Genomic DNA, 57,671 nt, shown 5'->3' with positions numbered 1-57,671 from the left:
CAGTTCCCGCAGCGCCTCCCGACTTCCCCGCGCGGTAAGCCCAGCGGGCAGGTCGAGGCCGGCCGCCTTGAGCGCCGCCTTCAGGCTTCTCCGCTCGCGCTTACGATGTTCGAGATGTCTTTCGGTAAGATCCGGCGGCACGATGCCGTGATCGCACCGGTCCTGAATGTCGGCGCCGCGCCACCAACCGGCAAGGGTCCGGTGGTCGTGCGTCGAAATGCAGGCCAAAGCGAGCACGGGATAGGTGTCCGCCGGCTTGAAGCCCTTCTCGTCCTGTTCATAGGAAAGGATGCGGTAGGAGAGAATGTGGGCTGCCGCCAGATCGTCCTGCAATCCCTTGGGGATCAGTCCCAGGTCTTCTCCGATGACGAGGCACCGATGCTCGGCGGACACTTCTGCGAGGATCTGCAGGAGCCGATCCTGGGGATAGCGGACATAAGCGCCGTCGTCTGGTTTGCTGCCCAATGGCACCAGGAAGAGGCGGCGAAGCGCTGCGGCGTGGTCGATACGAATGGCGCCCGCATAGCGCATGGCAGCGCTCACCATGCGCCGGAAAGGCGACATTTCTCCTGCCGCGATCGCGGAAGGCAGGTACCCAGCGAGGTGCCAGTCCTGTCCATCTATGGCGAAGGGATCGGGTGGGCTGCCGATCGTGGCCTTCGAGAGATAGATATACGGCTCGCTCCATGTCGCCGAGCCGTCGACCGCCTCCCCGACGGCAAGATCGAGATAGAGTCCGATCCGCAGGCCGGCCTTCCGCGCCCGGTCCGCTGCCTGCATCAGCTGCCGATGGGCGAGCCATTGCAACCACATGTGAAAGCGCACATCGTCCGCGTGTCCACGCTCGAATTCGGCGACGGCTGCGCTGTCAAAGCGCTGGAAATCCGCCGGCCACCGTTGCCAGCCAGCGCCCGCCCCCCGCTCGACCATGGAAAACGACAGGCATTCGAAAAGCGCGTGCAGCCGCAAGCTGTTTCCTCCTTGCGCGACGAAGGCATCGAAATCAGCCGGATCATAAGCCTCGTCGATCACGCTGCGCCTTCGCCAGACCGGCCAGAGATCGCGAAGAGCCTTCAGCTTGATCTCTGCGACGCCGACGTAGTCGACGAGATCGGTTTGGCGAAGGCTTGCCAATTTCCGTTCGAGTTCCGGGTCACAGGCAAAACCCGGCAACCGGTCGACCGCGACATAGAGTGGGTTGAGATGCTGGCGGCTCGAGGGCTCGTAGGGACTGCAACGCTCGGGATCGGCGAGAAACGGCGCGTGAAGCGGGGTGAGGCCGATGAAATCGGCGCCCAGCGATCCCGCGAGATCCGCCATATCCGAGAGATCCTCGAAGTCTCCTATGCCCCAGTTACGTGCCGAACGGAGTTCGTAAAGCTGCAGGCTTATGCCCCAGACCGGCGTGTTGGAAAGGAAATCCGGCAGAAATGACCTGGCGATCTTCTTGGCCGCAGGCTGCCGCCGCGGCGCACCGATCTCGTGATCAGCCGCTCCCGCCAAGTCGATCTTCAGTGCCTGAAGGATCTTGCGTTTGGTCTCGCCTGATATCGCCACCTCCTGATTGTCGGGACTGGGCCTGGTCAGGCCGATGCCGTGCCGGCGGGCGAGCTTGTCGAGGTCAGCAGATTTCATCGTTCGATCGCCTTCCTGTCAGCGCGCCATCAAGCCTCGCTGATGCTCCAGATCACCGTCCAGGGCGCGAGATTGCCACCATCGCTGCCGCCGAGACGGAAGATCGTCTCGCCGTCGTCTCGCTCCGAGACGAGCGGCGCCGTCTCGGCGCCGAGGTTGGCGTGCAGATGAAGACGTCGGTTTTGCGCCAGGCTCCAATCCACCGAGAGCGCGCTTCCCGCCGAGCGATAGACCGCGTTTCCGGCGCCGGCGCCTTTGAGCAAAGGCACGATCCTTCGGTGTCGAAGGTCGAGAAGCGTCCTGTAAAAATCAAGGATCTCGGAAGAGGTGAGTTTCGACCAGTCCAGCTTGGCGGCGGCGAAGGTCGATGGCGCCGTCGGGTCGAGAAGATCGTTGGCGTCGAATCCCGGCAAACGGGAGAGCTCCTCGCGACGGCCCTTCCTGACCTTCTCGTTCAAGTCCTCGTCGAAATCGCAGAAGAAAGGGAAAGGCTCTTTGGCGCCCCATTCCTCGCCCATGAACAGCATCGGGATCTCCGGCGCCAGCAGGTAGATGGCGACGACGGCCTTGACGACATCGGCAGGGCTCGAAGCAAGTATCCGGTCCCCCAGCGCCCTGTTGCCGATCTGGTCATGGTTCTGGATGAAGGAGATGAAAGCGGTGGGCGGGAGGTGGCCGCTCGGCCTGCCGCGGCTTCCACCGCGGTAGGGCATGTGTTCCCCCTGAAACACGAAGCCTTCCGCCAGCGCCCGGCCGAGCTTGCCGGCGTCACCGGCGTAATCGGCATAATAGCCGAAGGTTTCGCCCGTGGCGGTGATATGCAGCACATGGTGGACATCGTCATTCCACTGGGCGGTGAACAGCCTCACTTCCCCGTTTTCGTCACGCTGCAACAGGTCGCTGTCGTTCTCCTCGTTTTCGACGATCAGATGAACATGCCGGTCGCCCGCCGCGGCCCTGACACGCCGGGCAAGCGCATGAAGCAAATGCTCCGCGCTGTCGTCCTTGATGGCGTGGACGGCATCGAAGCGGAAACCGTCGAGCCTGAATTCGGTGACCCAGTAGATGGCGTTTTCGATGATGAATTCGCGGATCATCTTAGATCCGTCGCCGTCGTAGTTGATGCCGTTGCCCCAGGGCGTCTTGTGATGATCGGTAAAGAGTGGCGCATAGGCCGGGATATAATTGCCGTCCGGCCCGAAGTGATTGTAGACCACGTCCAGGAAAACCGAGACGCCGCGCTGGTGCGCTGCGTCCACCAGCGCCATGAAATCTTCCGGCCGGCCGTAGCTGCGGTCCGGAGCATAGGGAAGCACGCCATCATAACCCCAGCTGTAACGTCCGGGGAATTCACTAAGCGGCATGATCTGCAGTGCCGTGACGCCCAGCTGCTGCAGATAGTCGAGATGCTCGATTGCCGCCTTGAAACTACCCTCCGGCGTGAAGCAGCCGATATGCATCTCGTAGATGACCATCTCTTCCCAAGGCCGACCCGCCCAGTCGATCGTCTTCCAGCGATAGAAGGAAAGGTCGACCACTTCGCTCGGCCCGTGCACATCCTGCGGCTGAAACCGCGAGGCGGGATCGGGAATTTCGAGACCGTCCGGCAGGACGAAGCGATAGCGGGTACCGACACTGGCATCCGCGACCGTATAGTGGTGCCAGCCGTTTCCGACCGCCTGCATCGGCCGCGGATCAGCGCCTTCGAGTTTCAGCGACACGCTTTCATGCAAGGGAGCCCAGAGGCGAAACAGAATGCCCGTTTCGGTGAATGCGGGGCCGAACGTCATTTGGGTCAAAGGAAGGCCTTCGATGAAATCGGGGATGGGATTTGGGTAACTTTTGCGGGAGCAAAAAGTTTCGTCAGCAAGCGGACGCGCGAAAGCGGCCGCTGTCACCATTCACCGAAACATAGAAGTCTGGGTCAGTCGAGCCAGGTCGCTGGCTCGCGCATTCCATGTACGACCACGACAATTTCGGCGCCGTAATTGGTGGGCTCATAGACGGCGATGTAGCGCCCCTCGATAAGCAATCGGGCCGCGGGGCTGATTTCCGGGCGCGCAGGCCCCATTTCGGGATGAGCGGCGACCAGTTCGAACTTGTCGAAAAGTTTTTGCAGGAGCCTGTCGGCATCCAGTTCATTGTGAACGGCGATATTGCGCCAGATATCGCGCATCTGGCGCTGGGCACGCGGAGACAACTTATATTTAGCCACGAACTGCGCGTTCTGCTTTCAGTTCTTGCAGGAAGGCCGCAGGGTCAATCTCTTCGGGTTCGCCGCTGGCTTTACCTTCGGCATATTCCCGCTTGAGTTTTTCCAGTTCAAGCGCGCGAATTTCCTCCCGCTGTTCCAGCAAGCGGAGGCTATCACGCATGACTTCGCTGGCGCTGGCATAGCGTCCACTTTCAACAAGCTCACGGACAAAGCCTTCATAGCGAGGCCCGATATTATAGCTGGAGGGCATGGCAATACCTTTCATCGAAGCCATGTTATCAGTTTTTGATAACCTGGACAAATAAAACTGCCGTCAACCGCCTTGACTGCGACCCGAAATTGCGGCGCCGGCACTTCGACTGTCAGCCCGCCGCGACTTTGCCCGAGAGAGCCTGATCCATCGCCGCCTGAAGCTGTTCCTGCGTGAATGGTTTCTTCATCCGCAGCATCCGGCCGGGGCCATGGTCTTCGGAAAACTCGGCATAGCCCGAGGCAAGGATGATGGGCAGGCCTGGAAAGGAGGAGCGAAGGTGGCGCGCAAGCTCAGCGCCCGTCATGCCCGGCATGGCATGATCGGTGATGACGAGATCGCAACCCTGTCCGTCGGCAAAGAATTCCAAAGCCTGGGAAGCGGAAGATGCCTCTTGCGGCAGGTGCATTGCCGCGTGCCACGGCCGTGGTCACCTGGGCGATATTACGGACCTGGGCCGTGAGGTTGCCGCACATGGCATTAACGGAATCGGTCAGGTCCTTTCCAGGTGCCTGCCACCCCGGACACCAGAGCCTGCCCGCCGAGCTTGCCTTCGGTGCCGACCTCGCGGCCGACGCGCGTCACTTCCGAGGCGAAGGACCTGAGCTGGTCGACCATGGTGTTGATCGCTTCCTTGAGCTGCAGGATTTCGCCGCGCACGTCAACGGTGATCTTCTTGGAAAGATCGCCATTCGCAACGGCGACCGTGAGTCGGCGATATTGCGCACCTGCGCCGTCAGGTTCGAGGCAGCGCTCAACTCGGAAATTGCTATGGGCCGTCCCGTACACAGCTTATCATAATTCAGCGCTTAAAATGAGCCCGATAGTTGCAGGTATCGAAAATGCGCGCCGGAAACCGTCTGGCCGGAATTTGCGGTTTTTCGTGCGCGGGGGAACACTTGCCTGCCGGCTGTCGTTTCCGTCCTGACAATGGAGAGCGACATGTCGAACGTCTCGAGGACAGGCAAGGAAGAGATCAACAACGCGACCAGCCAGACCACCTTCGGAAAGTCGGTCGAGAGCCAGGCGCAAATTAGGGATGCGGCTGCGCAAGCGTCGCCCGACGCTGGCAGTGAGATGCTCAACATCTACCGGTTGGAGCCGATCGCCGCACCCGACGATCCGCGATGGGACAATTCCCCCGGACATGGCACCATCGTCGTCGCCGCCAGAACGCCGGGTGACGCCAGGATCGTCGCAGCGGCGGGCGAACTCGACTTCATGGAAGTGGATGCGGCTCCCGCCGAGGATGTGACGACGGTCAATGCCAGCGCCTTTCGGGACGACAAGCTCTACACTGTCATCGAGATCGATCGGAACAGGCGCGATGTCACGCGCGGGATCGTCGACGGTGTAGTCACTATCGACTCGATCCGACCGGTTCAAACGGACTGACGTAGCAATATCCCCGGCGCAATCGGCGAGGCGCCGGAGCGTCACCATAATAGGTCCTCTCGTTTCCTCGGAGTTCTCATGAATACGGCCAACCTCCAGCTCAAGGGCCTGATCATGGCCATGGCGTCGATATGTGATGCGATCGTCGAGAAGGAACTGCTTACCAGCGGAGAACTCAATGCCGCGCTCTCGAAAGCCACGAAAGCAATCGAGGAGGACGACGACCATGAACTGTCGGATGCTAACCGCGCAGCGATCCTGTTCCCCATCCGTGTGCTGCAGCTCGCCGAGGAAGCAGGCAGGAAAGGCGAACGGTTGACGTTTTCGGACTATGCCAAGCTCGTGGCAAAGCTGACCTGAACATGTCCGATGGCTTTACCCTGATGCCGTCGACTTTGGAGCGGGTTCGCTTGGCTCCGTCACGGAGGATCGGGGCCAAGCCGTTTCCTCTCCACGGTCATCCAGAACGCATATGACCCGGAGCAAGGCGGCAGACTTTCTGGCACCGGAACGCACAGGGCACCTCCCCCTGTCAATTTTGCGATAAGTGGATTTCTTTTGTCTTGTTTTCTGCCTGTTTCTGAGGCTATAGCCCGGCCCCATATATTCACCGGGAATTTCTTCGTGACCAGCCTCAAATCGCTTCTGGCCGCCTGCGGCCTCTCAACCCTGATCGGCCTTGCCGCAAATCCGTCTTTGGCCGGTTCGACAACCTACCCGCTGACCCTGGAAAACTGCGGCGCGCAGGTGACGTTCCAGAAGGCACCCGAACGGGCGATCGGCCTCGGCCAGAACAGCGCTGAAATCCTGCTGCTGCTCGGCCTTCAGGACAAGATGGCCGGCACGGCCTTCTGGCCAAGCAAGGTTCTGCCGCAGCTCGCGGAAGCCAATGCCAAGGTCAAGCTTCTAACCGTAGAGATGCCGACCTTCGAATCGATGCTCGCCGAAAATCCCGATTTCGTCGCAGTGGCCCTGCCGAGCCTGGTCGGGCCGAACAGCAAGATTGCCAAGCGCGAAGATTTCGACAAGGTCGGCGTCGCCACCTATCTCTCGCCCAGCACCTGCCTGAGCACCAAGGACGTCAAGGACCAGTATGGCAGCCGCGCAGAGCTGTGGAACATGGATCTTCTCTACAGGGAGATCGACGAACTCTCTGAGATTTTCGACGTCGCCGATCGCGGCCAAGCGCTGATCGCCGACTTCGAGGCGCGCGAAGCCAAGCTTCGCTCCGGCGTTTCGAAGGACGGCAAGAACATTTCCTACGTCTTCTGGTTCTCCAGCCCCAGCCCGTCGGCCGACGCCTATCTCGGCGGCAAGAACAGCGCGTCCGGCTTCATCGCCGACTTGCTCGGCGGACACAACGCGATATCAGCGGAAGCGGAATGGCCGACGCTCGGCTGGGAAGGCATCATCGCCTCCAATCCCGACGTCATTGTCGTCGCCAGTCTCGACCGTAACCGCTGGGAGCTCGACAAGCCCGAGGCCAAGATCAATTTCCTGAACACCGATCCGGCCGTCAGCCAGATCCCTGCCGTCAAGAACAAGGCGATCGTGATCATGGACGGCCAGGCCATGAACCCGACCGTCCGCACGGTCTACGGCGCCGAGCAGGTGGCCGGCCAGCTGAAGGCTCTCGGTCTTTTGAAGTGACGGACGCGGGCCGCATCTTCCGGCAGCTGGGAGCCGTCCTCGCACTGCTCGTCGCCTCTTTCTGCCTCATCGCTATCGCCATTGGCATCAGCGTCGGGATCGGCGACCTGCCGATCCCGCTTGCAACCACGTTTTCGGCCGTCACCAACCGGCTGGGATGGACCGCGGTCGAACTGAACCGCATCCATGAGACCGTCATCTGGGATTATCGTCTCAGCCGGGCGCTCGTCGCCGCGTTCTGCGGCGCGGGCCTCGCGCTGTCGGGCGCGATCATGCAATCGCTGCTGCGCAATCCGCTCGCCGAACCTTATGTTCTTGGCATCTCCGCCGGCGCCTCCTCCGGCGCCGTCGCGATCGTCATCTTAGGGATCGGCGCCGGCGCGGTCTCGCTTTCCGCCGGTGCCTTTGCCGGTGCCTTCGCAGCCTTCTTCTTCGTCGCCCTGCTGTCGAACGGCACGCGCGGCGGTGCGGATCGCACCATCCTTGCCGGTGTCGCCGCTTCGCAGCTTTTCAACGCCACGACGTCCTATATCGTCACCACCTCGGCCAATGCGCAGCAGGCGCGCGATGTCATGTTCTGGCTGCTCGGCAGCTTCGGCGGCGTGCGCTGGCCGGAATTCGCGCTGGTCTCGATCATTGTCGGTATCGGCCTCGTCGGCTGCCTATTTTATGCCCGTGTGCTCGACGCCTTCGCTTTCGGCGACGAGGCAGCGTCCTCGCTCGGCGTCAATGTCGGCCGCGCGCGGATGGTGCTCTTCGCGCTGACGGCAATGATGACGGCGACGATCGTCAGCATGGTGGGGTCTATCGGCTTCGTCGGCCTCGTCGTGCCGCATGTCGCCCGCTTTGTCGTCGGGCCGCTGCATGTCCGTCTGCTGCCGGCCTGTGCCATGACAGGGGCGATCTTCATGGTGCTCGCCGACATCGCCGCACGCGCCCTCATTCCGAACCAGATCCTGCCGATCGGTGTCGTCACGGCCCTGGTGGGCGTCCCCTTCTTCTCGATCATCCTTTACCGATTCCAGCGCGCATCATGAGTATCAAGGCCGACAACCTCACCTGGAAAATTGGCAGGAAAACCATTCTCGACGGCGTTTCCATGGAGGCGCAGCCCGGCCGGATGCTCGGCCTGCTCGGGCCGAACGGCTCGGGCAAGACCTCGCTGCTGCGGCTTCTGGCCGGCCTGAAGCGGCCGCATTCCGGCCGCGTCACGCTCGACCGGAGCGACATCGGCACGATCAGCCGCCGCTCGATCGCCCGAAGGATTGCCTTCGTCGAGCAGCACGCCACGACAAATGCCAATCTCAGGGTCGTCGACGTCGTCAAGCTTGGCCGGTTTCCGCACCGGTCGATGTTTTCAGGCTGGACGAAGGCGGACGAAGAGGCGGTCGAAGAGGCGCTGGCGCGCGCCGGCATGGCGGAGAAGCGCGACGATCGCTGGCAGAGCCTGTCGGGCGGCGAAAAGCAGCGCACCCATATCGCCAGGGCGCTCGCCCAGTCGCCCCAGGAGCTGATCCTCGACGAGCCGACGAACCATCTCGACATCCAGCACCAGATCGGCCTGATGCGGCTCGTCTCCGGCCTGCCGATCACCAGCATCGTCGCCCTGCACGATCTCAACCATGCAGCCATGTTCTGCGACGAGCTTGTTATCATGCAGCAGGGCAGGATTGTCGCCTCCGGCGCACCGCAGGACGTATTGAGCGAAGACCTTCTGCGCGAGGTCTTTTCCGTCGAGGCCCGCATCGAAGCCTCGCCCCATCATTCGCGCCCGCACATCCACTATCTCAGGTGACAGCGGCCGCTCTCACGTCACGATCTGCAGCGGCAAAGCGGTCGTCTTTTTCAGTGTCTTGAGGACGATGCTCGATTTGACCGATGCCAGATTATCGGTGACCCGGATCATTCTTTCGAGAAACTGACTGAGATGGTCGAGGTCGCGCGTCATGACCTTCATCAGAAAGTCGGCGTCGCCCGTCTGCGAGTAGCATTCCAGGATCTCCGGCGCGGTCTCGATGAAACGATGGAGCCGCTCGTTTCCGCCTTCCGTATGCGCGCGCAGGCTGACAAGCGTATGCGCAACGACGGTGAAACCCAGCCTCACCGGATTGAGGATGGCGACAACGCTCTGAATATATTGCTCCTTGCGCAGTCTTTCCAAACGACGTGCGCATTGAGTGGCGGACAGGTTGACCTTCTGGGACAGCTCGCCCTGCGTCACCTCGCTGTTTTGCTGGAGGGCGGCAAGCAATTTGATATCGAACTGGTCGAGCATGGCCTGCCCTCTCATATAAGGGGAATTTCTGCGTAATATACCCGCAATTCGCCGATTGTCTGCATTGACGCGACTATAAAAGGAGATAATCGCAGAAATTCGTCGCGAAAGTTCCGCTAATCTCCGGCCAATGACATCAAAAAAGAGGTGGACCTGTGTTTGAGGAACTGAAGAACCGGCCGGCCGACAGCCTGCTTGCACTCATCAAGGCTTTTCAGGCGGACGAGCGCTCCGGAAAGATAGACCTCGGCGTCGGTGTTTATCGCGACGCCATGGGACGCACGCCCGTCATGCGTGCCGTCAAGGCGGCGGAGCGGCTTCTTCTTGAGACTCAGGACAGCAAGAAATATCTAGGCCCCGAAGGCGACCTGCAATTCGTGCGCCAGCTTGAGCCCATCATCTTCGGAAACTCCCCGAAAATCGCCGACCGCCTCGCCGGCATTCAGACGCCGGGTGGAAGCGGCGCGCTCCGACTCGGCGCAGAACTCATCCAAACGGCAAATCCATCGGCGAAGGTTCTCTTGGGGACGCCGAGTTGGCCCAATCATGCACCGATCTTCTCTTCGGCGCGGCTGACCGTGAAGGAATATGCCTTCGTCAACCTGGCTTCACAGCATGTGAAATTCGAAAGCGTGGTGGACACCTTGTCTTCCGCCAACGCGGGCGACGTCGTGCTGCTTCATGGTTGCTGCCATAATCCCACGGGTATCGATTTCACCATGGAGCAGTGGCGAGAGATTACCGATCTCCTCGTTGCGCACAGGCTGGTGCCGTTCATCGATCTTGCCTATCAGGGGCTGGGCGACGGTCTCGAACAGGATGCCGCGCCCACCCGCATGATCCTCGATGCGGTCGAGGAAGCGCTGATCGCCTATTCCTGCGACAAGAACTTCGGCCTCTATCGCGAGCGCGTCGGCGCGCTCTATGTCGTGCCCCGCAATGCCGACGACGTTGCAAAGGCCGAAAGCAACATGGCGGCCCTCGCCCGTGTCAACTGGTCCATGCCGCCGGATCATGGGGCGGTCGTCGTCAGGACCATTCTCGAAAGCCCCGAAATGACGGCAATGTGGCGCACCGAACTCGAAGAAATGTGCGAGCGCGTCAACGGCAATCGCGCGGCGCTGGCCGCGGCCTCTCCCGAGCTGGCCTTCATCAGCCGGCAACGCGGGCTGTTTTCCAATCTCTCCATGCTCAAGGAAACGGCGGTCGCGCTCAGGGCAAACCACGGCATCTACATGGCAGATTCCGGGCGCATGAACCTTGCCGGCATGCAGCCGGCCGATGCCGGCGCCATCGTCGCGGCGCTCCGGGCCGAAGGCTGCCTGAGATCGTAACCGAACGCAGCATTGGAGCCTCCGAATGAGTAGGAAAGAAACGACCGGTCAGGCGATCACCCGTTCGCTCGTCACCCACGGGATCGACACCGTGTTCGGCATCCCGGGCGCCCACATGTATGATTTCAACGACGCCCTTTATGACGCCGGTGACAAAATTCGGTTCATTCACACCAGACACGAGCAGGGCGCCGGTTACATGGCCTATGGCTATGCCAAGTCCACCGGCCGGATCGGCGCCTATACCGTCGTTCCGGGCCCGGCGTCCTCAATTCCGGCGCGGCTCTCTGCACCGCTTACGGCGCCAATACCCCGGTGCTGTGCATCACCGGCAACATCATGTCCCACCTGATCGGTCAGGGCAGAGGACAGTTGCACGAACTGCCGGATCAGCTCGCGACGATGCGCGGAATTACGAAAACGGCGGAGCGGATCAATCACCAGTCCGAAACCGGTCCGGTCACGGCCGAGGTCGTCGCCAAAATGCTCACCGGCCGCCAGGGTCCAGGAGCGGTCGAAGCGCCATGGGACGTGTTCGGGCAATTCGGCCCAGAAACCGATCTGCCGGTCGGCACGAGAGCACCTCATCCGGCCGTCAACTCTGATCAGGTCGCCGCCGCTGCGGCACTGATATCAGGTGCCGCCAACCCGATGATCATGGTTGGTGGCGGCGCGGTGGATGCTGGAGCGGAAATCGCTGCTCTTGCGGAATTGCTGCAGTCGCCGGTCACGTCCCATCGCTCCGGCAAGGGCATCGTCGCCGACGATCACCCCAACTACCTGAATTTCGTCGCGGCCTACGAATATTGGCGGAAGACGGACGTCCTGATCGGGATCGGCAGCCGGCTGGAATTGCAGTTCATGCGATGGAAGTGGCTTCCCAAGGATCTCAAGGTGATCCGCATCGATATCGATCCGACCGAAATGGTCCGGCTCAAGCCTGATGTCGGCATCGTCTCGGACGCCAAGGCCGGAACACAGGCCCTCGTTGATGCGCTTGCCGGGCTGGGCCGTGAAGATCGCACGCGCGAATTTGCCGAACGCAACGAACAGGCCAAGTCTCGCTTCTCGGCAGTGCAGCCGCAACTCGCCTATCTCGATGCCATTCGCCGAGCCCTGCCAAGGGATGGCTTCTTCGTCGAGGAAATCTGCCAGATGGGCTTTACCGCCCGATTTGCATTCCCGGTCTATGCCGCTCGTCAGTACGTCACATGCGGTTATCAGGACAATCTGGGTTTCGGCTTCAACACGGCCTTGGGCGTGAAAGTCGCCAATCCCGACAAGGCCGTTATTTCAGTTTCCGGCGATGGCGGCTTCATGTTCGGGGTTCAGGAACTTGCTACCGCCGTCCAGCATAAGATCAATGTCATCGCCATCGTCTTCAACAATTCGGCCTATGGCAACGTACTGCGTGACCAGAAGCAGGCGTATAAAGGCCGTTATCTTGGCTCGGAGCTCACCAATCCGGACTTTGTCGCGCTTGGCGAGAGCTTCGGCATTCGAGCATTCAAGGTGACGAGCCCTGGCGAACTGAAAGACGCGATCGAGGATGCCCTGTCTCTCGACGAACCTGTTCTCATCGAGGTTCCCATCGAGAAGGGATCCGAGGCGAGCCCTTGGCCTTTCATTCATCCAGCTCCGCACGAATGAATAGGCAAGGGCTAAAGGCTTATGGTGACGGTCCTTGCAGAAAGATCGTCGACAGTGGCGGCAACGTCAGCGACAGGGAGACGGACCTGCCGTGGGCGGGCACGGGTTCAGTCGACACCGCGCCGTTGACAAGGCCCGAGCCGCCATATTCCCGCGCATCCGTCGTCATCCGCTCGACCCACACGCCGTCTCTCGGCACACCGATCCTGTAACCGTAACGCGGCACCGGCGTGAAGTTCGACATGACCAGAACCGTCGAAGCGCGATCGGGCGCATAACGGAGCATGCCGAGGACGGAATTGACGGCGTCGTCGGCTGCCGCCCATTCGAAACCCTCGGGATGAAAGTCACCGAACTGCAATGCCGGCTCGTCCCCGTAAAGGCCGTTCAGATCCTTCACCAGCCGCTGGATCCCCACATGCTGAGGCCGGTCCAGCACATCCCAGCTCACCGAGCCGTCATGATTCCACTCGTCCGGCTGGGCGACTTCGCTGCCCATGAACAGGAGCTTCTTGCCGGGATGCCCCCACATGAAGGCAAGATAGCTGCGCAGATTGGCGAATTTCTGCCATTCGTCGCCCGGCATCTTCGTCAGCAGCGAGCCCTTTCCGTAGACGACCTCGTCATGTGAAATCGGCAGAATGAAGCGCTCGGAATAGGCATAGATCATGCCGAAGGTCATCGTGCCGTGGTGATAGCTCCGGTACACCGGATCCTTCTCGATGTAGCTCAGGCTGTCATGCATCCAGCCCATGTTCCATTTGATATCGAACCCCAGCCCCCCCTCCTCCGGTGGCTTCGTCACGCCGGGCCAGGCCGTCGATTCCTCGGCGATCGTCATCGCGTGCGGGCAGCGCGCGTGAATGATGCTGTTCAGATGCTTGAAGAATTCGACCGCTTCCAGATTCTCGCGACCGCCATACTGATTGGGAATCCATTCGCCCTCGTTGCGGCTGTAATCGCGGTAGAGCATCGATGCCACGGCGTCGACCCGCAAACCGTCTATATGGTAGCGCTCCAGCCATTCCAGCGCGCTGGCGATCAGGAACCCTTTCACCTCTTTGCGGCCGAGATTGTAGATCAGCGTGTTCCAGTCGCGGTGAAAGCCCTCGCGCGGATCTTCGTGCTCGTAGAGCGCGCTGCCGTCGAAGCGGGCAAGCCCCCAAACGTCTGTCGGAAAATGGGCTGGCACCCAGTCGAGGATGACGCCGAGCCCGGCGCCATGGCAGCGGTCGACGAAATAAGCGAGATCTTCAGGCGTCCCATATCGGCCAGTTGGAGCGAAGAGGCCAAGCGGCTGATACCCCCAGGACCCGCCGAACGGATGCTCCATAATCGGCAGCAGCTCGATATGCGTAAATCCCATATCGCTGGCATAGGGAACGAGCCGCTGGCTGAGCTCGGCCCAGTCGAGCGATCTGTTGCCGTCCTTTTGGTCGCGAAGCCAGGAGCCGGCATGCACTTCATAGACGGAGAGCGCGCCCTCCAGCCTGTCTTGCCGGGACCGGCTCTTCATCCAGCCCTCATCCCTCCATCGAAACGGCGTCGACGATGCGACGATGGAGGCGGTGGATGGGGCGGCCTCGCTCGCCCTCGCCACCGGATCGGCTTTCTGCGGCAGGCAGGTCCCCTGCGCATCGATGATCTCGAACTTATATCTTTCACCCGGAGCCAGCCGGGGGATAAACAGCTCCCAGACGCCTGCCGACTGTCTCAGCCGCATTGGGTTTCGCCGTCCATCCCAGGCGTTGAAGTCCCCGACGACCGAGACGCGGCGCGCATTCGGAGCCCACACGGCGAAACGAACGCCCGATATACCGTCGATCGACATCTCAACCGCGCCGAGCGTCCGGCTGAGACTATAGTGAGTGCCCTCCGATATCAGATGGAGGTCGAGTTCCCCGAGCAGCAGACCGAAGCTGTAGGGGTCCTCAGTCAGTTGGACTGCATCCGGCCATGTGATCCGCAGCCGGTATCCCGTCCTCGAAGCGGCGGCCGCCGCAAACAGGCCGGACGGGTGGACGATGCTGAACGGCGTCACCTCACGACCGCTCGTCGCGTCGATGAGATCGACCGCTTCCGCGCCGGGCAAGTACACCCGCACGATCGTCATGCCGCCGCTTTCGTGGGGACCAAGGATCGAAAAGGGATCGCCGTGGCGGCCCTCTATCAGAGCCCAAAGCGCATCCTGTCCGATGCCTGCGAGAAGTTCCATGCGTTCAACATTCATGCCGTTACCCCCGCTAAGCGCGATGCGATTTCGGTAAGGCCGGCGAGCGGGATCGGCAGCCACTTCGGCCGGTTACGCGCTTCATAGGCGATTTCATAGGCGGCCTTTTCGAGAAGAAAGGCATCGAGGACCCTCCGTCGTTGCTCGGGCGGCATAGCGAGCGTCTTCGATGCGGAGACCGCCTGCCAATAGGCATCGAGAAAGGCCTCCTCGGCACTGCGCCCGAAGCGGGCGATGGCGTCCCGTCGCACCTCGTTCTCGTGTTCGGTAACCGCATCATTGTCGAGCTGCGCGGTGGCGACGAGATAGTTCAACGATCTTAAAAGCCCGGCGACGTCGCGGAGCGGAACGGTCTTGGCGCGGCGCTCGGCGAGATTTTTCGCGGGCTCGCCTTCGAAGTCGATGATGACGGCATCGCCTTCGCTGACCAGAATCTGGCCTAGATGGAAATCGCCATGCGTACGCGTCATCAACATGCCGCGAGTGCTCTCCGCCAGGTTTGCGCCAAGCTCGACGAGTTCGGCGCGGCGCTCCAGAAGCGGGCGAGCGAGCAGATCGACCGCGGGATCGGCACTTTCCTCGCGTTCGGCAAGCTTCGACATCGCATAAGCGATTTCGCCCGCCACCGCCTTCTTGATCGCCTCAACCTCACCGCCACCGGCGATCAGAGGGCTGAACGCCTCGTCCGCGTTCTCCCCCGAGAGGACGACATGCAATTCGCCGAGCCTCAGGCCCACCATTGCAACGAAGCTGATCAGTGACTGGAAGACATCATCGCCTGGTTCCACCGCCGGGTCATTCAGCACGAGCTCGTCTGCCGCGCGGCGCAAATTGCTCAACATCCAGTTCCAGGCGTCGCCCTGGTTGCGGATCGCTCCCTGAACGATGATCAAAGTCGAGCGACGCCCGCTGGAATCAGTGTGCGCGACCTCGCCAAGCAGCGGCGCGGTGTGGTCGTAGCCGGCGCGGGTGAGAAACCGCGTCATCTCGACCTCCGGATGGACGCCGGGGAAAATATGCCTGATCAGCTTGATCATCGCGACGTCACCGACGATCATCGAACTGTTGGATTGTTCGGCGGAAAGCCAATGGATCGGCATATCGTCGGTAACATCAAGCCGGTCGAGCCGCTCGGTGCCAAGGAATTCCAGCGTGCCGGTACGCCCGGTGATGATGGAGCGGTCGGCAAGCCCGCGCAGGACCCCGCGCGCCATCGGCTCTACGGCAAACCCGTCCGTCAGGAAGCCGACCCGCCTGCCCTGGCGAACCCGCCCCAGAGCAAGCTGCTGCGTCAAAGCAGAGGGTTGCGCGTCGTCCCAGGCGATCGCGAGCGGCAGCTGATAGGATTCGGTGTGATCCGGCAGCACCGCTTCCAATTCGCCGAGAACGACACCATCAGCAAAGGGGATCGGCGTTGCCGAGATCAGCCGCGCCGCCTGGAGCGGCTGGTCCTTCGCCCCGAACCAGCGGCGCCTGGCGAGGTAAGCAGGCAGGATTTCGGTGCTGAGGACGCGTCCCAGCCGCGGCTCATCGACGAGATCGAGCAGGCCGCGGCGAATGACCATCGTCGTGAGGTCGGGCAATTGCTCGGGCGGCGCGGTGCGCCATGCCGGCGGATCGGCATCGGCCTCCAGCTGGAACCAGAAGAAGCCGTAGGGCGGCAATGTCAGGAGATAGGTCAGCTGACCGATCGGCGGAAAGGGCGACATGCCGGTCAGCTCGATCGGCACACGGCCCTCGAAAGCCGAGAGGTCGAGCTCGACCGCCTGAGGCAGCCGGGAAAGGTTTGCGACGCACATCAGCGTCTCGCCGTCATATTCCCTGAGATAAGCGAGAATCTTTCGGTTCTCAGGCGAGAGGAACCGCAACGAGCCGCGCCCGAAGGCCGGATGCCTGCCGCGCAGCGCCAGCATCTTTCGCGTCCAATTGAGCAGCGAATGGGCATCGGTGCTCTGGGCCTCGACGTTGACTGCCTCGTAACCATAGAGCGGATCGGCAATCAACGGGAGGACGAGACGAGCCGGGTCCGTGCGGGAGAAGCCGCCATTGCGGTCCGGCGACCATTGCATCGGCGTCCGCACCCCGTCCCGGTCGCCGAGATAGATGTTGTCGCCCATGCCGATCTCGTCGCCGTAATAGATGACAGGCGTTCCGGGCATCGAGAGCAGAAGTGCGTTCATCAGTTCGATGCGCCGGCGGTCGCGTTCCATCAGCGGCGCCAGACGCCGCCTGATGCCGAGGTTAATGCGGGCGCGCTTGTCGGATGCATAGGTCTCCCAGAGATAGTCCCGCTCGGCGTCGGTCACCATTTCGAGGGTCAGCTCGTCGTGATTGCGCAGGAAGATCGCCCATTGGCAATTCTCGGGGATTTCGGGCGTCTGGCGCAGGATGTCGGTAATCGGGAACCGGTCTTCCTTGGCGATCGCCATATACATGCGCGGCATTAGCGGGAAGTGGAAGGCCATGTGGCATTCGTCGCCCTCACCGAAATATTCGCGCGTGTCCTCCGGCCATTGATTGGCCTCTGCAAGCAGCATGACGCCGGGATGAGTGGCGTCGAGAGCGGCGCGGATCCGTTTGAGGATCGCGTGGGTCTCGGGAAGATTTTCGTTGATCGTTCCCTCGCGTTCGACAAGGTAGGGAATCGCGTCGAGACGGAACCCGTCGATACCGGTTTCCAGCCACAAGCGCATCACCTTCAGCAGTTCCTCCATAACGAGTGGGCTGTCGAAATTGAGATCGGGCTGGTGGGAATAGAAGCGGTGCCAATAGTAAGCGCCGGCAACCGCATCCCACGTCCAGTTGGATTTTTCGGTGTCGAGGAAGATGATGCGGGTTTCAGGAAATTTTTGGTCGCTGTCCGACCAGACATAGAATTCGCGCTCCGGCGACCTCACCGGGGCGTGGCGAGCGCGCTGGAACCAGGGATGCTGGTCGGACGTGTGATTGATGACGAGCTCGATGATGACGCGAATATTGCGCAGATGGGCGGCGTCGACGAACGCCCGGAAATCCTCCATTGTCCCGTAGTCGGGGCTGACATTGCCGTAGTCGGCGATGTCGTAACCGTCGTCTCGGCGCGGCGAGGGAAAGAACGGCAGCAGCCAAATGGCGTTGACGCCAAGGGCTGCGATGTGATCGAGCTTCTGGTGCAAGCCGGCGAAATCGCCTATCCCGTCACCATTGGCGTCGTAGAACGACTTGATGTGCAGCTGATAGATGATCGCGTCTTTGTACCAGAGCGGCTGGTTCATACCGTCGGGATTCAACGTGTCCATTCATGCCTCCGCTGCGCGAACGCGCCAGATCGCAAAGGGCAGGATCTGAGGGTTGAAGCTCACTCTCTGCCATTTGCCATTCCATCTGAACCGATGCCCAGCGACCAGATCCTCGGCGTCGAGCGCTCCACCGTCTCCGAGCGACCACTTCCAGAGCGGCAGCTCGACGTCGCTTTCCTGGAAGTTGTGCGGATCGAGACTGATGGCGATCAACAAGACATTGTCGCGGGCGCGGCTCGCCTTTTCGAAGAACAAGATGTTGTCGTTCCAGGCGTTCAGCAGTGTCAGCCCGAGATGGGAATGCAGGGCGAGATTTTCGTTCCGGATGCGGTTGAGCATCCTGATCTCGGCGATGATATTGCCCGGGCGGTCGTAGTCCCAGGCGCGGATCTCATACTTCTCGCTGTCGGCATATTCCTTGCGCTTGGCATCGGGACGCCCCTCGCAAAGTTCGAAACCGTTATAGACGCCCCAAAGCCCAGACAGCGTGGCGGCCAACGCCGCCCGTATCAGGAAGGCGGAACGTGGCGCGTTCTGCAGGAAATCCGGATTGATATCATGGGTGTTGACGAAGAAATGCGGGCGGAAGAATTCCTTCGGCGCTGTCTCCGTGAGTTCCCCCATATATTGCTCGAGCTCCCACTTGGCATTGCGCCAGGTGAAGTAGGTATAGGACTGTGAGAAGCCGATCTTTGCCAGCCGGTACATGACTTTCGGCTTGGTGAAAGCTTCCGACAGGAAGATCACATCGGGGTGACGCGCCCTGATATCGCCGATCAGCCACTCCCAGAACGGAAAGGGCTTGGTGTGCGGATTGTCGACGCGAAACAGCTTGACGCCCTGGTCCACCCAAAGCTGGACGATATCCCTGAGCTCCACCCACAGGGAGGGCAACGCATCTTTTGTATAAAAATCGACGTTGACGATGTCCTCGTATTTCTTCGGCGGGTTCTCGGCATATTTGATCGTTCCGTCGGGACGCCAGTCGAACCAGCCGGGATGCTCCTTCAGCCATGGGTGATCCGGCGACGCCTGGATCGCGAGGTCGAGAGCAATCTCCAGGCCGTGCCGGCCTGCCTCCTCCACCAGCTGGCGGAAGTCCTCGAAATCGCCGAGCTCGGGATGGATGGCATCATGGCCGCCGTCCTCGGAGCCGATGGCATAGGGGCTTCCGGGGTCATCTGGCCCGGCTTTCAGGCTGTTGTTGCGGCCTTTCCGGTTGGTCGAACCGATCGGATGAATCGGCGGGAAATAGAGCACGTCGAATCCCATGTCACGGATGGCGTGCAACCTCGGGATGACGTCGTCGAAGGTGCCATGTCGGTTCGGATCGCCGCTCTGCGAGCGCGGGAAGATCTGGTACCAGCTGGCAAAGGCAGCCGCCTTGCGTTCGGCATCGACGGCGCTTGCCGTCGAGCGAAGCCGAAACGGCCGCTTGTCCGCCTTGTTCATCAATTCCGATGTTCGGGCATCGAGCAGGATCGCCGTGCGCTCGGCATCCGAGGCGCTTTCGAGACTGCTGACGAGAACCTTCAAGTCGGCGCCGAGCGCTGCATCGGCAGGCGTCGCAGCCGAACGAACCAGGTTCAACCCCTCCTGGAGTTCAAGCTTCAGGTCCAGTCTCGCATCGCTCTTCTTCGTCAGTTCGTAGCGAAAGATCGCAAACGGGTTCTTCCATGCCTCGACAGCGAACTCATAGCGTCCGATGCGCTCCAGCAGGAATTCGGCGCGCCAGCGATCGTTTTCGACCAGTTGCATCTCCGTCTCGGTCCAATCCGCCGCATCGAGCGGCCGCCACAGCAGGACCGCGGCGATCGGGTCGTGCCCGTCCGCGAATATATCCGCCTCGACACTGACGACATCGCCGACCACTCGCTTGATGGGAAAGCGCCCGTCATCGACTCGCGGCATGATGTTTTCAATGGCGAGCCGCGGCGACGCCGTCGCCTGCGCGATGTCCAGCATAGGCCGGGACGTGATCGGCGCCGGCGCCCTGCCTTCGATCACCAGGGTTTCCCCTGCCCGCAGCCGCAGAGGGGTGCCGTCGGCTGCAACCGGAAGAAAACCGGAAGCCGCTTCGCGCAGTGCCGTTAGCGGAGCTGGCGCACTTTTCCGCAGGTCCCTGTTGAGCAGGATGAAGCGCACATTCTCGGCGCTGCGCAAGTCTTCCGCCGCCGATTGCAGCAGCGCCGAGACCGGTCCGTTGGCGTTGCGGATGAGCCGCAGGGATGAGGCTGGCGCATAACTGACTTTGCCGATTTCGCTGTTCGCAAGGCGAATTTCGGAAGAAATATCGAAAGTGAGATCATGGCGCAGCCCCCGCAAGCCCGTCCCGTTCCCATGGGTCGGATCGAGCGGCATGGCGGCCCCATATTCGAAACCCATCGGAACCATCAGGCCGCCACCGAGCGAGGCGGCAAGGCGCAGCGCCCTGATAGCCCGTCGTTCGAGGATTTCGCGGCTCTGGGTTCCGTGCGCGATCCGCCTGCCGAATGGCGGCTCGGGAAAAGCGATCTGCCAGCCGAGCGGCTTCTGAACCCGGTGTTCTTCGATGAACCATCTCTCGTCGAAATCCCACCAAGCCATAGATGAAAAACATCCATCGAAGCCTGTATTCTGGACCGCGCTCCTCGCCCCAAAATCAGTGCCCGGCGTCCAGGCGAGGAATTGCGCGTCCGCCTTCTCGCGCACGGCGGAAATCAGCGATTTGAAAGCCGCCGGCGCAATGCGATCAATCCCGAGCGCGCGGTAGCCGCAGAGGCCGAGACCGGCCAGCCCCCGCAGCCGTTCGGCCCATTCTTCCAACAGCCGGGATTGAGACTCCGCGTCCATCTCAGTCATCGGCCCTGCTGGATCCAGTGGTGAGCGTCTTGGGTCGACAGGGCGAAAGCCTGCCTTGGTATCCAGGGCTTTGCCGTCGAGCATCAGGTCCATCATCAGGGTGACGCCGCTCCTGCGGGCGGCCTCCACCAGGCGACCCACCCCATCCTCGACTGCACTTCCGAGCGACAGTTGAGGATCGAGTCGATTCATATCCTGGAAGGAAAAAATGCTGCGCGCCCCGCCCCGGTCGAAGAGCGGTGCTGTCAGCACACGGTCGAAACCGGTTTCCGCAGCATGGTCGAAAACCTCGCGCCATGCATCGATACCCTGAAGAAGGAGTGGATTGACATAATAGATCCGGGGTGGGGTGCTCAACACACCCTGGTTTGGAGAGAATGACATCGGCCGCCGCTCGAGTTTGGTTTGAAGGCAAACTTCTGTTGCCGGACGTTGTTCCACCGAAAGTTTCAATTCAGGTGGCGCCAGGCATCGCCGGCCGCACCGGCGCGGGACCGATGGGAGGCGCTCGACATGCACGTGAAAAGCCTTGAACTGCGCGGACGGATCTTGAAGGTTCGCGATATAAATGAATAGTCTTGGGCTGTCTGAGACGATGACCCATTTGGCTGCTAACGGAGGGCCCCGCTCCGTTTTGAAAGATCAGCGCCCGAACGAGACTTGATGTGTCCGAATGAAATCACTGCGATTGCAATAGAGGCAACCAGACGTGAACCCATCGGTGGAATTATGTTCATATCCCGAACTCGATGATCGAATCGTGATCGTCAGGGCGGGCGACGAGGTTGATGGCGTGTTTATCCGGACCGAAAGGTTCAATGTGCTGATCGATACGCTCGGAACGCCCGAGCTGTGCCTGACGGCGCTGGGCATGCTCGGGGAACAGATAAACGCTCGTCCGCTGATCGTCATCAATTCGCACATGGATTGGGATCATTTCTGGGGGAATGCCGCCATTGCGCGGCGCGCTCCGATTATCGCGCATGCCGCCGCGCTCGACCGTTTACGCGACCCTTCCGCGCGGGAAGTCCTGAGAGACAAGGCGAGCCAGGAGTCGAGGTTTCGGGACGTCGACCTCATCGGTCCCGACATCACGTTCTCCGGCTCGATGACCGTCAACGGCGGCGATCTGACGCTGGAGCTCATTCATACGCCGGGACATACGCCCGACCATGTCGCCGTATGGATTCCCGAACTTCGCATCTGCCTGGCCGTCGACGCGGTGGAATACCCCATCCCCGAAGTCTGGAGCAAAAATGCAGGCGACCTGCGCTTGATCCGTTCCTCGCTCGAGCGGATACGTGACCTCAATGCAAGACTGGTCATCCCGGCGCACGGCCGGACGCACTCTCCTTCGGCGGTGCATGACAACCTCGCCTATTTCCAAGCCCTGGCCGATCGTGTCGGCAGTTTGAGCGAGAGCCAATTGGCGGAGCCGCAACTCGGCGGTTCAAGCGGCCTGCGGCTTGAAGACTTCGTCGCCATCCCCGAGGGAATGCCTTCCGACGTGGTGGCTTTCTACCGGAACTGCCATGAGACAAACCTTGGCGCGACGGTTCAGGCCCACATCGACAAGCTGAAATCCGCATAGAGGACGTCTGGAGACCGGAAAATGAAACCGTTGGAGGGCGGACGAACCGGGCAGATCTGGCGTGACGGCGACACCGTGATCAGGCCGTCCGGCGCATGGACGCCGACGGTGCACCGGTTTTTGCGCCATCTGAGAAGCAGAGGCTTTCCGGGAGCGCCTCATCCCATTGAAATAACCGGGAACCAGGAAGTCGTCAGTTATGTTGCCGGGCGCGTCTGCGAAGACTTGAGCGACCAGTTTGTCGGGTCGGAGCGCATGCTGCTTTCCGCAGCCAAGCTACTGCGCGAATTTCATTCGGCATCTCATGGGTTTCTGGAATCGGATCGCGAGGTCCAGGCATGGATGCTGCCGCCGCAGGAACCGTACGAGATCATATGCCACGGAGATTATGCACCCTACAATATCGCCACAGCCGGTCATGAGGCTGTCGGGATCATCGATTTCGACACCGCCCATCCCGCACCCCGCCTATGGGATCTGGCCTATTCGGTTTACCGCTGGGCGCCGCTCTCCGATCCTGCCAATCCTGATGTGACCTTCGGCCTACTAGACGAACAGCTGCAGCGGGCGGAGATTTTCTGCACGGCATATGGGGCGACGATGCAAGAACGTCTCCAGCTCCCCGAGACGATCTGCCGACGGCTTCAGGCGCTCGTCGATTACATTTTGCCAAGTGCAGCGGCCGGAGATGAGACATTCGTGGAGCATGTGGCGAGAGGAGACGCCCGGCAGTATCTCAGCGATATGCAGTATATTCGAAGCCATCGGGATCGGCTGCTGAAGGCCCTGTGCTAACGCACCTTCGCTAACTCGAATGTCCCGCCTGCCGCCTGCCGCATGCCCCACCCCTACAGCCATTTCCTCCGTCGGAAGAAGCCGAAAAGGCCAAGGCACAAGATGGCTATGACACCAAGCACGACGAAATAGCCATATTGGGTTTTCAGCTCCGGCATATCGCTGAAATTCATCCCGTAGATGCCGGCGATCGCGGTGGGGACGGCAAGGATCGCCGCCCAGGCGGCGAGCTTGCGGGCAATCGCCGTCTGCTCCGACTGGCCGATCATCACGCTCGCCTCGAAGGCGAAGGCCAGCACCTCGCGCAGCGCGTCGATATCTTCCTGAACGCGGCGCACATGGTCCGTGACATCGCGAAACAGCGATTGCAGCGTCGGATCCATGCCGGGAAGATCTGTGTGCTCGTATCGCCGGCAGACGTCGACAAGCGGCACCACGGCGTTGCGCAGCCGCAGCAGCCTGCGCCTCAACAAGTAAAGCCGCTCGATATCGGACTTTGTCAGCTGTTCGCGCAGCACCAGATCCTCGATATTCTCGACCTCGTCCTGCACGACCTCGATGACAGGCATGTAGTTGTCGACGATGAAATCGAGGATAGAATAGAGAATGTAGTTCTCGCCGTGGGCAAGGGCCGCCGGCGTCGCCTCGCATCGCTGCCGCACCGCTAGATAGGAGGACGAGTCGCCGTGACGAACGGAGACGACATAACCGCGACCGACGAACAGGTGCGTTTCGCCGAAGATGATTTCGCCGTCCTTCATGTGCGCGGTCCGGGCGACGATGAACATCGCCTCCCCGTAGATCTCCAGTTTCGGGCGCTGGTGGGGCTGCGCTGCATCCTCGATCGCCAGCGGATGGAGATTGAACTGCGCCTGGACTTGGCTTAGCAGCACCTCATCCGGCTCGTGCAGGCCGATCCAGACGATCGCATTCTCCCGGCCCCGCCATTCGCCGGCCTCCTCTATCCTGATGTCGCGAATACGTTGCCCGTGCTGGTAAACGGCGGCAGCCACGACGCCAGGCCGTTCATAGGGAGGCGATGTGGAACCGCTAGCCCCCTGCGCGGGAATACTGTCCAGATCCTTCAGCCGTTCCAAATCCTGCCGTCCTCTCATTCCTGCACGGATCGTATATCCGCAGCAGCCCCTCCGCCGGTCAGGCGCTCAGCCGATCATAATGCTATTTCGTAAAACATGCATCATCCGCATCGGTGCGGGGTCCGACCAGCCGCCTTCGTCGTGGTCAGGCGGCGGGCGGCGCCTTCCAGCTCGTGCAGAGCCCTGCAAACGGTTGCCGCTCGCCGCTGAAACAGGCGACAGCAGGAAATCCGACATGTAAGCCGCCCGGCAATTGCCGGGCGGCTTTCATTTGCTCAGGACGCGAAGGCCGGATTGCGCCGCGCGCCCATTCTCAATGCGAAATAGATCGCCCCGCCGATGGCGACGCCGAAGAACCAGCCGTAGGTGCCCCACCAGTCCGGCAGGATGGTGGTGAAGGTCGGCAGGATCGAGGAGAACAGCGCGCCCACCACAAATGCGATGAAGGCATTGCCGTGCCATCCGTTCTGGAACCGGAACTCGCCATCCTCATGATAAAGCGCTTCGACGTTCAGTTGGCTCTTCCGGATGAGATAATAGTCCACCATCATGATGCCGAAGATCGGCCCCATCGTCGATCCGATAAAATTGACGAAATGCGCCGCACCCGTCTCCCAGGGAGCAAATGGGTAAAGCACAAGAGCGATCAATGCGGCGATATATCCCCCGCGCTTGAAATTGATCTGGCGCGGGAAAACATTGGCAAAGTCGAAGGCCGGCGACACGAAATTCGCCACGACGTTGATGCCGAGCGTTGCGATCGCGAATGTTAGCGCGGCCAGCAGCGCCAGGAACCAGCTGTCGAATTTCGCCGATATCATTTCCGGATGCAGCAGCACCTCTCCGTAGACGGTGAAGGCAGCGGTGGTCGTCACGCCTGCGACGAGGCAGAACGCCAGCAGGTTGATCGGAAGCCCCCAGAGGTTGCCTTTCCTGAGCGCCTTTTCATTCGTTGCGTAGCGCGAAAAATCGCAGAAATTCAGGTAAAGTGCTGCGAAATAGGTGATCCACGTGGCGGCCACGGCAGCTAGCGCTGCAATCGAACCAGGCTCACCCGGCACGCCCGCATCCTTGGTCTTTTCGATCAGCACGTCGCGCGGGATTTCGGACCCGAATGAGAAGGTGCCGGACTTGACGACCAGATAAGCCGAGAGCACCAGCATCATGATCCAGACGGCCGGACCGGCCCAATCCTGGAACTTGCGAACCGTTTCCATCCCGCGCTGAATGATCAGCAGCTGCAGCGCCCAGACGATGACGTAGCAGATGACCTCGAGGGTTGAATGACCGAGAAAGTGACTGTTCTGGTGAAAGGCGAGCAGGCTGTCGTTGCGGATCAGCAAGGCAACGATGGCGCCGGATGCGGCGGCGGTCTGTGCCCCGTACCAGAAGCAGGCGACCACCGCTCGGACGAGTGCCGGCACGTTCGCCCCGAACGTGCCGAAGGAGGCGCGCGCCAGAACCGGAAAGGGTACGCCTGTGCGCACGCCGGCATTGCCGACCAGGCTCATCAGGCAGAAGATGACCAGAGATCCAATGCCGATGGCGATGACGAAATTGATGAAGCTGCCGCACAGCAGGAACAGGCTCGCCGCCAGATAGTAGCCCCACAGGCTGTGGACGTCTGATGTCCAGACGTTGAAAATGCTGAATGCACCCCACTTGCGCTCCTCGGCGGGTGCAAGATCCTCGTTGTATAACGAGGGAGACGGATTTTGTACGCTCATGAATGCCCTCCCATGTCCTTGAGGCCAAATCGGCCACAGGCGGAAGTTTGCTCTTCATTTGTGCAGCTGACAATTTAATAGTCACATTGTACACATCTCTTGGCGATGCCTCAGGATTAGCCATGGGGCTCGCCCGGTACACGAATTCTAGTCAGTTCGATCCGACGACACGTCCAGCCAGACGAAACGGACTTGCGACTGCGGCACCGGCGGCATCGAAGACATAGGCGCCAACGTCGCCGGCACTCGACCGCTTCCCGCTTTCGAAGGATGCAAGCTGCGCGCCGAACTTGGCAAGCGACGCGTAGCGGTCATGCCCCAGCCCGTCGGACGCCCGGATCGACGTGATGTCGATGACCCGAAGCCTTTCCTTCAAGGCGGCATCTCTGATGACGGGATCGTCGATATCGAGGCGTCCGACGCGCGCCCGCTCACCCGCGATGAAGCTCGAAGCCACCAGCGCACGGTCGTCCTTCGACACGAGAAGAGATATCGCGGCCGGCATTCGCCCGATATCGTTCAGCTGGGACCGGAAAACATCGATGTCGATGTCAGGGGCGGCAAGGATCACCGCCAGTTTGCCGATGACGTCGTCGCGATGCTGCAGTTTGAGCTGGCGCACCGTTTCCATGACCAGGAATCCGCCCATGCTGTGTCCGAAAAGGATGATGCGTTTCACCCTTCCTGAAGCCGAGAGCGACGTGACAAGCGAGTCGAGGTCGCTGCGCGAGGAGAGCGCCGCATCGCGGTCGGCGACATAGCCGGCGACGGCTGCGGCGGAAGGCCACGAAAACAGAATCGGAGAACCCGGAATGTTAGCGTCCGCAGCGATCTGCGCGGTGCGAAACAGCGCTTCCTGATAGCTATAGTTGTAGCCGTGGACAAAGATGCCGACGGTGCCCTCGTTCTGCGTAGAGCGGAGCACCTCCTCCACGAAGGCATCCTTTGCAAGCTGCTTGCGCCCGATAACGGCAAATTGGCGTTCGGGATCCGGCCTCTCGGTCGGATATGTGATCGCGGTGTCCTTCCGGCCGGGAGGGACCGAAAACCCATACTGCTCATAGGTGAGCTTGTCAGCCCATGCGCTGCCGAACCCGCCCCGTATGCTATCGGGGGTTCTATTGGTCGCCACGAGAACGTTCACGCTGACCGGAGCCTCTTCGGCATGAGTCAGTTGACTCAGATGAACTGGCTTCAATACGTCCGGCGATGGCCTCGTCGCACAGCCTGCAAGCATAGCCAGGCCGATCGCGGCAACGATGGCCGGCCCGGTCTTCAGGAGCTCTCGGTGATCTGCCTTCGAGGGTTCCGGAGAATACCATTCCGTCATCGATAAATTTCCCCTGGAATCAAGGCTCTCGGGCGCATGGATCAGCCAATCTCGTCATACGATATGTCGTTCCTTCCCGCGTGGGATGGCATCGCCTGCGCCACCCCACACATATTATCGCGGCCCGTGTTGCAGCGGCCGCCGCGGCGGCCGTGGGCGATGGCCGTCGAAGACTGCGTCATACCTCTGCAGCCGCGGCTCCGGCCTGAACGCCTTCATCCCTTGGAATCCTGAACCACGCGACGTAGAGCGCAGGCAGGAACAGCAGGGTGAGCGCGGTTCCGACGACGATGCCGCCCATCATGGCGTAGGCCATCGGCCCCCAGAAGATCTCGCGCGAGATCGGGATCAGCGCCAGCGTGGCCGCCGCGGCCGTCAGCATGATCGGCCGCATGCGGTGTTCAGTGGCCTCGATGACCGCCTGCCAGGGCGCCATTCCTTCGCTGCGTAGGTGCTCGATCTGAACGACCAGGATGACGGAGTTGCGGATCAGAATGCCGATGAGCGCAAGCACGCCGAGGATCGCGACGAAGCCCATGGGTGCGTTGCTGAGCAGCAGTGCTGCGACGACGCCGATCAGGGCGGTCGGCGCAACCGCGAACACCAGGAAGAGGCGGCTGAAGCTCTGCAGCTGGATCATCAGGATCGTCGCCATCACAAACAGCATCAGCGGAGCGACTGCCGCGATCGGCCCCTGGGCATCTGCACTGGATTCGACCGCGCCGCCCACTTCCACCTTGTATCCTACGGGAAGGTTTTTCTGGAATTCTTCGACCTTCGGCTTGAGCTGTTCGACGATCGTGGCGGGTTGCGTCGGACCGACGACGGCCGCCTTGACCGTTATGGTGGGTTGCCTGTCGCGACGCCAGATCGTCGGCTGCTCGAGCTCGTAGCGGAAATTCGCCACGGCAGACAGCGGCACGACCTTGCCGTTGGAGGTGGAGAGCTGCAGATTCTCAAGCGTCTGGATGGAATCGCGCTCGGCTGCCCTGGCGCGGCCGATGACGTTGACCAGGTAGATGTCGTCTCGAACCTGGGTGGCCGTCGAGCCTTCGACGATGCCGTTGAGGGCAGTGGCGATGTCTTCGGAGGATACGCCGAGCTGGCGCGCCTTGTCCTGCAGGACATCGACCTTCACCACGCGGGACGGCTCATTCCAGTCCAGGACCATGTTCGCCAGAAGCGGGTGCGATCCCATGACGCCGGCGAACTGCTGCGAGAGGTCGCGGACCTTTTGAACATCGGGACCGCTGATCCGGTACTGGACCGGCTTGCCCACCGGCGGGCCGATGTCGAGAAGCTTGACGAAGGCGTCGGTGCCGGGGAAGGTTTTCGTCAGATAGTCCTGCAGTTCCGCCCGCACCTTGTCGCGCACGTCGAGCCCTTTGGTGACGATGATCGTCTGCCCGAACGACACGTCGGGCGTCTGCACGTCAAAGGACAAGATGAAGCGTGGCGCACCCTGGCCGACATAGGTCGTCCAATGGTCGACATCCTTGTTATCGGCCAGCATCTCCTTTTCGAACCTGGCCATCTGCCTGTTGGTTTCGGCGATCGAACTGTTGTTGGGGAGATTCCAGTCGATGACCAGCTCGGTTCTGTCCGAGTTGGGGAAGAACTGTTGCTGCACCAGCCCCATGCCGCCGATCGAAAGTGCAAAGACACCGACCGTGAGGATGATGGTGACCCAGCGCCAGCGCATCGCCAGCCCCAGGAGCCAGGAGAAGACCGAGGCAAAGCGGCCCTTCTTCTCGTGATGCGATTTCATCGTCTTCGGCAGGATCGTGACGCCGAGAAGCGGCGTGAACAGCACCGCCACCACCCAGGAAACGATCAGCGAAACTGCGATGACCACGAAAAGCGTGAAGGTGAACTCACCGGCAGCACTGTTGTTGAGACCGACCGGGATGAAACCGGCAACGGTGACGAGCGTCCCCGTCAGCATCGGAAAGGCGGTCGATGTATAAACGTGGGTGGCGGCCTTCCTGAGATCGTCGCCCGCCTCCAGGCGGGCCACCATCATCTCGACGGCGATCATGGCATCGTCGACAAGCAGCCCGAGCGCGATGATGAGTGCGCCAAGCGAGATGCGCTGAAGCGAAATGCCGGAATATTCCATCACCACGAAGGTGATCGCCAGGACGAGCGGAATGGAGATCGCCACCACCATGCCGGCGCGAAGACCAAGGCTGATGAAGCTGATAATCAGGACGATGACGATCGCTTCGAAGAGCGCGCGGGTAAATCCCGACACCGCTTCGTCGACGACGGCCGGCTGATCGGAAACGCGGTGGACGTCCACGCCGATCGGAAGGTCAGCGACGACACGTTTCATCTGCGCGTCGAGCCCCTCGCCGAACTCCAGAAGATTGGCGCCCTGCTTCATGCCGATCGCAAGCCCGATCGCCGGCTGGCCGTTGAACCGGAACAGCGACGAGGGCGGATCCACGTAGCCGCGTTTGATCGTGGCGACATCGCTCAGCGGAAAGAAGCGGTCGTTGATCCGAAGATTGATCGATCTCAGGCTGTCCTCGGACGTGAACTGTCCGCTGACCCGCAAGGCGATGCGCTCCGGCCCGGCGTCAACGAAGCCGGACTGCGTGACGGCATTCTGCGCCTGCAGGGTCTGAATGACCGACTGTTGGTCGATCCCGAGTGCGGCGATCTGGCGTGTGGAGAATTCGAGATAGATCGCCTCGTCCTGGGCGCCGACCACATCGACCTTGCCAACGTTGGGCACGGTCAGAACCTTGGAACGGGCATCTTCCACGAGATCACGAAGTTGGCGCTGAGTAAGCCCGTCGCTGGTGAAGGCGTAGATGTTTCCGAAGACGTCGCCGAAGCGATCGTTGAAGAAAGGACCGACGACCCCGGTGGGGAAATCGCCCTTGATGTCGGCAATCATGTTGCGGATGCGCAGCCAGGTCGGCGCAACATCCTTCGCCTTGGTCGTCGGCAACAGCTCGACAAAGACGGTCGTCTGGCCCGCAACGGTCTCGCTCTTGGTGTAATCAAGCGATTCCAGTTCCTGAAGCTTTTTCTCGATCCTGTCGGTCACCTGCCGCGTCACCTCTTCGGCGGAGGCGCCGGGCCACTGGGCGGTGATCACCATCGTCTTGATCGTGAAGTTCGGGTCTTCCTCGCGGCCGAGCTTCACGTAGGAGAAGGCGCCGGCGAGAATGAAGACGATCATGAAGTACCAGACGAGCGAACGGTGTTCGAGCGCCCAGTCGGAAAGATTGAAGGACTTCACTGGCTGATCTCCTGGTCGATCCTGATGGTCTGGCCATCTTCAAGTTTATGCACGCCTGCCACGACCACCCTTTCTCCGGGGGCGATCCCTTCGCTGACGCGGGCGGTGCCGCCATCTTCGATGTCACCGTCGATCTTCACGCGGCGAAGCGATACCTTCCTGGCTGGCGCATCGACGATCCAGACGCTCGGGCCGTCGCTGCCGACAAGGATTGCAGAGGAAGGCAGGACGATCTGCGAATCGGCTGCAATGGTTGCCGAGGCGGATATGACGGAGCCCAGCCGGAAGGTGGCGGGGGGATCGCTCAGTGCGATCTTGGTCCTGCTCGTGCGGGTGGACGTCTCCGCCTCCGGTGCTATTTCACGCACGATCCCGGACGTGCGGATGGTCGGATCGAGCTGCAGCGTCACCTCGAAGGGCGCGCCGATCTTCAGTTTCTGGGCGGCTGCCTGGGGCACGTCGACCACGGCATCGCGCTTGTCCGGCCGTGCGATGGTCACGACCGTCTGGCCGGCCGACACCACCTGTCCGACCTCGGCCGAGGTCGCGGTCACCACCCCGTCGAATTCCGCCCGAAGCTGCGCGTAGCCGAGTTGCTCCGTGGCCTTGTCGAGATTGGCCTGCGCCTTGGCGACGGCGGCCGCGGCCGTCCGCCTTGCCTGTTCGGCCTCTTCGAGCGAGGCTTCGGTGCCTGAGCGCGACTCCAGCAACGTGCGCTGGCGCTGTTCTGTGGTCACCGCGTTCCTGAGCTGGGCGTCGCTGTTCTCTACGTCCGACTGCGCGTTGCGCACGGCAAGCTCCAACGCCAGCGGATCGATGGCGGCAACGACATCATCCTTCTTAACGAGATCGCCGACATTGACGTTGCGGGCGATCATCCGCCCGAGAATCCGGAAGCCGAGTTCAGTCTCGATCGTCGGTTCGATCGTGCCGGTCAGGCTCAAGCTCGAAGACGACGTTGGCTTGGCTGTCATCGACAGCACGGGACGAGGGGCTTCCTCCTTGCTTTCCTCCTGCGGCGTACAGGAGGAGATCAGGGCCGTAGCCATCATCAGTGCGACTATCTTGGGACGAATAATCACTTGGAAGCTTCCTTGACATAAGACACGATTTCACCCGGCCTGAGGAACTTGGTTCCGTCGGCCACCACGACCTCTCCTTCAGACACACCTGACTTGACGATGAAGCTGCCGGTCTCGTAGCCGGAGACATCCACCGCCCTTGCCGAAACCGCAGATGATGCGGGATCGACAATCCAGACGGCCGGCTTGCCGTCCTTGGATGTCATGGCGGACCAGGGAAGCTGGATGACGTCCTGCGAGACATAATTGAATCTTCCGACGACGGGAGCGCCGAGGGGGATCGGAGCGTCGCTCGATATCGCGACCTTGACCTTGATGGTTCCGGTGGAGGGATCGATCGTCGGCGAAATCTCGCGAACCTTCGCCGTAATCTTCTGCGAGGAGTTCGCCAGAAGGGTCACGGTCCCGTCGCCGTCGATCGGGCGCAGGAACGCGCTCTCGACCACTTCAAAGACGGCATCCCGGTCGCCGTCATGGGCAAGCGTGAAGACGACCTGGGCCGCCTGCGCCACTTGCCCGACCTCGGCATTGCGGGCGGTGATCATTCCGTCGGCGTCCGCCTTCAGCTCGGTGTAGGACAGAGTGTCCTGAGCGGTCTCCAACAGCGCTTGCGCTGACTTCGTCGATGCCTGCGCGGTCAGGAGCGCCTCCTGCGCCTGATCGAGTGCCGCACGCGTCGTCACCTGCGTTCGAAACAGGCTCTGCTGGCGGTCGTATGCGAGCTGCGCCTGGGTTTGCTGCGCCTCAGCCGACTGAAGGTTGGCAGCCGCCACATCCAGATCGGCCCTCTGCTCTTCCGGATCGATCCGCGCGAGGAGCTGCCCCGCCTTCACGGACTGTCCGACTTCCACCAGCCGCTCGACGATCTTGCCGCTGACGCGGAAGGACAGATCGGTCTGGACACGGGCGCGGACTTCGCCGGTGACCGCGCCACCTCGGACCAGCGGCTCAGGCCTGGCGACGACGATGCCGACCTGCCGTGCGGTTGGCTTAGTCGGCTCGCCCGCATCGCTGCATGATCCGAGACCGATGGCGCATGCGATCGCCGTGGCGACCAGAATGGTTCTCATAGTTGACCTCTTGCTCTCAACGGCAGCTTCTATATAATTGACTGACGTATTAGTCAATGAAACTTTGCGCCGCGGGGACGAGGGCGTGCGCAATAAGGGAGGCGAGGCAAATGGCAGCTCAGAAGAAGATCACGCGGGCGGAACAGAAGGCGCTGCGGCCCATCCAGATCCTGGATGCCGCCTTCGAGGAATTCGTGAGAAGCGGTTTCGCGGGCACACGCGTCGAAGACATCGCCGACAGGGTCGGCGTCACCAAGGGTACGGTGTACGTCTACTTCGAGACGAAGGAGAAGCTTTTCGAAGCCATGATCCACCACTTCTCCGTGCCGTTTCAGGAGCTGCTGGGGATCACCGAGAGTCTCAGCGGCAGCGCCGCCGACCGGCTGATTTCCATTCTCGGCCTGCTCTACGAACAAATCGCCGAGGATCGCACGACCCGCGAATTGACGCGGCTCGTCATTGCCGAAGGACATCGGTTCCCCGACCTGATCGACCGCCACCACGATCAGTTCATTGAACCGATCATCGCCAAGGTCGACGCTCTCATTCTGGAGGGTGTGGCGTCAGGGGAGTTTCGCGAAGTTCCGGTGGAATTCTCCGACATCGTGGTCGCGCCCATCCTGACGACGACAGTTCTGCGGCTGATATTCGACGACCGCCGCGTGCCCACTCCCAACAAAGAGGCCTTCCTGCGGGCCTATTTCGACCTGCTGCTCAACGGCCTGCTTGCCAAACCTCACTGATGGCCGAATGACGAATAATTTCATGCCAACACGTAGCTTTTTTGAAGTTTTTATGTAAAAACATTGGCTTAGCTATGCCTTCGAAGGCACGACCTCAATTCGTGACGGAAAAAGTGGAACGCAAAGTCAATCTCAAGGATGTCGCGCGCGATGCTGACGTATCGCTGAGTACGGCCTCGCACGCGCTGAACGGAACCGCACCGCTGACGATCGAGGTGCGCGAGAGGGTTCTGGATTCGGCAAAACGCCTGGGTTACCTCGACCGCCGGCGGAAGAAGGCGACGATCGCGACCTTGCGCGTCCTGCTTCTAGCCATTCCCGACGATGCCGCGCCGGAGAGCGACCTCAATCTGGTGAGCTGGACGATCCTCAACGGCCTTCGCAGGGAGTGCGAACGCCGCGGCATCAGGATCGTACCCTTTGTCAGCACCGGCCGCCGCATCGACGGCGCTCGGGTCAGGCAGATCGCGCTGTCGGAGCGGGCTGACGGCATCGTGGTCCTGAACGACGATCAGCCGGAACTGATCCGAAGCCTCGCCTCGCCTGATATGCCGGTCGTCATCGTCAACGGCGAAGACCCGGCCATGCTGGTCGATACGGTCACCCCCGAAAACCGCTTTGGGGCGAGGCTCGGCATCGAGCACCTGCTGGCACTCGGGCATCGCCGCATCCTGCACCTGACCTGGAAGGGCCGCACGACGATCCAGCGCCGATATGACGGCTTTTCCGATGCCTATTTCGCCGCGCAGCTTCCGGTGCCCGACGATATGATCGTCGAGGCCGAGGGATATGAGCCCCGGCACGGCGAGGCTGCGATCAAAGCGCTGCTGGACCGCGATCCCACGATGAAAGGCGCGACCGCCGTCTTCTGCGCGGCCGACAATCTGGCGCTCGGATGCCTGAAGGCATTGGCCGATCGCGACATCCGCGTGCCCGAAGCGATATCAGTGCTGGGGTTCGACGACATCGTCCCCGGCGAATTCAGCCGCCCGCCACTGTCGACGATCAGCGTTCCCACAGACAGGCTCGGCGCGGCCGCTTTGGCGCTCATCGAACAGCGGCTGATCGCCAACGACCCGCAAAGACCGGCCCATCGCCTGGAACTCGGATGCCATCTCGTCTTGAGGGGTAGCGTCGCGCCGCCGCGCGAGAACGCAACGCATCGAGCCTGATCGATGCGGTACCTTCGGAGAGCACGATGACCAAAATCCTTGCTGCAGCCCTATCGATCTCATTGTGTATCATGATCGATGCTTCGATAGCCGTTGCGTCCGACGCTAAAGAAACCTTGCAAATTCCCAAGATCTTTAGTGCAGTGAAGCTTCGAGATTGCAACCACTACGATAGTAAAGAACGTCGCGCTTGCGAGGCGACCACACTCAGGCTTGGATACTTTAGCTGGGGTCTTTTGTTCGCAGCTCGAGGCTTCGATCTAACTCCGAGAATCCTGCGCGGCGACCTTAAAGCGTTCCGCGAGTTCGTGAAAGACGATCCCGTTTATTCAAGCCAAGCGTCAGCGGTAGAGGCTTTCTTGAGAAAGCCCTTCGAAATATGCGCCTCTGAAGGCTGCGGAAAATACCTGGGTCTATCGGAACGGGAACTAGAGGCTACCTCGGCGGAGTTCAACGAGAGTCGACAGTCGATGATTTGTCTTCTCAAACGAGACCGGTCGAAAGACAATGCGGGCGGCGCGCTCCACGATCGGACATTGCTCACCGATGTTTGGCAAATGCAGCGCGGCCTGATCCCATCCTGTGCGCCGGTATCGATTGCTGTTGAAGAAATTATTAGGCGCGCCTTCCGTAGTTAGTTAGCGCAAGCGCTCGGCCCGCAAGCGCGTATCGCGCGGGCTTTCTCCAAAGGCGCTGCGGTAGACACTGGAAAACCTGCCGGCATGAGAAAAACCCCACATCGCGCAGATTTCCCGAACGGATCGCTGATTCATCGGATCCCGCAACTGGTCGCGGGCTGCCTGCAGCCTGATCGTGCGCAAGTAACTGCCCGGTGAAGTTCCCCTGAAGGCCTTGAAGCCCGTTTGCAGCGCCCGAAGTGAAACACCGACGTCATCCGCAATCATCGTCATGGTGAGGGGCTCTGCGATATTGGCGTGCATATAGTCGATAGCACGTCGGACATGCCAAGGCGCGACCAACGATACTTTGTTTTTTTCCAGATAGCCGGAAAAACGGTGAGAGCCAAATCGGATCACGAGATTCGCAAGCGTTTCGCTCATTCCTGCCATGGCAAGCGGTGAAGACAGAAGCGGACCGTCATTGAGCATGCCCCGCACGATCGTCTGCGCCAGGTTGCCGATAAGCTGGCCCGATGGTGTTGCGAGATCCAGAACGGGTTCTAGGTCAAGCGAATCGAGGATCGGCGTTTCCACCAGTGAAACGAGCATTCGTCTCACAATTTTCCAGTCCAGGAACAGCGCATCCGAGCGGTGCGGGCCGCCCTGGACGAAACGATCGCCGGCCTGATGGTTGTTGGCCATGAGAAGATGACCCGCCTCACTTTCAACCACCCTTTTTCCAATGGACAGTCGAAAGGATCCGGTGTGCGGGATGTAAAACGCAAGGTGTTGCGGCGTCTCCTCGAGCGTTCGAATCGTCCAGGAACTCTGATAAACCGAGTGGAGCGCCGTAAATGGCCCGCTTGCTCTCAGGTCCGCTGCCCAAGCAAAAGCCCGATCTTTGCTCAGCGGCTTGGCGCTAAAGGCTCCGTAGCCTGCCGAATAGGCTTGCACCATCGACTCGAAGTCCCTGCCTTCATGCGTCGGCGCAAACCCGTATGTCTCACGCTCAGGAGCGCGCGCCGTGCTCTCGGATCTCAACGATATCCCCTCTGCCGTCGTGAATTGTGATCCCGGCTGGCTTGGCCAATCTCAATGGAGTAAGCAGGGCCGGCAAACCGGGGCTCGAATTCCTTGTTTGACAGAAGCAAAACGCCCTCCCAATCTGGTTCACACTCCCAGTGTAAATCAAACCGAACCCAAAATGAAGTATGATCCGCTAGACCACATCGCCGCGCATTTTTTGCGAGAAACGCAAGCTGTGCGCGTCGCTTCCCGCAACGAACGCGACCTGCTGCGGCTGATCTGGAAGTCTCCGGGCATTGAGCGCTCCGACCTAACCGAGCCGCTCGATCTCACCCAGCAATCGTTGCACAGGATCGTCGCGCGGCTTCATGAGCGAGGAATGATCGTCTTTTCCCATTCGGAAAGCCGGCGGCCCGGGCCGCCCAGTCCGGAGCTGACCCTTTGCAAAGACTGGTGTTTAACCCTGGGCATCTCTGTGAACGTCGGCTCGATCGGCCTTTGCCTCATGGGTTTCGGTGAACCTCTGGAAAACATGGAAATTCCGCAGGCAGGCACCTCGTTAGCCGTCGAAATGGAGCGGATCGAAGCGGCGGTCGAAGAGCTGCTTGCCCGCCGGGTCGCCAAACGACGTGACGTCCTCGGCGTCGGCCTGGCGGTCGCCGGCCACCGGATGTTGGAGACGGCCTTCAACTGTCCCTTGCCGCTCGCTCATTGGTCATTGATCGATTTGGCGCCTTTGCTCGGAGAGCAACTCGGCCTACCGGTCTGGGCAGACAATGTAGCGAGAACCGCCGCCTTGGCGGAAGCAATTTTCGGTGTCGGCCGCGACATCGCTGATTTCGCCTATATCGCCCACCTTCACGGATACGGGGGCGGCCTCGTTTCCGGAGGCATGCCGTTTCGCGGCAGTTTCGGAAATGCCGGCGAATATTCCGTTCTCTTCGGGCGTGAGGAATACGACGATCGCCCTGCACTCAGCCTCTTGCTTCAACACCTTCATGCCAAGGGACGCTCGAACTTGACCCTCAGGGACCTGAAGAACGAAAACCTGGTGGATTGGGATGGCGTTGCGGAGTGGGTCGACCGCGTCGCGCCGGCCCACAACAAAGCCATCAATGCGATCTGCGCAGTATTCGACCCGGCTTTGATCGTGCTTGGCGGCGAGCTTCCGCATTCACTCGCGAAAATGCTTATCGAGCGGACCGAATTCAATAATCTGCCTCGGCATGGCGTTTTACGCGACGTCCCAAGCCTTGCCGTGGCACAGATCATCGATGCCCCCGGCGCCATCGGCGCGGCCTTGATCCCGCTCTTCGAAACCGTTTTGTGATATGTGCAGGAGGTATCGACCGCCGAAGCGCGCCGCATGAACCGAGTTCTATACGACGCGCCTCAGCCGGAGGTCGGCGTGGTTTGGGTTCTTCGACGCTTGCGAGGAGATCTCTCTCAATGCAGGCCCACTTACTTCATCCCTGTTCCGGCGATGCCCGTGGTGATGTACTTCTGCAGAAACAGGAAGACGACGGTGACGGGCAGCAGGCTGAGGAACGTCATCGCCAGGATATAGTGCCACTGCACCGAGAACTCCCCCTGGAATGCGTTCAGGCCGACCTGCAGCGTGAAATTCTCACGGCTGTTGAGGACGATCAGCGGCCAGAGGAAATCGTTCCAGCGCCAGAGCACCGAAAAGATCGCCAGCACCGCCAGCGCCGGCGCCGTCAGCGGCAGAATGATGCGCCAGAAGATGCAGAATTCGCTCGCCGCGTCGACGCGCGCCGCCTCTATCAGCTCGTCGGGTATGGTCAGCATATATTGCCGCAGCAGGAAAACGGCGGTCGGAGAGGCGACCGTCGGCAGGATGACGCCCCAGAGGTTGTCGGCAAGCCCGACCCCGACGATGACGAGATAGGCCGGCACCATGACGACGGCGAGCGGGATCATCAGCGTCGAAATGATGATGACGAAGACCGTCGTATCACCGGGAAATTTGTATTTCGACAGGGCGAAAGCCGCCATGGCGTTGACGATCAGCGTCAGCAGCGTTGCGACGAAGGTGACGAACACTGAATTCTTCAGAAAGGTCAGGAAGTTGAATCGGGTCAGCGGATCGGTGTAATTCTGCGTGGCGACCGTCAGCTTCTGCACCGGCGTCAGCCCCTTGACGTCGACGCTGACCGGTGATCCCGGATTTGCCGGATCGACCATCTGGGCCTTGAGGCCGATGCGGCGAACCATGGCCATTTCGCGCATCTGGCCGTCGACGGTAACCTGCCAGAGGCTGAGCGGCTTGTCGAAGCCGGGCACGGTCTGTTCGACGGCGGCCCGGGGAAGCAGCGTCGGCGGAAACCGGGTGATCTCAGCCGCCGGCTTCAGCGAGGAGAGGCCCGCCCAGAGGACCGGAAGCAACACCACGAAGGTTCCGCCGACCAGCCAGACCCATGACAATATGTCGGTTATATCAATGCGTCCGGCTCGGCGTGTGCGCGTGAAAAAGCTGATCTGGTTCATCTCAAGACTCCATTCGCTTGCCGATGCGCAGCTGTATGAGGGTAAGAACCAGAAGCACCAGCCCCATGAGAACCGATGCGGCGGAGGCCAGTCCGAAGAGGCGAAGATCGCTGCCGAAAGCCATCTGGTAGATATATTGGACGATGAAGCTGTTGGCCGTGCCGGGGCCTCCGCCATTGGTCAAGACCCAGGCCTCGTCGAAGATCTGGACGGATTTGATCATCAAAAGAATGAACACGACCAAGAGGTTCGGGGCGAGCAACGGAAGCGTGATTCTGAACAGCGTGCGGCGCGGCGAAGCGGCATCGATGGAGGCAGCCTCGTAGAGCTCCTTCGGGATAGCCTGGAGGCCGGCAAGCAGGATCAGGGTATAAAAACCCATGTGAAACCAGACCGATACCGCGACGACGAAGAAGCGCGACCAGCCGACATCAAGCAGGAAGATTTCAGGGGGAACGCCGATCATCTGGAAGAAGGCGTTCAGGAGCCCGTTACGATCGAGGAACCATTTCCAGATGAGACCGATGACGACGGGAGACAGCAAGACGGGATAGAAGAACATCGCCCTGAAGAAGCCGCGCGCGACGATCGCCCGATTGAGGATCAGCGCCGTGATCAGCGCCACGAGCAATGTGGCGACGACATTGAAGGCTACGAACCAGAGCGTGTTCCACACGGCCGTCCAGAACAGCGATTCCTGACAGGTTCCCGGCTGCAGATAATTGCCGCAGGAAAGCAGCGTGCGGAAATTGTCCAGGCCGACGAAGGGACGCTCCGACACGAAAAGGTTTGTGCCGCCGGTAAAGGCGTAACCGATCGCGATCGCGATCGGAAGGAACGTGAAGATAGCAAACAGTACGAGGTTCGGGGCCAGGAACAGCCATGGCATACGCTTGCGGCCGAAGATGCGCTCGATCAGATTTATCGGGGCTTCGACCACTCTCATCGCCGTTTCCCCTGTCTGGGTCAGCAATGCACCTGCCTTGAGCGCCGCCATGTTCAGCGCCTCCCCTGTCCGGGCCGCCGGGCAAAAGCCAGGCCGCTTTCGGGATCGAACAGATGAACCCGCCCCGGGGCGGCATCGATCAGGATGTGATCACCAGGGGCCGGCGCGAAATGGCCGGCCTCATGAATGATCATCTGCTCGTCCTGACCTGCAAGGTTGCCGTAGACATAGGTCTCGGTCCCGAGGCCCTCATGATACTGGACGATGAACGGCAGGCCCTGCTCGCTGGAACGGGAAAAATGCGCGGGCCGGATGCCGGCGAGAACGGCCTGTCCGACCGCAATGCCGGCGAGATCGACATCGCTGACGATGCTGCCGCCATTGCCGACATCGATGGTGACGCCGCTTTCGCTGATGCCTGATATCTTGCCCTTGATGATGTTCATGCGCGGCGAGCCGAGGAAGCCGGCGACGAAGAGATTGCGGGGGCCATCGAACAGGTCCAGCGGCGCGCCGACCTGCTCGACCCGCCCAGCCCGCAGCACGACGATCTTGTCGGCCATCGTCATCGCCTCGACCTGGTCATGCGTGACGTAGATCATCGTCGTCTTGATCTCGCGGTGCAGCTTGGTGATCTCGGCGCGGGTCTGGACGCGCAAGGCGGCGTCGAGATTCGACAGCGGCTCATCGAAGAGGAAAATGTCCGGTTCGCGCACAATGGCCCGGCCGATTGCCACGCGTTGGCGCTGGCCGCCCGAAAGCTGCTTCGGGCGCCGGTCCAGATAAGGTTCGATCGCCAGCATCCTGGCGGCTTCGGCAATCCGCGCCTCGATCTCGGCGCGCTTGAACTTCAGGTTCTCCAGGCCGAAAGCGAGGTTCTTGCGAACGCTCATATGCGGATAGAGCGCGTAGGACTGGAAGACCATTGCGATCTTGCGCTCCGCAGGCGAGAGCGCGCTGACGTCGCGCCCCCCGATCGCGATTGCGCCCTCCGTGACCTCTTCGAGGCCGGCGATGACACGCAGCAGGGTCGACTTGCCGCATCCCGACGGACCGACGAAGACGACGAACTCGCCGTCCTTGATATCGAGTTCGACGTCATGCAGGACTTTGACCGAGCCATACGATTTGTTGACGTTGGAAAGTTTCAGTTCTGCCATGCCCCACTCCCATCAGGTGCCGCCGTTTCGAAGACGGCGTTGTTTTTGTTCCAGCCTTGCGGCAGCGGTGTCGGTCTTGTGATCCGCACCTCATTCATCACTATCCCGGCGACATCAGCCACGTAGACGGCCGGCATTCCTCCCGGATAGTGCTCAAGACCGATCACCCGACCGTCGGACCCGCGGGTCCAGGCATTCGCACGGCCGCCGCCATCGGCTTTCGGGGAAAGGTCCGCGTTCGTCGGACGCAGGTCGTAGGACCGCGCCGTACCGAGTTGCCCAGGCTGCTGATCGATGGCGATGCGCGCAAGCGATGCGTTCCTGATACCGGCCGACGAGGTCGAAATGATCGTGATCGCCCCCTCCATCCGGCCGGTTATGTCCTCGACGATGAGATTTTCGATGGCGCCTGCCGTGCGCTCCGCGACACGGTCGACGACATTGACGGTCAGCGCCTCCCCCGAGCCCCAGAAACCATCGGGGGTCTCGCGGCACTCCACCGCAATTCTCGAAAACCTCACATTCGATATCCGGCCGCCGTCGCGGGAAAATATGCCGAGCGCCCTGTTGGAGGATGAAACGTTGCAATCCTCGAACACGACATTGGTGACGTCGCCATGCGTTTCCGTGCCGATCTTCAGCGCACAGCTGAGGCTCCGAACGGAGCAGCGGCGGACAAGAATGTTTTCGCATCGTCCGATGGCGACACGATCGGGGCCGATACTCGTCTTCAGGCATATGCCGTCGTCGGCCGTCGATATCCGGCAGTCCTCGATCACGGCGCCGCGGCAGGCATCCAGCACGATGCCGTCGGTATTGGGAAGGCGGCGGTCGTTGTCGATGGTCACATCCCTGACTGTGACATCGGTGCAGTTGACGAAATGCAGCGTCCACATCGGCGAGCGGCAAATATGGACGGAGCTGATCTCGACCTCGTCGCAACCTTCGAACACCACGACACGTGGACGAAATTCGGCCGGGATGAAGGTTCCCACCGTCTCGTCGTCTCCCACAATGAAGCTGTCACAACCGGCTTCGATGCGCCCCGCCCCCGTCAGACTGATCCGCCGTGCATCCTTGGCGACGATCATGCCGCGGTCCGATTTTTCGGCGATCACCGAAACACTCGTATGCGCATAGGCCTCGTAGTCCGAAACGGGACGCAGGATCGCGCCGGCGGCCAGATGAAGGTCGACGCCGGATCTGAGCTGGAGCCCGCGGCAGACATGGATGCCGGCCTTGAGCTCCACGCGTCCGCCGCCCGAAGCCGACAGGCCGTCGATGGCCGCCTGCAGGCGGACCGTATCGTCGCCCTCCGCCGGCTCGATCGCGACACGTGACACGGGGCTCATTGGCGCTCGCCGTTCTCGAGAAAGACTTCCGTCAGGAGCAGCATGGTCAGCGCCTGGCCATAAGGCGTCGGCACGTTGGGGATGCGCCTGTAGAAATCGAGGTCATGGCCCATCGGCGTGCCGTCCGAGACGCCGTGGACGACACCTTCATCGTCGATCTGCGCCAGCACCGCCGCAAGCGCGCGCTCCGCATGAGCCCTGTCGTCTTTGTCGAGAATGCCGGCATCGATGGCGCGCAATATGCCATAGGCAATGCCTGCCGTGGCTGAGGTTTCGAGCGGCGAGGACGGATCGTCCAGAAGCGTCGTGAACATCCCGTCCGGCCGCTGGTATGCTTTCAAGGAGCGCACCTGGCTGACGAGAACGTTCGACAGGAAACGCCGGTCCTTCTCGCCGAGCGTCGGAACGAGATCGAAGAGCTCGGGGATGGCGACGGTGATCCAGGCATTGCCGCGCGCCCAGAAGGCATTGGCGAAATTGTGCCGGCCGTTGAAGGTCCAGCCATGATACCAGAGCCCGCTGACCGGATCCGAGAGGTAGCGGGTGTGGATCACGAATTGATAGACGGCCTCGTCGATCCATTCGCTGCGCTGGCAGAGCACGCCGGCCCGGGCGAGAAACAGGCAGGCCATGAACAACGTATCGTCCCACAATTCGCCGTCGTTGAGACGCTCCTTGACGACGTGCTGAAAGCCGCCGTCCTCGGTCTTCGGCAGCTCCTTGACGAGCCATTCGGCCCAGTCCTCGACGAGAGCGCGAAAATCGGGACGGTCGACATGCTGAACGAGGATCGCAAGCGGCAGCATCGGCGCCGTGCTGTTGATCTGGCGCGGCGGCAGGCCGCGTTCGATCTGGCCGGCATACCAGGCGACGAGTTCCTGCAGCGCTTTCTGATCATTGGTGGAAATAGCGCGGCGCAGGAAGCCGTAGAGACCGACGCCGACTTCCCAGTCCCATTCGTCGAACTGGATTCCGGACGCGGAATTTCCCGTCACGAGACCTTCCTTGATGCCTCTGAGCCGGCTGAACGCCGTTGCCACGCGATCGATCGTCGTCAGGAGGGCGGCGTTATCGACAGATGTTGTGTTCATGCTGGAGACCTATGTTTCAGGAGTAGAACGGCCCGTCAGTGCCGGCGCCGGAAGCTGCACTGTCGTGGGTGAGGATCGGGTGCGGCTGATCGTGGGTGAAGGGCCTCGCCTGGCCGCCGATCGAAAGACCGTCGGCATAGAAGAGGTCGATCGCCGAGCCGCCGGGCGGTGTCAGGGAGAGACGCCGAAGCCCGGGATCGAAGGAAACCGTCGTCTGGCCCAGGCGTTCGATGAACGTCTTGAAGGCGGCGTCGTTACCGCATCCGACGATACCAGCCCAGCCGCACAGCGGCCCGTAGGAGCGCACCTCGCGGCCGGCCGTCGGGCCATCGGTGATCAGCTCCAGGCCGTTCGACGCCCAGAGGGCGGAAAATCCTCTGCCTGATCGGACAATCAGCCATTTGTCTTCGATAATGAGGTCGTCTAGCCCGTCGCGGCCGATATAGGCGTGCGTCGATGCGTGCCGTGCGTCGCCTGTGTCTTCGATCAGCAGAGCGACGTCGCGATGCTGGGCAACGCGCGGCAGGATGCCGTTGCCGGCCCAATAGGACGGCCGTTGATTGCCCCAGGGGTCGTCCTCACCGGGATGGTTGACCCACAGCCTCGCCATCGGATGGCCGGCCAACCTGATGTCGAGGACATGCTGCTGGTGCCCCTTCTGGCCGGTCTTGTGATCGACGACCGTCGAAAGCTGCGCCGCCTCGTTCTTGAACAGCACGAGTCTTCCGCTCTCGAGCCCCTGGCTGTAACGCGCTTCGACGCTTCTTGACGGGGTGAGCGCCGCAAGCTCGGCCAGCTCGGCCGGCGGCTCGTAGCCGCCGGCGCAGAACATCGTCAATGCCGCGACACCATTGTTCAGCCAGCCGGTTCCAAAAGCGACCTGGGCGAAGGGCGCAAGCTCGGTCAGCGGGCCGGCGCGCAACTCCTTGTCGTAAGCGCGGCCCTGCGATCCGGCCGGAACGCCTGCGAGCGTATGAAGGGCAATCATCCGGAAGATGAGATCGATCTGGGCGCGGGCGCGCGCTGACATCGCCGTCTCGGCCCAGCGCTCCAGCGCCAGCAGACCGATGAAGTCGATCGGGTAATAGGCGGCCGAGTTCCACTCCGCCAACCCATGGGCTTCGACGCTATCGAACCAGCGGCCGAGCCGCTCACCGGCGACTTCCGCTTGCTGCCGCCCCGTCCTGCCCGAGGCCGAAAACACCTCGTCGGGCAGGAGAAGTCCCGCCAGCAATTGGCTCGTATGAAAGCAGAGCACATGGTTCTCGCTCCAGAACCACATCGCGTCGTTGCCCGGCTCGTCGACCCAGTAACGATAGGAACGGACGGAATGCCGGATGCGATCGACCACAGCATCGGGCATCCTGTCGGCATAGGCGCCGAGCAGCCACAACAGCGGCACCATGATGAAATCCGAGCAATCCTCCCGCGCATCGATGGAGGCGAGCGTCGCGTCGATGATGCGGTCGAAGCTTTCCTGGTCGTGGTGACCGGTTTCCATCATGGCGATCAGGCGCCCGACGCGATTGGCGCCGAAGCGGGCGCTGTATTCCAGCGCCTGCCGCTTGCGGGCGGCGAGCGACGTCTCTGATGGCACCGGCGAAATGCTGCTCATGAAGGCGGCATCGATGACGCGCGTAACCGAACCCGTGCCGCTGCCGATCGTCATATGCACGCCGTGATAACCGTCCGCAATGCCGCAGACGTCGTCGGCAGTGAGGCTGCTCTGATGAGCCTTGAGCGTCAATCGGGAGTGCGCGAGAACGGGCCGTTCGTGCCCATGGCCGACGACCTTGATCTCTACCGGCAGATCGCGTTCGGGCGCAGTGCCGAAGATGATCTCCAGCGGCTGATTGACGAAGACGTCGCGGGCCGGGCGCACTCCGCGCGCAAGGGCTTCCAACTCGCGGACCTCATCCTGATCAAGCGATACGGGCAGCAGCACGCAGAGCGGCTCCTCGTCCAGCATCTCGAGTTCGAAGAACCATGTCGTGTCGCGCTCGGCGAGGTCTTCGGTATGGACGAGAATCTGGTTGTCGCCGGCTTTAAGCGGCAGGCTTATGTCGGTTGCGCTCTCGGTGTTGCGCTTGAAGGGTTCGAAGCGTACTTCCTCCTGTCCGTTGACCCATATGCGAACGCCGCCGCAGGTCTTCAGCCTGAGATTGAGCGTTCGCGCGGTCTCCGTCCTGAACGTGCCCTTCAGCCATCGCCTGAGATGCGTCGGCACGTGCCAGAAACCGGTGAACTCGACGCGGCGGTTCGAGCCGGGAAGATTGAGGCTTTCGGTCGGCCAGGCTGTGTCGGGCAGCAGCGGCCGCCCGACCATGGTCGACCAGAAAGCCTTGCGGCAGGGCAAGTCGCCGACATCGACGAAACCGTTGATGAAACGATAGTTCACGCGGTCTTCGGCCGGCGCGGGCTCGCCGGGAAAATAGCTGGCGATGAGGCCGGAAACGGCCCATGCCGTGATCGTCTGGCCCTCGGCCACGCTGTATGCCGGCGTCATCTCGCCCGGCTGTTTGCTGGATTCCGTTTTCACAGACCGCCTCCTCCGCAATTCTATGAAAATATTTTCATTACGTCTTTTTGCGGGCTATTTTTGCAAATTGCTCAAAAACATTCACTAGTGCCGCAGAAAATAGCTTGACCGAACGAATGTCAAGTATATGAAATTCGTTTATCGATGGCTCACGCCGCGATTGATGAAAATGTTTTCATGGGAGGATGAAAATGAAAACCTATCTCTCAGGAGCCCTCGCACTGGCGCTGGCTACCGTTTCTTTCGCATGGGCCGGCGCGGCCATGGCGGAAACCAAGACGATCACCTTTCTGTTCACCGACGACGACCAGGCTTACGTCGAGCGGATGGAAGCGCTCAGCAAAGAATTCGAGACGGCGCATCCCGACGTCAAGGTCAATTTCGTCTCGTCGGGCTATGATGCGGTCGCCAAGCAGTTGCCGGTACAGCTTGCCGTCGGCGAAGGTCCTGACATTGCCAAGATCACCGACTGGCAGCTGGCGCCCTATTACCTCGACATGCGTCCTTACATGAAGGACCCGGACGGTTTCGCCAAGCTGCACGGCGACAGCCTGAACACGCTTCGCTTCCCCGGCGTCAACGACCCGCAGTCGATCAACGGCTATATCGCGTCGCAAACCTTCAACCTACCCTTCGTCAACAAGACGCTGTTCGAACAGGCTGGCGAACCGCTTCCGAAGCCCACCGCCACGCTGAAGGATATCGTCGAAGCCTCCGCGCGCGTCGCCAAGGCGACCGGCGCTCAGATACCCTTCACGATGGATCGCTCGGGCCACCGCTTTTCCGGCGCGGCATTCTCCTACGGCTCGAACTACGTCAAGGACGGCAAGTTCTTCTTCCCCGACGATGCCGCCAAGCGTTATGTCACGGATCTCTACGGCTGGACGAAGGACGGCTCATTCCCCAAGGAAATGTGGGGGGCTGCCGGCGGAACCCAGTACAAGAACATGGGCGACGAGTTCGTCAACGGCAACGTCGTGACCTATCTCGCCGGCAACTGGATGGTCAATCCGTTCCAGAAGAAGATCGGCGACGCATTCGACTGGACGGCGATCGGCGCGCCGTGCGGCGATGCCGGTTGCTATGCGATGCCTGGCGGAACTGCGATCGTCGGCTTCAAGCGCACTAAGTCTCCGGAGGCCGTGGCCGCCTTCATCGAGTTCCTCGGCTCTGAAAAGGTCCAGCGTGAAATCGCTGAAAACTACGTCATCCTGACGGGCGCCGACATCAAGGATCCGCAATACAAGCTCGAGAGCAAGAATGCCAAGGAGGCGATGGCCGTCTTCCTCGCAAGCCGCAACAGCGTGCCGCAGGCAGCCCGGGACCTGGAACGTCTCAAGGGATCCTCCGCCATCTATCAGCTCATCGTCCAGAGGATGAGCCAGTTGATCGTCGGCGAGCTTTCCCTCGACGAGACCTTCAAGGCAATGAGTGCCGACGTCGACAAGGTCAACGTGGCGCTCGCCGCCAAGTAACCGGTCATGCGTCGTCCCGCATGATGCGCGCATGCAGCAGCCACGGCCTCGCAACAGGGCCGTGGCTTTTTCTTTCCCCACGGACACTTCGGCCAGTTTCGAATTGTCGACAGCCTGAACCACGCTACGTCTTCCTTCAAATCGTTACAGCGTCCTTTACGCGTCTGAAAAGACATGCGGCGCTGTAAGGGAAAGGCAGCGTCATGAATTCAATCGAACAAAACACCGGGTCTCACTCGCAGCTGAGGCCCGCCGCTCTCGCCATACTGTGCCTTGGCGTGATCGTGGCACAGGTCGATACATCGGTGGTCAATCTGGCGGTTCAGCCAATAGGGGTCGGCCTCAAGGTCTCCGTCACTGAACTGCAATGGGTCGTTGACGCCTACAATCTCGTCTACGCAGCACTTCTCATCAGCGGCGGCTTGTTCGCCGATCTTTACGGCCGACGTCTAATGTTCATGATCGGCTGCGCTGTCTTTGCCTTGGCGAGCCTTGGCTGTGCATTCGCCTCGACCATTGCGATCCTCGTCGCGGCGAGAGCCTTGACCGGCTTCGGCTCCGCCCTGCTCCTGCCCGCTTCGCTTTCGTTAATCCGGGTCATCTACCGGGATGAGAAAATCCGTGCCCGAGCGCTCGGAATCTGGGCCGGCTGCAACGGCATGTCGCTGGCGATCGGCCCGAGCCTCGGCGGCTTCCTCATCCGTGATTTCGGTTGGCGATCCGTCTTCTTCGTCGTCATCCCCATCGGACTGACTGCGGCGGCCGGAGCGCGGCTCTTCGTTCCCGAGAGCGCGGATCGGCAGGGCCGATCCTTCGACATGCTCGGTCAGTTGCTGGGGATCGCTGCCCTCATGGTCATGACGCTCGCCGCGATCGAATCGTCGCACCTGCCGCCCCTCTGGACGTCCCTGCTGGCCATCGCCGGCGCGCTGTTTCTCTTGCTCTTCGTCAGGGTCGAGCGGCGGCTGGAACAGACGGCGCTGGTTCCAATCTCGATGTTCTCCGGCAGCCAATTCCGCGGCGCGATGCTGGGAACGGCGGCGATGACTTTCGGCATGTACGGCACGCTCTTCCTCTTTCCGCTCGCCTCCCTCGGCCTCGGCCGGCTGGCGTCGGTCGAGGTCGGGCTATCGCTGCTGCCGATGGCGATCAGCTTCATCGCGATCTCTCCCTTCTCCGGCGCGATCTCGGAGCGCCTGGGGAAGAAGAAGGCCATATCCGCGGGGCTCGCCTTGATGGGTCTCGGCAATCTGCTGCTCGGCGCCGCCTTTCTGGCGGACTGGTTCATTGCCGAAGAGATCGGACTGTTGCTGACCGGGGTCGGGATGGGCACGGCGACAGGACCGCTGACGGCGGTGGCCGTCTCCACCGTGACATCAGATCGCGCCGGCACGGCGAGCGCCTTGATCAACGTCGCCCGCATGGTGGGAGCGACGATCGGCGTCGCCATACTGGGCGCGGTCTTCGCCTTCCTCGGCGAAGCCGAAACCGCCTTCATCATCGCGATGTCGGCCGGCGGTAGTGTGCAACTGCTTGGAAGCTTCATCGGCTGGCGCTTGCTCTAAATGAACGGTCGGTGCGAAGGCATGCGCAGTGCCGCCACCCGATGGTGAAGGCATGGTGACACGCGGTTCGGGAGAGGCTATAGGCGTTGTCGGCCTTCGCCGGCTCGCAGGCGCCATGGTCAATTCACACATGCCGGCAACCCGGTTACATCAGGCGACCCGGCGACTGCCTACCGTATAGAGGTGCATTTCCATGCCGATGGGCTCCGAGCATCCGCTGCGAAGAGAGCTTCACAACGAGCTCCACGCGCGGCCGTCGCTTTACTTCGATGGCGACACGGATGTGTGGCACGTCGCCATCGTCGGCGTGAATGCCCCTCCTCAGATACCGAATTCCCTGCCGGGACTGGAGGATGTCTCCACGACCCGCGAAGGCAACCACGGCATCGGCCGCATCGGCGACGGCCGGCTGAAGTGGGAGGCGCATACCGAGTTCCTGACCCTCACCTTCGTCGTTCCGGCATCGGCCGAACCCGGCAGCAACCCGCCGGAAGCCTTTCAGACATGCTGCCGTCAGATCGACGGGAAGGTCATCGCGGCCGTCCGGGTGCTGGTGCGCGACGAGAAGGACGGGCAGCGTCCGGAAAAACCGAAGCTTGATTATGTCGCCTCGCAAGTCGGCGGCGGCGATGCGGAAGTGCATTCGAATTTCCGCCTGACCGACAGCGGCTTCGTGGAATTCCTGTTCTTCAACCGCAACCTCAATGCCTATCGCACCGGCCGCATGGTCAGGCGTTTCCTGGAGATCGAGACATACCGGATGATGGCGTTGCTGGCGTTGCCGATGGCGCGCGAGACGGTGTCGAAGCTTTCCGTCTTCGACCGGCGCCTCGACCTGCTGATCGCGCACATGCAAAGCGCGGTCAAGGTCGACAAAGCCCTGCTTTCCGAGGTCACCAAGCTCTCGTCGGATGTGCTCAACTTCTCAGCGCTCGCTCGCCACCGCTTCGGCGCGACGAAAGCCTATGCCGAGATCGTCGCAAGCAGAACGTCGGAGCTTCGCGAGGTGCGCGTCGAGCAGCGTCAGAGGATCGGCACCTTCATCGACCGGCGGTTTCAACCAGCCGTCCGCTCGGTCGAAGCCGCCGAACGCCGCCTCGACGAACTGGCCGAACGTGTGAGCCTGGCCGGAGACCTTCTCCGGACGACCGTGCAGGTTCAGCTCGAAGATCAGAACGCCTCGCTACTGACCTCGATGGAAGAGAGGGCGCGGATCCAGGTGCATATCCAGCAGGCGGTCGAAGGCTTCTCCGTCATCGCCATCACCTACTACACCGTCGGGCTGGCGAAGATCTGCCTGGAAAGCATTTCCGAACTGGGCGTTGATCCGCACATGGCGAAGCTCGCCGTCCTCGGAGCCATCCCGGTCGTGCTTTTCGCCGTCTGGACGGCAATTCGTCACGTTCGCAAGAGCATTGCCGGCGCACCGCACGCTCCGGCATCCGGGAGCCATTGACACGACACCAGACACGCGCTCGCCGCCGCCCTTTCGGACGGCGGCGTTTGCTCGTATCGACACGACGTCAGGATGCCAGCGCGTAATGCCGATGCTCCGATCCCCGGCCGCTGCTTGTCCTGAAGCGCCGCAGCAGCTCGGCAAGGCTTTCGGTTTCATGCGTCAAGCTCTGAGCGGCGGCCGTGGTCTCTTCGACCATCGCGGCGTTCTGCTGCGTCACCTTATCCATCTGGTCGCCGGCGGCCGAGACCTCGCGCAGGCTCGTCGCCTGTTCGCGGGCGGCAACGGCGATCTCGGCCACGGTCGCATTCATGGCGGTGACCTGCTCGACGATCTGTTCGAGCGAGAGGCCGGATTCGCCCACCATCTGGACGCCGGTCTTGACCTGCGCCGAGGAGGTAGAGATCAGCTGCTTGATCTCCCTTGCCGCGTTGGCGGAGCGCTGGGCGAGCTCGCGGACTTCCTGGGCGACGACGGCAAAGCCCTTGCCTGCTTCGCCGGCGCGCGCCGCTTCCACGCCGGCATTCAGCGCCAGCAGGTTGGTCTGGAAGGCGATCTCATCGATGACGCTGATGATGTTGCCGATCTTTGACGACGAATTTTGAATTTCCGTCATCGCATCGATGGCGCGGGCAACGATCTCGCCGCCCTTTTCGGCATTGGTGCGGGCGGTCGCCACGACTCCCTGGGCGCGGCTTGCGCCCTCAGCCGTTCCATTGACGCCGCGGGTCACCTCACCCAGCGCTGCGACGGTCTCCTCCAGCGAGGCTGCCTGCTGCTCGGTGCGGCGGGCGAGATCGTTGGAGGCGGTGGAGATTTCCGTAAGGCCGGAGCGGATGGTGGCGACCGCGCGAATGACGGCGTCAACCGCCTCTTCGAGGCTCGCGACTGAGTTGTTGAAATGATCCCGGATCCTGACATAGCGATGATCGACCTCGCCGACGCGGACCGTGAGGTCGCCCTTCGACAGCGCGTCCAGCCCAACGGAGATCTGGCGGAAGGCATGCTCCATCACCTGCGCGTCGCTGAGCCGCTCGGCCTCCTGGCGCAGCCGCTCTTCTTCGGCCGCCAGGCGGGCGCGTTCGGCATTGGCTTCCGCGATCAGCTTGGCGCGCCCCGTTTCCTGGAATACCTTCAGCGAACGCGCCATGGCTCCCAACTCGTGGCGATGTTCGACGCCCGTGATCACGATCCCTTCCTCACCACGGGCAAGCTGCTCCATGGACTGGGCCATGTTGCGCACCGCCGAGGAAATCAGCCGGCCGACGAAATAGGAAAGTACGAGGCCGATGACGATCAGCAGTCCGCTGATGACGAGCGTCGCACTGGTCGCGGAGGCAACCGTTGCGTCCACCGAACCGTCCAGGGTCTTCTGCGCACCGGTAACAGTTGCCTGCAGATCCTTGAAGCCGCCTGAGATTTTCGGCGCGAGCACGCTGAGCTGCATCTGGCGGATGTTGCCCGAGGCCTGCAGCACGTCCTTCATGTCGCCGAGACGGGCGGTGTAGTTCTGCATCAGTTGGCCGGCGCCCATCAGGCGCTTCTTTTGCAGTTCGTTCTTCGCGGCCTTGGCGGCGGCTTCGTTGAGCGTAAGCGCTTCGGCCAGTGCCGTCTGCGCCGTGTCATAGGCGGCAAAATCGTTGGAATGCACGAAGCGCTCGGAGAAATAGAGGCTGCGGTTCAGAGCCTCCAGTGTCGCCGCCGTCATCTGCAGCAGGGCCACATCGTTCTGGCGCCAGGCGCTGCGCACGACGTCGTTGAGCGCGATGCTGGTCCAGGGGCCGAATTCGGTGACCTTGGAGATCAAGGCGTCACGCCTGGCCTGAAGGACAACGATCTCTTCGAAAGCCTTGCCATAGGCGGCAATGTCCTGTCGGATCGCCGCAAGGCCGGACTGTAGGTCCTTGTTGCCGGCAAAACGCGGATCGTCGGCGTCGAAGGCCTTCACGCCGGCGCGGAAGCGATCGACGACTTCTTGCGTCGGGGTAGAGCGGAAGGCTTCCGCCGACATCTGAATCTCGTGCAGCTGGTCGCTGTAGTCCGAGATGGCGAGACTTTGGCCGGCAGTGGCGCGATAAGACGCAAAGATCGAGGCGAGTCCGTTCATGCCGGAGATCGCACTGACCGTGAGCAGGCTCATCAACAGGATCAGCGGCACGAAGCCGGATGTGATCTGTGCGCGAATGCCGAATTTATTCCAGAAATGCAACATCATAATCCTCTTGTGCTCACTGGCTCTTCGGCAGATAGGTGGCAATGTTCTCAGGTGTGACGAGTTCGAAAGGAACGTCGTTTTCGCGCGGCACCTTCTCTTTGCGGATCAACTTCGTGGCGGCGTCGACAGCGGCAGCGCCCTGTCCGACGGCGCTCTGGAGAATGGTCACGTCGAGATCACCGGCCACCATGGCGGCGAGCGCGTCGTCGGTCGCGTCGACGCCGGCGACGACGACATCTTTCATCGGCATGCCGGCCTTCTTCATGGCCCGGATCGCGCCGAGCGCCATCTCGTCATTATTGGCGATGACCGCGTCGAACTTGACGCCGGCCGACAGCCATTCCTGCATCTGCTGGTCGGCATAATCGCTCGACCAATAGGCGGCCTGCCGCTCGACGATCTGAAGGCCCTTGCAATCCGGAGTGGCGATGACGTCTGATATATCCTGGGTGCGGGCACGGGCGGCGGCGTGGAAGGGTTCGCCCATCAGCACGACGACGCGGCCTTTGCCTTTAAGGAGCGCGCAGACCTGCTTGGTCTCCAGCGTTCCGGATTCCTTCTCATTGGAGGCGACCACCACCTGATTGTCCGGCAGGTCCAACAGGTTGGAAGGAACGTTGTTGATGTAGACCAGCGGAATGCCGGCATCTGCCGCCATCTTGGTCATTTGCGGTCCGAGGTCGCCATCGGAGACGGCAAGAATGATCGCGTCGACCTTGTCGGCAATGAGCTTCTGCACCTGCTGCTTCTGGAGCTCCTTGTCGCCATTGGCATTCTCGGTGACGAGTTTGAGGCCGGATATCGTCTGCCCATGCGAGACGACGCCGTTGAGAAGCGCCGTCCTGAATTTATCGAGACCTGACATCGAAACCCCGATCGTCTGGGCATGGGCAGCAGAGATCGATATCGCCAAGGCGATGGATGCAAGCGTGGCGGTTTTCATGAATTCCCCTGCACAATTCGGATATGAATGCGTTATTTCAAATTTTGGTTAAATTTTACTTTTCTCCGAAAGGAAAAGTTAAGCCCGAAGATATGATCTCGAGGCGGCAGGAGCGCCGTCTTCGGTGGCGATCGACCGTACTTGAAGCGCATCACACCAAACTTGATGCGATGCGCTCAGATCTTTGTTCTTATGAAGATTAGCGTCCACCGAATCCGGAGCTGACGGTGATACCCTTGTAGATCACCCTCTGCAGCACGATGGCCAGGACGACACCCGGCAGCATGGAGATGGTCGCACCGGCCATGATGTAGTTCCAGGCGGTGCCCTGCTGTGTCTGGAACAGGGTGAGGCCGAGCGGCAGCGTGGCCTTTTCGACGCCGCTGGTGGCGATCAGCGGCCAGAGGAAGCTCTTCCACTGTGCAATGAAGGTGAACAGCGACAAGAGGCCGATGGCTGGCATGGCAAGTGGAACGATGACCGTGACCAGGATGCGCAGGCGGGAAGCCCCGTCCATCATCGCCGCCTCGTCGAGATCCTTGGGAATGCCGAGGATGAACTGCCGCAGCAGAAAGGTGCCGAAGGAGCTGAAGGCGACCGGCAGGATCATGCCGTGATAGGTGTTGATCCAGCCGAGCTTGCTGACGATGAGGAAGAGCGGGATGACCAGCATCACCTGAGGGATCATCAGCGTGCTGAGATAAGTAAGCAGCAGCCCTTCCCGGCCGGGAAACTTCAGCCGGGCGAAGGCGTAGGCGGAAAGGCAGGATACCGCAATCACGATCGCCGTCACGCCGCAGGCGACCACGAAGGAATTCAACACGAAGATTCCGAACGGCAGGGAAACCAAGGCTTCGACGAATGTTCCCCAATGATACTCCTCGGGGAAGATGCGGACCGGCACGGCCATCACCTCGGCATTGGAGCGCACCGCGTTCGACACCATCCAGAAGAAGGGGAAGAGGAAAAGCAGCGCGATCAGCGAAAGTCCCGCGTAGCTGACGACGGTGCCGACGCGCCGCAATATGCGGTGACGATGCTGAGACACGGAATGCGGATGCCGTGAGGCCGGATCAATCGTCATAATGCACCCATTTGCGCTGCATGTGGAATTGCAGGATGGTGAGCGCCATGATCATGACGAACATCACCCAGGCGAGAGCTGAGGCATAGCCCATCTGGAAGTTGGTGAAGCCCTTCTGGTAGATGGCAAAACCGAGCGTCGCCGTTGCCGAGCCCGGGCCGCCGCGCGTCATCGCGAATATCTCGTCGAAGACCTGCAGCGAGGTAATCGCCGTCATCACGGTGCCAAAGAAGATGGTCGGCGAGATGAGCGGCAGGCGGATGCGCCAGAAGCGCTGCCAGGCATTGGCGCCGTCGATCGTCGCTGCCTCGAGATAGTGCTTCGGCACGAGGTCGAGAGCGGCGTTGAACATCACGACGTTGTAGCCGACATTCGCCCACAGCGTGACGAGCACGACAGCCTGCATGGCCCAAGTCGAGCTCAGCAGGAAATTCGGCAGGCCGAGGCCGAGCGCTCGGATGATGGTGTCGGCCAGCCCGTCCGGCGTGAAGATCAGCAGCCAGACCACCGACGCCGCAATGGTTGGTGTGAAGGTCGGCAGGAAGAAGATCACCCGGAAGATCGCCTTGCCGCGCTTCAGGCTCGATATCCAGACCGCGAGTGTCAGCGAGACGATAATATTCAGCGCCAGATACTCGACGGCGAAGAACAGCGTGTTGCGGAGTACGGTGTAGAAGGCCGGATCGACAGTGAAGAGCCTGATATAATTCTGAAAGCCGACGAAGGATGGCGTCGAGATCAGCTGCCAGTTGGTAAAGCTGAGCGCCAGCGATGCCACGATCGGCACGGCCATGAAGACCATGAAGCCGAGAAAGCTCGGCAGCAGGAACAGCATGGCTGTCTGGGTCTCCGGCTTCAGGAAGCGCCGTGGCTGAGCGGGCTGCAAGGAAACTTCGGCAACAGCGCTTTGCGACATGTCTTCCTCCATGCGCGGCAGGTCCTGCCGCAGCGAGAGCTGGCGCATGACCCGAGAATCGGAATCCATTTTCCGAATGGATCATGCGCAGATCTCAAGCGACGGCGCGTCCTGTCGGACGCGCTGGCTCTATTCCTGCGCAAGGCTCTGGATGGACTCCATCGTCTGCTTGGCATCGGCGCTGCCGGCAAAAGCCGGCGGGAAATACTGGTTTAAGAGGTTTTCCACCGCTGCCCAGTTGTTGGTGATCACGTAGGGTACGGAGTGCGCCAGGGAATAGTCGATGGCCTCGCCGCCATTGGTGATGTCCTTGGCCGCCACCTTGTACCAGGCCGATTGCGACGCCGTGCGCGCCGGCAAGGCACGGCCCTGTTCGGCGAGATAGGACAAGGCTTCCGAGCTGGTCAGCACCTGGATCGCCTTCCAGGCCGCGTCCTTGTTCTTGCTCGTCGTGGAAATGCCGAAACCGGAGCCTGCGGTGACGGCCGAAAGTTCGCCCTCATCGCGCGGCAGGGTGGTGAGGCCGATCTTGAACTTCGCCTGGTCCTTCATGCCGATGATCGACCAGGGGCCGTCGATATACATGGCGACGTTGCCCGAATTGAACCGGCCCTGGACGACATCACCGGGATCCGCGCCACCCGAGGGGACCAGCGGCGCGACCTTATCCTTGGCGGCAAAGCCGATCAGCCTGTCGGCGGCGGCAACTGCGCTTGCACTGGTCAAGTCAAGCGCACCGGCGTCGTTGACGTATTTATCGCCCCAGGCCGCGGCCAGGACCGAGTAGTTCGTCGGTGTAATGCCGAAGCCGTACTTGCCGTCCTTCGTCAGCTTCTTGGCGGCATCGGTGAACTCGGCAAGCGTCCAGCCCGGCTTCGGCAGCGGAACGCCGGCGGCTTCGAGCGCGTCCTGGTTATAATAGATGACCCACGGCCCAACGTCGTAAGGCAGACCGTAGAGCTGCTTGTCGACCGACATGCCGCCGATAATCGAGGGTGTGAAGGCGCCGACGTCGAATTTGTCGGCCTCGATCCGGTCATTCAGAGGCTCGAGCAGCGAATAGAAGTTCGGCATGCGCAGCGACTGCATGGAAACGATGTCGGCGAGCTGTCCCGATGCCGCCAGCACCGGCAGCCGCGTCCAGTAGTCGACCCAGCCCGTCGTCGTCAGCGTCACCTTGATATCGGGATACTTGGCGGTCACCATCTCGGCTAGGTGCTGCCAGCTCTTGGTGTCGGTTTCGGAGCCGGTCCACATCTGCCAGGTCAAGTTGACCTGCTCGGCCGATGCGGCGGTGGCATAGAGGCTGCTGCCGACCGCGGCGAGCAAAAGCGCTTTCTTCAAAACCTTCATGGGTTTCTCCTCCCTCCATGAACGCAAAGGACACGCGGGGTGCGACCGAGATCACGCCTCGAGTACGATCTCGATCACCGGCACGGTAACATCCGGGCGCCGGACCGGCAGTTCGAGCGTGATCATGCCTTCCGGCACCATCACGCCGACATTGGAATCCACATCCCTGGTCTGGGCGAGCCAGCGGACCTCGCTGGCGTCGTGCAGGAACTGCGCATAGGCGATCCTGTCGGCGACGCCCTCGATGTGGATGTGGCGGTAAGGCCAGTTGTAAACATGCAGATAGAGGCGGTTGTCGCGCTGCGTATAGCGGCAGCCAGCCGGCGCCGGATAATCGGACGGTCCTGCCCCGTAGATGGAGCGCGCATTCACGGCCATCCAATTTTGGTAGACCTCGAGCGCGGCGATGGCGCGCGCGTCAAGCGTGCCCCGGCCGGTCGGGCCGACATTCATCAGAAGGTTGCCGCCGAGCGCGACGGAATCGATGAGCAGCTGGATGATCTGTTCCGGGCTCTTCCAGGTATCCTCGTCACGATGATAGCCCCAGGAGCCGCTGAAGGTATGGCAGGCTTCCCAGCGCACCCCCTGGCTGGCGATAGCGGGTGCCACGCGCGGCGTATATTGCTCCGGTGTCGTCACGTCCGGCAGGTTGCCGGGCGGCAGATCGAGGCGGTTGTTGACGATGATGCCGGGCTGCAGCTCGCGCACCAGCTCGACCAGGAGCTCGCTTTCCCAGTCGGCGCGCCCTTTGCCGGGCAGGCCGCGATATTCGCGCCGCGGGTAGCTGAAATCGAACCAGATGATGTCGA

Annotated in this window: 43 protein-coding genes and 3 pseudogenes (2 of these 46 only partly in view); 16 read left to right on the top strand and 30 right to left on the bottom strand. The window is 61.4% G+C overall.

Going from position 1 to position 57,671, the window contains the following annotated elements; genetic code table 11:
• The 6 genes and pseudogenes from malQ to N1937_RS26525 all read right to left on the bottom strand — a co-directional run.
• A protein-coding gene (gene malQ, locus N1937_RS26550) for a 4-alpha-glucanotransferase (RefSeq protein WP_260059392.1) crosses the window boundary here: on the bottom strand, nt 1-1,635 show its 5' portion. 273 nt of this gene lie to the left of the window's left edge; the window shows 1,635 of its 1,908 coding nt (coding positions 1-1,635); the start codon lies at nt 1,633-1,635; its stop codon lies beyond the left edge, outside the window.
• A gap of 29 nt (nt 1,636-1,664) precedes the next feature.
• Nucleotides 1,665-3,434, bottom strand: a complete 1,770-nt coding sequence (treZ, locus tag N1937_RS26545) for a malto-oligosyltrehalose trehalohydrolase (RefSeq protein ID WP_260059391.1) — start codon at nt 3,432-3,434, stop codon at nt 1,665-1,667.
• A gap of 125 nt (nt 3,435-3,559) precedes the next feature.
• Nucleotides 3,560-3,850: a type II toxin-antitoxin system RelE/ParE family toxin gene (locus tag N1937_RS26540; protein WP_222295471.1), complete on the bottom strand. Its 291-nt coding sequence runs from the start codon at nt 3,848-3,850 to the stop codon at nt 3,560-3,562.
• Nucleotides 3,843-4,100 (bottom strand): type II toxin-antitoxin system ParD family antitoxin, encoded by a 258-nt coding sequence (locus N1937_RS26535; RefSeq protein WP_020486220.1) that lies wholly within the window; start codon nt 4,098-4,100, stop codon nt 3,843-3,845. The genes N1937_RS26540 and N1937_RS26535 overlap by 8 nt, the downstream gene beginning before the upstream one ends.
• A gap of 112 nt (nt 4,101-4,212) precedes the next feature.
• A pseudogene (locus tag N1937_RS26530) lies at nt 4,213-4,506 on the bottom strand (response regulator); the annotation flags it as partial.
• Nucleotide 4,507: 1 nt separating this feature from the next.
• Nucleotides 4,508-4,855, bottom strand: a pseudogene (locus N1937_RS26525) (HAMP domain-containing protein); the annotation flags it as partial.
• A 175-nt stretch (nt 4,856-5,030) separates the two neighbouring features.
• Between N1937_RS26525 and N1937_RS26520 the strand changes: the two are divergent.
• The 5 genes from N1937_RS26520 (at nt 5,031) to N1937_RS26500 (ending at nt 8,940) form a co-directional block, all read left to right on the top strand.
• Complete coding sequence (locus N1937_RS26520) at nt 5,031-5,495, top strand: hypothetical protein (RefSeq protein WP_170275947.1); 465 nt, start codon at nt 5,031-5,033, stop codon at nt 5,493-5,495.
• A 78-nt stretch (nt 5,496-5,573) separates the two neighbouring features.
• Nucleotides 5,574-5,855, top strand: coding sequence for a hypothetical protein (locus tag N1937_RS26515; protein ID WP_017967439.1), 282 nt, complete (start codon nt 5,574-5,576; stop codon nt 5,853-5,855).
• 264 nt (nt 5,856-6,119) lie between these two features.
• Complete coding sequence (locus N1937_RS26510; protein ID WP_260059389.1) at nt 6,120-7,145, top strand: ABC transporter substrate-binding protein; 1,026 nt, start codon at nt 6,120-6,122, stop codon at nt 7,143-7,145.
• Nucleotides 7,142-8,182: a FecCD family ABC transporter permease gene (locus N1937_RS26505; protein ID WP_260059388.1), complete on the top strand. Its 1,041-nt coding sequence runs from the start codon at nt 7,142-7,144 to the stop codon at nt 8,180-8,182. Before N1937_RS26510 ends, N1937_RS26505 begins: the two co-directional genes overlap by 4 nt.
• Complete coding sequence (locus N1937_RS26500; RefSeq protein WP_017967442.1) at nt 8,179-8,940, top strand: ABC transporter ATP-binding protein; 762 nt, start codon at nt 8,179-8,181, stop codon at nt 8,938-8,940. Before N1937_RS26505 ends, N1937_RS26500 begins: the two co-directional genes overlap by 4 nt.
• 12 nt (nt 8,941-8,952) lie before the next feature.
• On the opposite strand, the gene N1937_RS26495 is transcribed toward N1937_RS26500, so the two are convergent.
• The gene (locus tag N1937_RS26495; protein WP_017967443.1) at nt 8,953-9,420 is read right to left on the bottom strand and encodes an Lrp/AsnC family transcriptional regulator; all 468 of its coding nucleotides are present in this window, start codon (nt 9,418-9,420) and stop codon (nt 8,953-8,955) included.
• A 155-nt stretch (nt 9,421-9,575) separates the two neighbouring features.
• Here N1937_RS26495 and N1937_RS26490 point away from each other — a divergent pair, with 155 nt between their 5' ends.
• Both N1937_RS26490 and N1937_RS26485 read left to right on the top strand, forming a co-directional pair.
• Nucleotides 9,576-10,754 carry an amino acid aminotransferase gene (locus N1937_RS26490; RefSeq protein WP_260059387.1) on the top strand — a complete coding sequence of 393 codons (1,179 nt, stop codon included), beginning with the start codon at nt 9,576-9,578 and terminating at the stop codon, nt 10,752-10,754.
• A 25-nt stretch (nt 10,755-10,779) separates the two neighbouring features.
• A pseudogene (locus tag N1937_RS26485) lies at nt 10,780-12,404 on the top strand (thiamine pyrophosphate-dependent enzyme).
• A 19-nt stretch (nt 12,405-12,423) separates the two neighbouring features.
• On the opposite strand, the gene glgB reads toward N1937_RS26485, so the two are convergent.
• Genes glgB through N1937_RS26470 form a run of 3 tightly spaced genes read right to left on the bottom strand, consistent with a single transcriptional unit; the run spans nt 12,424 to nt 21,137 of the window.
• The gene (glgB, locus tag N1937_RS26480; RefSeq protein WP_017967446.1) at nt 12,424-14,634 is read right to left on the bottom strand and encodes a 1,4-alpha-glucan branching protein GlgB; all 2,211 of its coding nucleotides are present in this window, start codon (nt 14,632-14,634) and stop codon (nt 12,424-12,426) included.
• The gene (gene treS / locus N1937_RS26475) at nt 14,631-17,912 is read right to left on the bottom strand and encodes a maltose alpha-D-glucosyltransferase (protein ID WP_260059384.1); all 3,282 of its coding nucleotides are present in this window, start codon (nt 17,910-17,912) and stop codon (nt 14,631-14,633) included. Before treS ends, glgB begins: the two co-directional genes overlap by 4 nt.
• Entirely contained in the window at nt 17,913-21,137 is a 3,225-nt protein-coding gene (locus N1937_RS26470; protein ID WP_260059381.1) for an alpha-1,4-glucan--maltose-1-phosphate maltosyltransferase, read from the bottom strand.
• A 325-nt stretch (nt 21,138-21,462) separates the two neighbouring features.
• Between N1937_RS26470 and N1937_RS26465 the strand changes: the two genes are divergently transcribed.
• Both N1937_RS26465 and N1937_RS26460 read left to right on the top strand, forming a co-directional pair.
• Nucleotides 21,463-22,344 (top strand): MBL fold metallo-hydrolase, encoded by an 882-nt coding sequence (locus N1937_RS26465; RefSeq protein WP_162116339.1) that lies wholly within the window; start codon nt 21,463-21,465, stop codon nt 22,342-22,344.
• 21 nt (nt 22,345-22,365) lie between these two features.
• Nucleotides 22,366-23,139, top strand: a complete 774-nt coding sequence (locus N1937_RS26460) for a phosphotransferase enzyme family protein (RefSeq protein ID WP_170275954.1) — start codon at nt 22,366-22,368, stop codon at nt 23,137-23,139.
• Between the two features lie 53 nt (nt 23,140-23,192).
• Here the strand turns inward: N1937_RS26460 and N1937_RS26455 are convergent, their stop codons facing one another.
• The 7 genes from N1937_RS26455 to N1937_RS26425 form a co-directional block, all read right to left on the bottom strand.
• Nucleotides 23,193-24,236 (bottom strand): magnesium and cobalt transport protein CorA, encoded by a 1,044-nt coding sequence (locus tag N1937_RS26455; protein WP_162116337.1) that lies wholly within the window; start codon nt 24,234-24,236, stop codon nt 23,193-23,195.
• A gap of 66 nt (nt 24,237-24,302) precedes the next feature.
• Nucleotides 24,303-24,473, bottom strand: coding sequence for a hypothetical protein (locus N1937_RS26450; RefSeq protein WP_162116336.1), 171 nt, complete (start codon nt 24,471-24,473; stop codon nt 24,303-24,305).
• Between the two features lie 38 nt (nt 24,474-24,511).
• The gene (locus N1937_RS26445) at nt 24,512-25,963 is read right to left on the bottom strand and encodes an NCS1 family nucleobase:cation symporter-1 (protein ID WP_260059379.1); all 1,452 of its coding nucleotides are present in this window, start codon (nt 25,961-25,963) and stop codon (nt 24,512-24,514) included.
• A gap of 151 nt (nt 25,964-26,114) precedes the next feature.
• Entirely contained in the window at nt 26,115-27,200 is a 1,086-nt protein-coding gene (locus N1937_RS26440) for an alpha/beta hydrolase (protein ID WP_260059714.1), read from the bottom strand.
• A gap of 271 nt (nt 27,201-27,471) precedes the next feature.
• On the bottom strand, nt 27,472-30,546 hold the full coding sequence (locus N1937_RS26435; RefSeq protein WP_260059378.1) for an efflux RND transporter permease subunit: 3,075 nt from the start codon (nt 30,544-30,546) through the stop codon (nt 27,472-27,474).
• Complete coding sequence (locus N1937_RS26430; protein WP_162116333.1) at nt 30,543-31,628, bottom strand: efflux RND transporter periplasmic adaptor subunit; 1,086 nt, start codon at nt 31,626-31,628, stop codon at nt 30,543-30,545. The genes N1937_RS26435 and N1937_RS26430 overlap by 4 nt, the downstream gene beginning before the upstream one ends.
• Complete coding sequence (locus tag N1937_RS26425; RefSeq protein ID WP_170279654.1) at nt 31,625-32,698, bottom strand: efflux RND transporter periplasmic adaptor subunit; 1,074 nt, start codon at nt 32,696-32,698, stop codon at nt 31,625-31,627. Before N1937_RS26425 ends, N1937_RS26430 begins: the two co-directional genes overlap by 4 nt.
• 110 nt (nt 32,699-32,808) lie before the next feature.
• Here N1937_RS26425 and N1937_RS26420 point away from each other — a divergent pair, with 110 nt between their 5' ends.
• The 3 genes from N1937_RS26420 to N1937_RS26410 all read left to right on the top strand — a co-directional run bounded on the left by N1937_RS26420 (nt 32,809) and on the right by N1937_RS26410 (nt 35,251).
• Nucleotides 32,809-33,441, top strand: coding sequence for a TetR/AcrR family transcriptional regulator (locus tag N1937_RS26420; RefSeq protein WP_162116331.1), 633 nt, complete (start codon nt 32,809-32,811; stop codon nt 33,439-33,441).
• A gap of 74 nt (nt 33,442-33,515) precedes the next feature.
• Entirely contained in the window at nt 33,516-34,613 is a 1,098-nt protein-coding gene (locus N1937_RS26415) for a LacI family DNA-binding transcriptional regulator (protein ID WP_260059375.1), read from the top strand.
• Nucleotides 34,614-34,639: 26 nt separating this feature from the next.
• The gene (locus tag N1937_RS26410; RefSeq protein ID WP_017967458.1) at nt 34,640-35,251 is read left to right on the top strand and encodes a hypothetical protein; all 612 of its coding nucleotides are present in this window, start codon (nt 34,640-34,642) and stop codon (nt 35,249-35,251) included.
• On the opposite strand, the gene N1937_RS26405 is transcribed toward N1937_RS26410, so the two are convergent.
• Nucleotides 35,252-36,274, bottom strand: a complete 1,023-nt coding sequence (locus tag N1937_RS26405) for an AraC family transcriptional regulator (protein WP_260059373.1) — start codon at nt 36,272-36,274, stop codon at nt 35,252-35,254.
• A gap of 163 nt (nt 36,275-36,437) precedes the next feature.
• Between N1937_RS26405 and N1937_RS26400 the strand changes: the two genes are divergently transcribed.
• Nucleotides 36,438-37,589 carry an ROK family transcriptional regulator gene (locus N1937_RS26400; RefSeq protein WP_260059713.1) on the top strand — a complete coding sequence of 384 codons (1,152 nt, stop codon included), beginning with the start codon at nt 36,438-36,440 and terminating at the stop codon, nt 37,587-37,589.
• Nucleotides 37,590-37,720: 131 nt separating this feature from the next.
• Here the strand turns inward: N1937_RS26400 and N1937_RS26395 are convergent, their stop codons facing one another.
• From N1937_RS26395 to N1937_RS26370, 6 genes are read right to left on the bottom strand one after another with little or no spacing between them, the layout of a single operon-like run.
• The gene (locus tag N1937_RS26395) at nt 37,721-38,767 is read right to left on the bottom strand and encodes a carbohydrate ABC transporter permease (RefSeq protein ID WP_170256569.1); all 1,047 of its coding nucleotides are present in this window, start codon (nt 38,765-38,767) and stop codon (nt 37,721-37,723) included.
• Between the two features lies 1 nt (nt 38,768).
• The gene (locus tag N1937_RS26390; protein ID WP_222331884.1) at nt 38,769-39,764 is read right to left on the bottom strand and encodes a carbohydrate ABC transporter permease; all 996 of its coding nucleotides are present in this window, start codon (nt 39,762-39,764) and stop codon (nt 38,769-38,771) included.
• A 2-nt stretch (nt 39,765-39,766) separates the two neighbouring features.
• Nucleotides 39,767-40,873 (bottom strand): ABC transporter ATP-binding protein, encoded by a 1,107-nt coding sequence (locus N1937_RS26385; protein ID WP_260059372.1) that lies wholly within the window; start codon nt 40,871-40,873, stop codon nt 39,767-39,769.
• Nucleotides 40,861-42,225: a polygalacturonase PglB gene (pglB, locus tag N1937_RS26380; RefSeq protein WP_260059371.1), complete on the bottom strand. Its 1,365-nt coding sequence runs from the start codon at nt 42,223-42,225 to the stop codon at nt 40,861-40,863. Before pglB ends, N1937_RS26385 begins: the two co-directional genes overlap by 13 nt.
• The gene (gene bglB / locus N1937_RS26375) at nt 42,222-43,316 is read right to left on the bottom strand and encodes a beta-galactosidase BglB (protein ID WP_260059370.1); all 1,095 of its coding nucleotides are present in this window, start codon (nt 43,314-43,316) and stop codon (nt 42,222-42,224) included. The genes pglB and bglB overlap by 4 nt, the downstream gene beginning before the upstream one ends.
• 16 nt (nt 43,317-43,332) lie before the next feature.
• The gene (locus tag N1937_RS26370; protein ID WP_260059368.1) at nt 43,333-45,855 is read right to left on the bottom strand and encodes a hypothetical protein; all 2,523 of its coding nucleotides are present in this window, start codon (nt 45,853-45,855) and stop codon (nt 43,333-43,335) included.
• 191 nt (nt 45,856-46,046) lie between these two features.
• Between N1937_RS26370 and N1937_RS26365 the strand changes: the two genes are divergently transcribed.
• From N1937_RS26365 to N1937_RS26355, 3 genes are all read left to right on the top strand, one after another.
• A complete protein-coding gene (locus tag N1937_RS26365; RefSeq protein ID WP_260059367.1) occupies nt 46,047-47,330 on the top strand; it encodes an ABC transporter substrate-binding protein in 1,284 nt (427 codons plus the stop codon).
• A 203-nt stretch (nt 47,331-47,533) separates the two neighbouring features.
• Entirely contained in the window at nt 47,534-48,895 is a 1,362-nt protein-coding gene (locus N1937_RS26360) for an MFS transporter (RefSeq protein ID WP_260059366.1), read from the top strand.
• Nucleotides 48,896-49,088: 193 nt separating this feature from the next.
• Complete coding sequence (locus N1937_RS26355; protein WP_162116322.1) at nt 49,089-50,351, top strand: DUF3422 domain-containing protein; 1,263 nt, start codon at nt 49,089-49,091, stop codon at nt 50,349-50,351.
• A gap of 67 nt (nt 50,352-50,418) precedes the next feature.
• On the opposite strand, the gene N1937_RS26350 is transcribed toward N1937_RS26355, so the two are convergent.
• The 6 genes from N1937_RS26350 to N1937_RS26325 all read right to left on the bottom strand — a co-directional run.
• The gene (locus tag N1937_RS26350; RefSeq protein ID WP_260059365.1) at nt 50,419-52,563 is read right to left on the bottom strand and encodes a methyl-accepting chemotaxis protein; all 2,145 of its coding nucleotides are present in this window, start codon (nt 52,561-52,563) and stop codon (nt 50,419-50,421) included.
• A gap of 16 nt (nt 52,564-52,579) precedes the next feature.
• Complete coding sequence (locus N1937_RS26345; protein WP_170256578.1) at nt 52,580-53,509, bottom strand: substrate-binding domain-containing protein; 930 nt, start codon at nt 53,507-53,509, stop codon at nt 52,580-52,582.
• A gap of 199 nt (nt 53,510-53,708) precedes the next feature.
• Complete coding sequence (locus tag N1937_RS26340; RefSeq protein ID WP_260059364.1) at nt 53,709-54,593, bottom strand: carbohydrate ABC transporter permease; 885 nt, start codon at nt 54,591-54,593, stop codon at nt 53,709-53,711.
• Entirely contained in the window at nt 54,583-55,557 is a 975-nt protein-coding gene (locus N1937_RS26335) for a carbohydrate ABC transporter permease (protein WP_170256696.1), read from the bottom strand. Before N1937_RS26335 ends, N1937_RS26340 begins: the two co-directional genes overlap by 11 nt.
• Before the next feature lie 81 nt (nt 55,558-55,638).
• Nucleotides 55,639-56,862 (bottom strand): ABC transporter substrate-binding protein, encoded by a 1,224-nt coding sequence (locus N1937_RS26330; RefSeq protein WP_260059363.1) that lies wholly within the window; start codon nt 56,860-56,862, stop codon nt 55,639-55,641.
• A 51-nt stretch (nt 56,863-56,913) separates the two neighbouring features.
• Nucleotides 56,914-57,671: the 3' portion of an alpha-L-fucosidase gene (locus N1937_RS26325; protein WP_260059362.1), read on the bottom strand. It continues 565 nt past the right edge of the window; 758 of the gene's 1,323 nt are visible here — the last part of the coding sequence; its start codon lies beyond the right edge, outside the window — the gene reads right to left on this strand; it ends in the stop codon at nt 56,914-56,916.

This window comes from Rhizobium sp. WSM4643 (genome assembly GCF_025152745.1).
GTDB lineage: Bacteria > Pseudomonadota > Alphaproteobacteria > Rhizobiales > Rhizobiaceae > Rhizobium > Rhizobium leguminosarum_I.
The sequence above is the reverse complement of the archived record's forward strand: the minus strand, read 5'-3'. Positions and strand labels throughout refer to the sequence as shown.

Bases quoted from the DNA above. Each gene is read 5' to 3' on its own strand.
- N1937_RS26535 (WP_020486220.1), bottom strand. From the start codon at position 4,100: ATGCCCTCCAGCTATAATATCGGGCCTCGCTATGAAGGCTTTGTCCGT.
- N1937_RS26520 (WP_170275947.1), top strand. From the start codon at position 5,031: ATGGAGAGCGACATGTCGAACGTCTCGAGGACAGGCAAGGAAGAGATC.
- N1937_RS26515 (WP_017967439.1), top strand. From the start codon at position 5,574: ATGAATACGGCCAACCTCCAGCTCAAGGGCCTGATCATGGCCATGGCG.
- N1937_RS26500 (WP_017967442.1), top strand. From the start codon at position 8,179: ATGAGTATCAAGGCCGACAACCTCACCTGGAAAATTGGCAGGAAAACC.
- N1937_RS26495 (WP_017967443.1), bottom strand. From the start codon at position 9,420: ATGCTCGACCAGTTCGATATCAAATTGCTTGCCGCCCTCCAGCAAAAC.
- glgB (WP_017967446.1), bottom strand. From the start codon at position 14,634: ATGAATGTTGAACGCATGGAACTTCTCGCAGGCATCGGACAGGATGCG.
- treS (WP_260059384.1), bottom strand. From the start codon at position 17,912: ATGGACACGTTGAATCCCGACGGTATGAACCAGCCGCTCTGGTACAAA.
- N1937_RS26470 (WP_260059381.1), bottom strand. From the start codon at position 21,137: ATGTCATTCTCTCCAAACCAGGGTGTGTTGAGCACCCCACCCCGGATC.
- N1937_RS26460 (WP_170275954.1), top strand. From the start codon at position 22,366: ATGAAACCGTTGGAGGGCGGACGAACCGGGCAGATCTGGCGTGACGGC.
- N1937_RS26450 (WP_162116336.1), bottom strand. From the start codon at position 24,473: ATGTCGGATTTCCTGCTGTCGCCTGTTTCAGCGGCGAGCGGCAACCGT.
- N1937_RS26445 (WP_260059379.1), bottom strand. From the start codon at position 25,963: ATGAGCGTACAAAATCCGTCTCCCTCGTTATACAACGAGGATCTTGCA.
- N1937_RS26440 (WP_260059714.1), bottom strand. From the start codon at position 27,200: ATGCTTGCAGGCTGTGCGACGAGGCCATCGCCGGACGTATTGAAGCCA.
- N1937_RS26425 (WP_170279654.1), bottom strand. From the start codon at position 32,698: ATGAGAACCATTCTGGTCGCCACGGCGATCGCATGCGCCATCGGTCTC.
- N1937_RS26420 (WP_162116331.1), top strand. From the start codon at position 32,809: ATGGCAGCTCAGAAGAAGATCACGCGGGCGGAACAGAAGGCGCTGCGG.
- N1937_RS26415 (WP_260059375.1), top strand. From the start codon at position 33,516: ATGCCTTCGAAGGCACGACCTCAATTCGTGACGGAAAAAGTGGAACGC.
- N1937_RS26410 (WP_017967458.1), top strand. From the start codon at position 34,640: ATGACCAAAATCCTTGCTGCAGCCCTATCGATCTCATTGTGTATCATG.
- N1937_RS26400 (WP_260059713.1), top strand. From the start codon at position 36,438: ATGAAGTATGATCCGCTAGACCACATCGCCGCGCATTTTTTGCGAGAA.
- N1937_RS26395 (WP_170256569.1), bottom strand. From the start codon at position 38,767: ATGAACCAGATCAGCTTTTTCACGCGCACACGCCGAGCCGGACGCATT.
- N1937_RS26390 (WP_222331884.1), bottom strand. From the start codon at position 39,764: ATGGCGGCGCTCAAGGCAGGTGCATTGCTGACCCAGACAGGGGAAACG.
- N1937_RS26385 (WP_260059372.1), bottom strand. From the start codon at position 40,873: ATGGCAGAACTGAAACTTTCCAACGTCAACAAATCGTATGGCTCGGTC.
- pglB (WP_260059371.1), bottom strand. From the start codon at position 42,225: ATGAGCCCCGTGTCACGTGTCGCGATCGAGCCGGCGGAGGGCGACGAT.
- bglB (WP_260059370.1), bottom strand. From the start codon at position 43,316: ATGAACACAACATCTGTCGATAACGCCGCCCTCCTGACGACGATCGAT.
- N1937_RS26365 (WP_260059367.1), top strand. From the start codon at position 46,047: ATGAAAACCTATCTCTCAGGAGCCCTCGCACTGGCGCTGGCTACCGTT.
- N1937_RS26360 (WP_260059366.1), top strand. From the start codon at position 47,534: ATGAATTCAATCGAACAAAACACCGGGTCTCACTCGCAGCTGAGGCCC.
- N1937_RS26355 (WP_162116322.1), top strand. From the start codon at position 49,089: ATGCCGATGGGCTCCGAGCATCCGCTGCGAAGAGAGCTTCACAACGAG.
- N1937_RS26350 (WP_260059365.1), bottom strand. From the start codon at position 52,563: ATGTTGCATTTCTGGAATAAATTCGGCATTCGCGCACAGATCACATCC.
- N1937_RS26345 (WP_170256578.1), bottom strand. From the start codon at position 53,509: ATGAAAACCGCCACGCTTGCATCCATCGCCTTGGCGATATCGATCTCT.
- N1937_RS26340 (WP_260059364.1), bottom strand. From the start codon at position 54,593: ATGACGATTGATCCGGCCTCACGGCATCCGCATTCCGTGTCTCAGCAT.
- N1937_RS26335 (WP_170256696.1), bottom strand. From the start codon at position 55,557: ATGCGCCAGCTCTCGCTGCGGCAGGACCTGCCGCGCATGGAGGAAGAC.
- N1937_RS26330 (WP_260059363.1), bottom strand. From the start codon at position 56,862: ATGAAGGTTTTGAAGAAAGCGCTTTTGCTCGCCGCGGTCGGCAGCAGC.